Annotated in this window: 50 protein-coding genes and 7 pseudogenes (1 of these 57 only partly in view); 21 read left to right on the forward strand and 36 right to left on the reverse strand. The window is 64.4% G+C overall.

What is annotated here, in order from left to right:
* The 4 genes from F6X40_RS00290 to F6X40_RS43400 all read right to left on the reverse strand — a co-directional run.
* Positions 1–538 carry the 5' portion of a molybdopterin-dependent oxidoreductase gene (locus tag F6X40_RS00290; RefSeq protein ID WP_187626440.1) on the reverse strand. 59 nt of this gene lie to the left of the window's left edge, so the window shows 538 of its 597 coding nt (coding positions 1–538); the start codon lies at positions 536–538; the stop codon falls past the left edge of the window.
* Positions 539–859: 321 nt separating this feature from the next.
* Positions 860–2,167 (reverse strand): LysR family transcriptional regulator, encoded by a 1,308-nt coding sequence (locus F6X40_RS00295; protein ID WP_187626441.1) that lies wholly within the window; start codon positions 2,165–2,167, stop codon positions 860–862.
* Entirely contained in the window at positions 2,164–2,502 is a 339-nt protein-coding gene (locus F6X40_RS00300) for an FCD domain-containing protein (RefSeq protein WP_262421309.1), read from the reverse strand. The genes F6X40_RS00295 and F6X40_RS00300 overlap by 4 nt, the downstream gene beginning before the upstream one ends.
* Complete coding sequence (locus F6X40_RS43400) at positions 2,466–2,606, reverse strand: GntR family transcriptional regulator (RefSeq protein ID WP_262421310.1); 141 nt, start codon at positions 2,604–2,606, stop codon at positions 2,466–2,468. The genes F6X40_RS00300 and F6X40_RS43400 overlap by 37 nt, the downstream gene beginning before the upstream one ends.
* A 391-nt stretch (positions 2,607–2,997) precedes the next feature.
* Here F6X40_RS43400 and F6X40_RS00305 point away from each other — a divergent pair, with 391 nt between their 5' ends.
* The 3 genes and pseudogenes from F6X40_RS00305 to F6X40_RS00315 form a co-directional block, all read left to right on the forward strand.
* The gene (locus F6X40_RS00305; protein WP_187626442.1) at positions 2,998–3,840 is read left to right on the forward strand and encodes a gallate dioxygenase; all 843 of its coding nucleotides are present in this window, start codon (positions 2,998–3,000) and stop codon (positions 3,838–3,840) included.
* Positions 3,840–4,199, forward strand: a complete 360-nt coding sequence (locus F6X40_RS00310; RefSeq protein ID WP_090806862.1) for a protocatechuate 3,4-dioxygenase — start codon at positions 3,840–3,842, stop codon at positions 4,197–4,199. The genes F6X40_RS00305 and F6X40_RS00310 overlap by 1 nt, the downstream gene beginning before the upstream one ends.
* A gap of 47 nt (positions 4,200–4,246) precedes the next feature.
* Positions 4,247–4,453, forward strand: a pseudogene (locus F6X40_RS00315) (MarR family transcriptional regulator); the annotation flags it as partial.
* Positions 4,454–4,618: 165 nt separating this feature from the next.
* Here the strand turns inward: F6X40_RS00315 and F6X40_RS00320 are convergent.
* The 4 genes from F6X40_RS00320 to F6X40_RS00335 all read right to left on the reverse strand — a co-directional run bounded on the left by F6X40_RS00320 (position 4,619) and on the right by F6X40_RS00335 (position 9,152).
* Complete coding sequence (locus F6X40_RS00320; RefSeq protein ID WP_187626443.1) at positions 4,619–5,254, reverse strand: membrane integrity-associated transporter subunit PqiC; 636 nt, start codon at positions 5,252–5,254, stop codon at positions 4,619–4,621.
* Positions 5,251–6,546 carry an MlaD family protein gene (locus tag F6X40_RS00325; RefSeq protein ID WP_187626444.1) on the reverse strand — a complete coding sequence of 432 codons (1,296 nt, stop codon included), beginning with the start codon at positions 6,544–6,546 and terminating at the stop codon, positions 5,251–5,253. The genes F6X40_RS00320 and F6X40_RS00325 overlap by 4 nt, the downstream gene beginning before the upstream one ends.
* Complete coding sequence (locus F6X40_RS00330; RefSeq protein ID WP_187626445.1) at positions 6,543–7,748, reverse strand: paraquat-inducible protein A; 1,206 nt, start codon at positions 7,746–7,748, stop codon at positions 6,543–6,545. The genes F6X40_RS00325 and F6X40_RS00330 overlap by 4 nt, the downstream gene beginning before the upstream one ends.
* A gap of 213 nt (positions 7,749–7,961) precedes the next feature.
* Positions 7,962–9,152 carry an L-dopachrome tautomerase-related protein gene (locus tag F6X40_RS00335; RefSeq protein WP_187626446.1) on the reverse strand — a complete coding sequence of 397 codons (1,191 nt, stop codon included), beginning with the start codon at positions 9,150–9,152 and terminating at the stop codon, positions 7,962–7,964.
* A gap of 518 nt (positions 9,153–9,670) precedes the next feature.
* On the opposite strand from F6X40_RS00335, the gene F6X40_RS00340 reads away from it, so the two are divergent.
* Positions 9,671–10,447, forward strand: coding sequence for a hypothetical protein (locus tag F6X40_RS00340; protein WP_187626447.1), 777 nt, complete (start codon positions 9,671–9,673; stop codon positions 10,445–10,447).
* Between the two features lie 142 nt (positions 10,448–10,589).
* Here the strand turns inward: F6X40_RS00340 and F6X40_RS00345 are convergent, their stop codons facing one another.
* Together F6X40_RS00345 and F6X40_RS00350 are read right to left on the reverse strand one after the other, a co-directional pair.
* A complete protein-coding gene (locus F6X40_RS00345; protein ID WP_187626448.1) occupies positions 10,590–10,976 on the reverse strand; it encodes a BON domain-containing protein in 387 nt (128 codons plus the stop codon).
* Positions 10,977–11,031: 55 nt separating this feature from the next.
* Entirely contained in the window at positions 11,032–11,604 is a 573-nt protein-coding gene (locus F6X40_RS00350) for a cysteine hydrolase family protein (protein WP_187626449.1), read from the reverse strand.
* A gap of 196 nt (positions 11,605–11,800) precedes the next feature.
* Between F6X40_RS00350 and F6X40_RS00355 the strand changes: the two genes are divergently transcribed.
* On the forward strand, positions 11,801–12,121 hold the full coding sequence (locus tag F6X40_RS00355; protein ID WP_187626450.1) for a pyrimidine/purine nucleoside phosphorylase: 321 nt from the start codon (positions 11,801–11,803) through the stop codon (positions 12,119–12,121).
* A 188-nt stretch (positions 12,122–12,309) separates the two neighbouring features.
* On the opposite strand, the gene F6X40_RS00360 is transcribed toward F6X40_RS00355, so the two are convergent.
* A complete protein-coding gene (locus F6X40_RS00360) occupies positions 12,310–12,957 on the reverse strand; it encodes a DsbA family oxidoreductase (RefSeq protein ID WP_187626451.1) in 648 nt (215 codons plus the stop codon).
* 214 nt (positions 12,958–13,171) lie between these two features.
* Between F6X40_RS00360 and F6X40_RS00365 the strand changes: the two genes are divergently transcribed.
* The 4 genes from F6X40_RS00365 to F6X40_RS00380 all read left to right on the forward strand — a co-directional run bounded on the left by F6X40_RS00365 (position 13,172) and on the right by F6X40_RS00380 (position 18,621).
* The gene (locus F6X40_RS00365; protein WP_184064427.1) at positions 13,172–13,900 is read left to right on the forward strand and encodes a 2OG-Fe(II) oxygenase; all 729 of its coding nucleotides are present in this window, start codon (positions 13,172–13,174) and stop codon (positions 13,898–13,900) included.
* A 104-nt stretch (positions 13,901–14,004) separates the two neighbouring features.
* A complete protein-coding gene (locus F6X40_RS00370; RefSeq protein WP_187626452.1) occupies positions 14,005–14,907 on the forward strand; it encodes a LysR family transcriptional regulator in 903 nt (300 codons plus the stop codon).
* Between the two features lie 133 nt (positions 14,908–15,040).
* Positions 15,041–16,996, forward strand: a complete 1,956-nt coding sequence (locus F6X40_RS00375; protein WP_187626453.1) for an aconitase family protein — start codon at positions 15,041–15,043, stop codon at positions 16,994–16,996.
* Between the two features lie 134 nt (positions 16,997–17,130).
* Complete coding sequence (locus F6X40_RS00380) at positions 17,131–18,621, forward strand: MFS transporter (RefSeq protein ID WP_187626454.1); 1,491 nt, start codon at positions 17,131–17,133, stop codon at positions 18,619–18,621.
* Positions 18,622–18,732: 111 nt separating this feature from the next.
* On the opposite strand, the gene F6X40_RS00385 is transcribed toward F6X40_RS00380, so the two are convergent.
* The 6 genes and pseudogenes from F6X40_RS00385 to F6X40_RS00410 all read right to left on the reverse strand — a co-directional run bounded on the left by F6X40_RS00385 (position 18,733) and on the right by F6X40_RS00410 (position 24,576).
* Positions 18,733–19,104 carry a BON domain-containing protein gene (locus F6X40_RS00385; protein WP_184064654.1) on the reverse strand — a complete coding sequence of 124 codons (372 nt, stop codon included), beginning with the start codon at positions 19,102–19,104 and terminating at the stop codon, positions 18,733–18,735.
* A 494-nt stretch (positions 19,105–19,598) separates the two neighbouring features.
* On the reverse strand, positions 19,599–22,001 hold the full coding sequence (locus F6X40_RS00390) for a DNA polymerase II (protein ID WP_187626455.1): 2,403 nt from the start codon (positions 21,999–22,001) through the stop codon (positions 19,599–19,601).
* Positions 22,002–22,156: 155 nt separating this feature from the next.
* A complete protein-coding gene (locus F6X40_RS00395; protein WP_187626456.1) occupies positions 22,157–23,167 on the reverse strand; it encodes a DUF2891 domain-containing protein in 1,011 nt (336 codons plus the stop codon).
* Between the two features lie 10 nt (positions 23,168–23,177).
* Positions 23,178–23,351: pseudogene (locus F6X40_RS00400) on the reverse strand (5-oxoproline transporter, DUF979 family subunit); the annotation flags it as partial.
* A 58-nt stretch (positions 23,352–23,409) separates the two neighbouring features.
* A pseudogene (locus tag F6X40_RS00405) lies at positions 23,410–23,614 on the reverse strand (5-oxoproline transporter, DUF969 family subunit); the annotation flags it as partial.
* 44 nt (positions 23,615–23,658) lie between these two features.
* Positions 23,659–24,576, reverse strand: a complete 918-nt coding sequence (locus F6X40_RS00410; protein WP_187626457.1) for a LysR family transcriptional regulator — start codon at positions 24,574–24,576, stop codon at positions 23,659–23,661.
* A gap of 104 nt (positions 24,577–24,680) precedes the next feature.
* Between F6X40_RS00410 and mdlC the strand changes: the two genes are divergently transcribed.
* The 4 genes and pseudogenes from mdlC to F6X40_RS00425 all read left to right on the forward strand — a co-directional run bounded on the left by mdlC (position 24,681) and on the right by F6X40_RS00425 (position 28,440).
* The gene (gene mdlC, locus F6X40_RS00415) at positions 24,681–26,324 is read left to right on the forward strand and encodes a benzoylformate decarboxylase (RefSeq protein ID WP_187626458.1); all 1,644 of its coding nucleotides are present in this window, start codon (positions 24,681–24,683) and stop codon (positions 26,322–26,324) included.
* A 52-nt stretch (positions 26,325–26,376) separates the two neighbouring features.
* A pseudogene (locus F6X40_RS43405) lies at positions 26,377–26,516 on the forward strand (hypothetical protein); the annotation flags it as partial.
* Between the two features lie 24 nt (positions 26,517–26,540).
* Positions 26,541–26,891, forward strand: a pseudogene (locus tag F6X40_RS00420) (aldehyde dehydrogenase family protein); the annotation flags it as partial.
* Positions 26,892–27,021: 130 nt separating this feature from the next.
* Positions 27,022–28,440 carry an MFS transporter gene (locus F6X40_RS00425; RefSeq protein ID WP_187626459.1) on the forward strand — a complete coding sequence of 473 codons (1,419 nt, stop codon included), beginning with the start codon at positions 27,022–27,024 and terminating at the stop codon, positions 28,438–28,440.
* A 132-nt stretch (positions 28,441–28,572) separates the two neighbouring features.
* On the opposite strand, the gene F6X40_RS00430 is transcribed toward F6X40_RS00425, so the two are convergent.
* The 9 genes and pseudogenes from F6X40_RS00430 to F6X40_RS00460 form a co-directional block, all read right to left on the reverse strand.
* The gene (locus F6X40_RS00430; RefSeq protein WP_184062928.1) at positions 28,573–29,304 is read right to left on the reverse strand and encodes a DUF2278 family protein; all 732 of its coding nucleotides are present in this window, start codon (positions 29,302–29,304) and stop codon (positions 28,573–28,575) included.
* Positions 29,305–29,445: 141 nt separating this feature from the next.
* Positions 29,446–29,895 carry an alpha/beta fold hydrolase gene (locus F6X40_RS00435; RefSeq protein ID WP_262421311.1) on the reverse strand — a complete coding sequence of 150 codons (450 nt, stop codon included), beginning with the start codon at positions 29,893–29,895 and terminating at the stop codon, positions 29,446–29,448.
* Entirely contained in the window at positions 29,896–30,111 is a 216-nt protein-coding gene (locus F6X40_RS42050) for an alpha/beta fold hydrolase (protein ID WP_262421312.1), read from the reverse strand.
* A 136-nt stretch (positions 30,112–30,247) separates the two neighbouring features.
* The gene (locus tag F6X40_RS00440) at positions 30,248–31,702 is read right to left on the reverse strand and encodes an aspartate aminotransferase family protein (protein WP_187626460.1); all 1,455 of its coding nucleotides are present in this window, start codon (positions 31,700–31,702) and stop codon (positions 30,248–30,250) included.
* 50 nt (positions 31,703–31,752) lie between these two features.
* On the reverse strand, positions 31,753–33,087 hold the full coding sequence (locus F6X40_RS00445) for a glutamine synthetase family protein (RefSeq protein WP_184032116.1): 1,335 nt from the start codon (positions 33,085–33,087) through the stop codon (positions 31,753–31,755).
* A 60-nt stretch (positions 33,088–33,147) separates the two neighbouring features.
* Positions 33,148–33,396, reverse strand: a pseudogene (locus tag F6X40_RS42055) (gamma-glutamyl-gamma-aminobutyrate hydrolase family protein); the annotation flags it as partial.
* Between the two features lie 329 nt (positions 33,397–33,725).
* Positions 33,726–33,947, reverse strand: a complete 222-nt coding sequence (locus tag F6X40_RS42060; protein WP_316251772.1) for a hypothetical protein — start codon at positions 33,945–33,947, stop codon at positions 33,726–33,728.
* A 247-nt stretch (positions 33,948–34,194) separates the two neighbouring features.
* Positions 34,195–34,761, reverse strand: a pseudogene (locus F6X40_RS00455) (rhodanese-like domain-containing protein); the annotation flags it as partial.
* A gap of 120 nt (positions 34,762–34,881) precedes the next feature.
* Positions 34,882–35,298, reverse strand: coding sequence for a cupin domain-containing protein (locus F6X40_RS00460; RefSeq protein WP_187626462.1), 417 nt, complete (start codon positions 35,296–35,298; stop codon positions 34,882–34,884).
* A gap of 177 nt (positions 35,299–35,475) precedes the next feature.
* Here F6X40_RS00460 and F6X40_RS00465 point away from each other — a divergent pair, with 177 nt between their 5' ends.
* Positions 35,476–36,081 carry a peroxidase-related enzyme gene (locus F6X40_RS00465; protein WP_187626463.1) on the forward strand — a complete coding sequence of 202 codons (606 nt, stop codon included), beginning with the start codon at positions 35,476–35,478 and terminating at the stop codon, positions 36,079–36,081.
* 42 nt (positions 36,082–36,123) lie between these two features.
* Here the strand turns inward: F6X40_RS00465 and F6X40_RS00470 are convergent, their stop codons facing one another.
* Together F6X40_RS00470 and F6X40_RS00475 are read right to left on the reverse strand one after the other, a co-directional pair.
* The gene (locus tag F6X40_RS00470) at positions 36,124–37,404 is read right to left on the reverse strand and encodes an MFS transporter (protein ID WP_187626464.1); all 1,281 of its coding nucleotides are present in this window, start codon (positions 37,402–37,404) and stop codon (positions 36,124–36,126) included.
* Between the two features lie 83 nt (positions 37,405–37,487).
* Positions 37,488–38,435, reverse strand: coding sequence for a LysR substrate-binding domain-containing protein (locus F6X40_RS00475; protein ID WP_187626465.1), 948 nt, complete (start codon positions 38,433–38,435; stop codon positions 37,488–37,490).
* Between the two features lie 286 nt (positions 38,436–38,721).
* Between F6X40_RS00475 and F6X40_RS00480 the strand changes: the two genes are divergently transcribed.
* The gene (locus F6X40_RS00480; RefSeq protein ID WP_187626466.1) at positions 38,722–39,435 is read left to right on the forward strand and encodes a DUF899 family protein; all 714 of its coding nucleotides are present in this window, start codon (positions 38,722–38,724) and stop codon (positions 39,433–39,435) included.
* A gap of 27 nt (positions 39,436–39,462) precedes the next feature.
* Here F6X40_RS00480 and F6X40_RS00485 read toward each other — a convergent pair whose 3' ends face one another.
* The gene (locus tag F6X40_RS00485; protein ID WP_187626467.1) at positions 39,463–41,436 is read right to left on the reverse strand and encodes a putative bifunctional diguanylate cyclase/phosphodiesterase; all 1,974 of its coding nucleotides are present in this window, start codon (positions 41,434–41,436) and stop codon (positions 39,463–39,465) included.
* Positions 41,437–41,677: 241 nt separating this feature from the next.
* Positions 41,678–42,061, reverse strand: a complete 384-nt coding sequence (locus tag F6X40_RS00490) for a hypothetical protein (RefSeq protein ID WP_187626468.1) — start codon at positions 42,059–42,061, stop codon at positions 41,678–41,680.
* 349 nt (positions 42,062–42,410) lie between these two features.
* On the opposite strand from F6X40_RS00490, the gene F6X40_RS00495 reads away from it, so the two are divergent.
* Positions 42,411–42,689, forward strand: coding sequence for an HU family DNA-binding protein (locus F6X40_RS00495; RefSeq protein WP_013092091.1), 279 nt, complete (start codon positions 42,411–42,413; stop codon positions 42,687–42,689).
* A 244-nt stretch (positions 42,690–42,933) separates the two neighbouring features.
* Here F6X40_RS00495 and F6X40_RS00500 read toward each other — a convergent pair whose 3' ends face one another.
* The 3 genes from F6X40_RS00500 to F6X40_RS00510 all read right to left on the reverse strand — a co-directional run bounded on the left by F6X40_RS00500 (position 42,934) and on the right by F6X40_RS00510 (position 46,016).
* Complete coding sequence (locus tag F6X40_RS00500) at positions 42,934–44,052, reverse strand: 3-deoxy-7-phosphoheptulonate synthase (protein ID WP_311539229.1); 1,119 nt, start codon at positions 44,050–44,052, stop codon at positions 42,934–42,936.
* 263 nt (positions 44,053–44,315) lie between these two features.
* The gene (locus tag F6X40_RS00505) at positions 44,316–45,239 is read right to left on the reverse strand and encodes a DUF72 domain-containing protein (protein ID WP_187626469.1); all 924 of its coding nucleotides are present in this window, start codon (positions 45,237–45,239) and stop codon (positions 44,316–44,318) included.
* Positions 45,240–45,278: 39 nt separating this feature from the next.
* The gene (locus tag F6X40_RS00510; protein ID WP_187626470.1) at positions 45,279–46,016 is read right to left on the reverse strand and encodes a TetR/AcrR family transcriptional regulator; all 738 of its coding nucleotides are present in this window, start codon (positions 46,014–46,016) and stop codon (positions 45,279–45,281) included.
* Between the two features lie 247 nt (positions 46,017–46,263).
* Here F6X40_RS00510 and F6X40_RS00515 point away from each other — a divergent pair, with 247 nt between their 5' ends.
* From F6X40_RS00515 to F6X40_RS00530, 4 genes are read left to right on the forward strand one after another with little or no spacing between them, the layout of a single operon-like run.
* Entirely contained in the window at positions 46,264–47,445 is a 1,182-nt protein-coding gene (locus F6X40_RS00515) for an isovaleryl-CoA dehydrogenase (protein ID WP_184062902.1), read from the forward strand.
* 52 nt (positions 47,446–47,497) lie between these two features.
* Positions 47,498–49,105 (forward strand): carboxyl transferase domain-containing protein, encoded by a 1,608-nt coding sequence (locus F6X40_RS00520; RefSeq protein WP_187626471.1) that lies wholly within the window; start codon positions 47,498–47,500, stop codon positions 49,103–49,105.
* Positions 49,106–49,154: 49 nt separating this feature from the next.
* On the forward strand, positions 49,155–49,943 hold the full coding sequence (locus tag F6X40_RS00525) for an enoyl-CoA hydratase/isomerase family protein (RefSeq protein ID WP_187626472.1): 789 nt from the start codon (positions 49,155–49,157) through the stop codon (positions 49,941–49,943).
* A 52-nt stretch (positions 49,944–49,995) separates the two neighbouring features.
* Entirely contained in the window at positions 49,996–52,065 is a 2,070-nt protein-coding gene (locus F6X40_RS00530; protein WP_187626473.1) for an acetyl/propionyl/methylcrotonyl-CoA carboxylase subunit alpha, read from the forward strand.
* A gap of 33 nt (positions 52,066–52,098) precedes the next feature.
* On the opposite strand, the gene F6X40_RS00535 is transcribed toward F6X40_RS00530, so the two are convergent.
* The 3 genes from F6X40_RS00535 to F6X40_RS00545 all read right to left on the reverse strand — a co-directional run bounded on the left by F6X40_RS00535 (position 52,099) and on the right by F6X40_RS00545 (position 54,891).
* Positions 52,099–52,890 carry a phosphate/phosphite/phosphonate ABC transporter substrate-binding protein gene (locus F6X40_RS00535; RefSeq protein ID WP_187626474.1) on the reverse strand — a complete coding sequence of 264 codons (792 nt, stop codon included), beginning with the start codon at positions 52,888–52,890 and terminating at the stop codon, positions 52,099–52,101.
* A gap of 17 nt (positions 52,891–52,907) precedes the next feature.
* Complete coding sequence (locus tag F6X40_RS00540; protein WP_018423012.1) at positions 52,908–53,186, reverse strand: DUF1488 family protein; 279 nt, start codon at positions 53,184–53,186, stop codon at positions 52,908–52,910.
* A 412-nt stretch (positions 53,187–53,598) separates the two neighbouring features.
* On the reverse strand, positions 53,599–54,891 hold the full coding sequence (locus F6X40_RS00545; protein ID WP_187626475.1) for a cation:proton antiporter: 1,293 nt from the start codon (positions 54,889–54,891) through the stop codon (positions 53,599–53,601).
* 771 nt (positions 54,892–55,662) lie between these two features.
* On the opposite strand from F6X40_RS00545, the gene F6X40_RS00550 reads away from it, so the two are divergent.
* Positions 55,663–55,959 carry a hypothetical protein gene (locus tag F6X40_RS00550; RefSeq protein ID WP_184062891.1) on the forward strand — a complete coding sequence of 99 codons (297 nt, stop codon included), beginning with the start codon at positions 55,663–55,665 and terminating at the stop codon, positions 55,957–55,959.
* The last annotated feature ends 223 nt before the right edge of the window (positions 55,960–56,182 follow it).

Genomic DNA, 56,182 nt, shown 5'->3' on the forward strand with positions numbered 1-56,182 from the left:
CCTTCAGTGGCTTGGCCGCGAGTTCGGGAATCTGATCGGCGTCGTAGATCGCCCATAACGGCCCCACGCCGCCGAGCGTCAGCGGCTTGCCGTCCATTTGTGTCGCGACGATGAAGTGATACTCGCGCACCTTGTCGAGCGTCGTCAACACCGCGTAGCCATCGACCGCATGCATGACGATTTGCGTGCTGCCCGCGTCGGGCGCGCCGACGTTTGCGAGCACGTCGGTGAGCAGCGGGCCGCTAAACGTATGCATGTGCGCATCGTATTCGATCGTCGGATGGATCGTCACGGTCTTCATGCTGGCGAGCCACGGCAGATCGACGCCGTACGCTTGCGAAAACTTTACCTGGTGCTTCGCCAGCAGTTGATCGAAAGCGGGATTGAGCGCGCCGCGATTGCTGTGCCTGATCGCGCCGGAGATCGTCAGGACGACCGGAGACGGCCCGCATTCGGCGTGCTCACGCTTCGCGCCGAATGCGGGCGCGATCGCCGCGCCCAGTGCCGCGGCGCTGGTCAGGAACTGGCGTTTGTTCATTACGTTTTCTCCGGGTGTCGTCGAGGCGCCGCGTGGTGAGGTGCGCGCTCTTCTATTGTCGGAGAATTGTCGCCGCAGGTGATGCGACGATGCTTCATTAACGCGTCATTCGCTATGCTATTTCCGCATGCGGTTCGTGCCGGAACTGGCACGGTTCCTTGCGCGGCGGTCCAATGCGGTGCGCGTCTTCACAGGTTTATGACGAAGTCCTTTTCCAATGCCACTGAACGCACGAACCAGGCGCAACGCAAGAAGCCTCGCGTACATCTGGGAAATCACACTCGACATCAACTGTGTGTCGCCCCTAATCAATGGAAGTGCTCAGTTCGCGCCGATACTGACGGTGCGCGTCACATCGACGACCGACAGCCGGATCGCGTCGATCAATGCGCGCGCGGCCGGTGACGGCGTGCCCGCCGCGCGCATCGTCAGGCCGATCTCGCGCCGCGTGTTGTGCAGCGGTACATCGAGCACCACCAGTTGCCCGGACTGAATCTCGTGATGCAGCTGCTGCGCCGACAAGGCCGCCGCCATGTCGGTACCGAGCAGCAGGCCGCGAATCACCGCGAGGTCGGCGGTCTCGACGGTCGGCAGAGGCGGCTTCACCTTCATCCGCTTGAATTGCGTTTCGAACAGCGCACGCGCCGGCGCGTTGCTGCGCGGCAGAATCCACTGCGCGTCGCGCAGACCCATGATGGTCAGATCGTGCGCGTGAGTCAGCGGATGACCGCGGCGCACCAGCACCACCATGTCTTCCGACATCAGCCGCTCGTTTTTCAGGCCGCTCGTCGCGTCGTTGTCGCGCAGCGCGCCGAGAATGAAATCGATGTCGCCCGCGCGCAGACCGGCCACGAGCGTCTCGTAGGCGCTTTCGTCGGTGACCACGCGCACGCCCGGATTCTCCGAGGTCATTCGCGCGATCGCCTTCGGCAGGATCAGCGTGCGCCCGAGCGGCAACGCGCCGACTGTCACCGAGCCCTGAATCTTGCCGTGCAATGCGGCGATATCGTCGGGGACGTGGCGCAGTTCGTTCAGCGCGCGGCGTACGTGAAGCAGGAACGTCTCGCCCTCGGCCGTCAGCAGAATGCCGCGCGGGCTGCGGTGAAACAGACTCAGTCCCGAGCCGCTTTCGAGTACCCGGATCGCGGTACTCACCGCGGGCTGGCTGATGCCGAAGGTTTTTGCCGCGCTCGGCATATGCCGATGCCGCGCGAGCGCCGCGAATAGTTGCAACCGCCGCGTGTTGAGCAGATACGCGGGCAATGCGCCTTCCGCGACGGGCCGGCGGCGCGTCTGTCGCGCGGTGCACCATCGGGCGAGTTCTTCGAGTTCAGCGAAGATCCGCTCGCAGCGATGCAGCACCGCGCGGCCGACCGGAGTGGGCAGCATGCCCGAAGGACCGCGATCGAACAGCGGTTCGCCGAGCGCCGACTCGAGCTCCTGCACGGAGCGCGTGACCGCCGACTGCGCGCGAAACAACGCGGCCGCCGCGCGCGTCGCGCTGCCCATCTCGGCGACGAGCCGGAATGCGCGCAGTTGCGCGAGATTGAGCAGGTCCTTGCTGCTGACCGACAGCGGCGCTTTGGCGCTCGCCTGGCTGGTGGCGGCGGAAAGCGTGTCGTTGCTCATGCCGCGCCCGCGATCAGATGCAACGACGGCAGCGACAGATTCAGACTTTCCTTCGAGATATGCGTGTGCTCCTTCATCAACGCATCGACGCGCGCGCCTTCGCCTTTTTTCAGCGCGTCGACGATCGCGTGATGCTGGCGATGCGCGTACATCAGCATCATGAATTGACGCTCGCGCGCGGATTCGTCGAACGCGATCGTGAACGGCGACACGAACGGCACCTTGTCGTTCAGACTGAGCGCGGCCGTGACCGCCTGGTTCTGCGCCGCGTCGACGATCAGCGCATGAAAGCGGCCGTTCATCTGCGCGTAGCGCACGTCGTTTTCGGCGACCATTGCGCAAGCTGCGCTTCGACGAGCCGCTGCCCCGGCGACAGTTCGCCCGACAGGATCTTCTCGCGTAAGGTCTGCACAATCGCTTGCTGGGTGGTCTCGTTCATCGTTTCGTCGCTCGTCGGAAGCAGCGCAGTATAGCCACGCGTGCAGCACCGCTCCAAGCCTTAAAAATGTGCGTTGCGAGTTGTTTTCCGGGCCATCTGTTTTATTTATCGCGTGACGAGATGCCACGGCGTCGCGGAAGGCTTGCCTCACGGGCTTGGGATACCGAGGGGGCCCTGCGCGGCGTGGGTCGGGGTGCGCTTCATCCGCGCTCCGGCCGCGCAAATGCCGGGCTTTTACTCGTCAACCCGGCGCTGCCTGAGGTATACCCGTGCTTCCCGTATCGCGACACAATTTCTATCTTTGTATCCCAAGACGGTCGTGGTGACTAGCGCGGTAAACCTGGCGACCTATCCGATTGGCAGCAGCGCGAAGTGACGGAAGAGAACGAATATGGCAAGAATCATTGGTGGTATCGGCACGTCCCATGTACCCGCGATCGGGTTGGCGTATGACAAGGGCAAGCAGAACGAACCGGCATGGGCGCCGATGTTCAAGGGTTATGAACCGGTGGCGCAGTGGCTGGCCGAGCAGAAGCCCGACGTGATGGTGATGTTCTACAACGACCACGCGAACAGCTTCTTCTTCGACTGCTATCCCACGTTCGCGCTTGGCGTGTCGCCCAACCACGAATTCGCCGATGAAGGCGCCGGCAAGCGTCCGCTGCCCGACATCGCCGGTCATCCGGATCTCGCGATCCATATCGTCGAGCAACTGGTCGCCGACGAATTCGATCTGACCGTCTTCCAGGACCGCCCGCTCGATCACGGCGTCAATTCGCCGCTGTCGCTGATGCTGCCGCATCAGGGCGGCTGGCCGCTGTCGCTGGTGCCGCTCGAAGTCAACGTGCTGCAGTATCCGCTGCCCACCGCGAATCGCTGCTACCGGCTCGGCCAGGCACTGCGTCGCGCGATCGAATCGTTCGAGCAGGACCTGAAGGTCGTGGTGGTCGGCACGGGCGGGCTGTCGCACCAGGTGCATGGCGAACGCAGCGGCTTCAACAGCACCGAATGGGACATGGAGTTCCTCGACCTGATCGTCAGCGATCCGGAGCGTCTTGCCGCGATGAAGCACGTCGATTACGTGCGCCACGGCGGCGCGGAAAGCGTCGAGACGATCATGTGGCTCGCGATGCGCGGCGCGCTGGGTCAGAAGGTCCGCGAACCGCATCGCAGCTACTACCTGGCGACCAGCACCGCGATGGCCGTGACGATCTACGAAGAAGAGGTGGCGTAATGAATCCGCAACTGGTTGGCGTCGAAGAACTGACCGGCACGTATCCGTTCGATATCCGCCAGAGCATGAAGGCGATGCGCCTGAACCGCTTTTTCTGGCAGATGCGCGAAGCGTCGGCGCGCGCGCTGTGGCTCGAAAACCGCACCGCCTCATACGATGCGGCCGGCCTGACGCCGGAAGAACGCACGCTGGTCGACAATACCGACTGGATCGGTCTGATCCGTTATGGGGTGTCTTTCTTCGTGCTCGAGAAGTTCGCGCGTGTGGTGAAGATCACCAATCTCGGCGTGTACGCGAGCATGCGCGGCGAAACGCTCGAAGCGTTTCTGAAGACTCGTCAGGTACCCGACGCCGTTTAAAGGCCGCGCATCAAGGCGCGCATCAAGGCAGCGCTGTCCGCTGGGCAATCCGATTTGACGCCCCCGCCAAGCCCCGCGACACGGCGATACTCGAACTCCGCGAGTTTTCCCGCCGGCTGGTCCGCGAGCTCGGTTTCATGCGCACGACCATCGCCGACAGCGATCTGGCGCCATCGGCCGTGCATGCGGTGATCGAGATCGGCATGTCGCCGGGCATCAGCGCCAAAGATCTGGCGACCATCCTGCGGCTCGACGCGGCGCGTCATCTGTACGAGTCATTCGGCTTTCGGCCAAGTGAAGAATCGGAAGGCACGCAATCGGGAACACGCGTGGTCGAGCAGCGTTTCAACCGGCTTTCCGCAAGGAAAGGCGATAACGGTACTGCGTGATCGGCGCGGCAGCGAACTCGACGCCGTCGGTCAGTGCGCGAGGACCGACGCCGCGATCCGGTCGGCCAGTTCGCCGAGAACGCGGCTCAACGCGGCCGCCTGCGCGAGCGCATCGTGTCCATCGATCGCGGAGTCGAGCCTCACCTGCTGCCGCAGCGGCGCCTGATCCGAGTGCCCGGCCAGCAGCGTCCACTCCGCTTGCAGCGTCAGCGTGCCGCTCTCGTCGGCCGTGGCATTCAGCACGGTGACGACCAGCCTGCGCGTGCCGGGCGGCGCGGGTGCATCCGGAACGACGAACGATCCGGCGGGCAGCCGCGTGAGCAAGTCCTGGGCAAGCGTTTTGCGCATCATCTGAGCGAGCGGTGCGCCCCACCGGTCGCTATCGTCGATCGTCAGCCGGTTCTGCGAAGCCAGCGTGACGACTTCGAGCCGATCGAGCACCGCGGGAATATGCACGGCGGTCAGTTGAATCGGTGGGATCGGCGCCGTGGCGGGCGGCGCGTCGGCGGGCATCGGGTTCAACGTCACATAGCGTGTCGGTATGCTGTGTCCGCATCCGGCGAGCGTCATCGCCGCGACGGTTACGACAAACGCAGCCGTCCTGACGCTCGTCGCGAGCGATGCCGCGACGGCGCGTCCGACGGGGAACGTGGACCTCGTCATCATTGAGCCTCCTGCTGCCTGCCACGGATCAGCGCCTCCGGATGGCGGTCGAGATAGTCGGCCAGTGCCCGAATCGAGCGTGCGGTGTCGGTCAGCTCCTGCATGGCGGCAGGCAGGTCGTTCTGGCTCGACGCGTCGCCGCCTAGCGTACGGTTCGCCGCGGCAACGGTGCGATCGGCCGCGTTCGCGGTGTCGCGCAATTGCGCGACGAGCGGACCGATCTGTGGCGAGACCTGCTGCAACGTGTGATCGATCTGCGCGACCGAGTGGTCGATGTGCGTCAGGCTGTCCTTGATCTGAGGCGAGGAACTGAGCGCGTCGATATGCGCCGCGATACTGCGGACCTGTTCGCCGGTTTGCCGGATCGGAAGATCGTCGATTTTCTGGATCACCTCGTTGGCCTTGGCCATCGTCGTGTCGAGATTCGCGGCGACGACACTCGGAATGACGGGCAGGCCGTCCTCGCTGGCGAGCGTCGCCACCGGCGCGCCTTGCACGAAGTCGAGGTTGATCTTGTCCGCGCCGACGAGCGGCGGATCTTGCGACAACCGCGCGCGCAAGCCTGTGGCGACGAGGCGGGTGAGCATGGCATCGACGAGCGGGCGCCAGTCCCCGTTGGCCGGTGGCGGCGCGCCGACGATGCCAAGCTGCGACGGGTTCAGCGCGATCTGCACCGGGGTGCTCAGCGCGCCCGTGCGTGCGTCGTAGTTCAGGCGCACGCTGGTGACGGTGCCCACGTCGAAACCGCGCAATTGCACATCGGCACCACTCTTCAGGTCGCCGACCGCACCGTCGAAGCGCACCAGATAGGTGACGACCGGGCCGTGCCCCGGCGCGAGCGCGGGGCGGCGATCGACACCGTCGAAACGCGATGCCGGCTCGCCGGGCCCGGGCTCCATCACGATCTCGGGGCCGGACAGCACTGCCTTGATCGACGCCGGATCGTTGAGATCAACGTGGGCGCCGCGCAGGAAAAACCTGGTCTCGCTGCGCAGATACTTTTTTTCGGCGCGATCTATCTTGAGCTCGGCTTTCACGTGTTGGCCATCGGGCGCGAGCGTAATCTCCGAGACGGCGCCGACCTTCACGCCGCGCAGCGTGACGATCGTGTCGTCGGGCTTCATGCCGTACGCGTTGTCGAAGGTTACCGTGACCGTCTCGCCCTGATGCATCAACGCGCGAACGCCGAGCCATCCGGCCATCGCGAAGGCTGCGACCGGCACCGCCCAGATCCAGCCGGGCCACGCGCTGCGCCGCACCTGGGCCTGCGAACGACGGGGACGCGTGCCGCTCATCGCTTGCTCCGCGGGTGGACGTCCCACATCAGGCGCGGGTCGAAGGCGCGCGAAGCGGCCATCGTCAGCAACACGACCAGCGCGAACGCGGTGGCGCCGATGGCGGGTCTGGCCGCGGCGATGCCGTCGAACCGGATCAGCGGCACGAACGCGGCGATCGTGAACACGTCGACGTACGACCATCGGCCGAGTTCGTCGATCAGGCGGTACAGATGCGCCTTGACCCGCAGATGCCGGCGCGAACGGCGCCGAACGGAGACGACGAACCATGCCATGCCGAGAATCTTCGCCACCGGAATGACGATGCTCGTACAGATGATCAGAATGCCGAGCGGCCACAGGCCAGCGTGAAACAGCTGGTAGACGCCGTCGATGATCCGGGTTGAGTGGGTCCGCCCGAGTTGCATCGAAGTGGTCATCGGAAAGAAGTTGGCCGGGATCGTCAGAACGAGCGCGGCGAGCGACAGCGCAGCCGCGCGCACGACGGCGTCGGTTTTGCGAGCGCGCAACGTCAGTGCGCAGCGAGGGCAGGGGCGCCCCTCCTGCGACATCGGCACGACCAGATCGCAAACCGTGCAGGACAGCGGCGCTTCATGTTCCGGCAACTCGTTTTCCGCGGCGATCGCGCGCCACACCGTTCTCCGGTCGAGCGACGCGCGCGTGAGCATCGACAGCAGCGCCGCGGCGATGAAGCAGTAGCCGCCGGGGGCGATCGTGCCGGTCAGATTCTGCGTCACGCGCGCGTAACCGACGAAGCAGCCGACCAGATAGACATCGGGCATGGTCCAGATATCGAGCGAGGTGGTCCAGCGAAACAGCGCACCGATTCCTCTGGTACGCCGGCCGAGCCGCAGCGCGACGAGGACGATCACGAGGCCGCCAAAGCGGATGAATGGCAGCACGATACCGAAGGTGCCGAGCAGTACCGCGAGAATGAACCAGCCATCGTTCCACATCTCCACGATGCCCGACGACAGCAGTGATGAGCGTTCGACGCCGAGCATATGGACATACATCAGGGGCGCGAGGTTGGCCGGAAACAGCAATACGAAGGTCGCGGCCGCGCAGGCGAGCGCCGCGGTCTGGCTTCGGCCGCTACGCCGCTCGAGCGGAAAGTGACAGGCGCGGCAACGCGCGTAGGTATGTGCGGTGAGCGGCGGGATGTCTTCGAGCGCGCCGCACTCGGGACAGCCGATCGTCATGCGACGTTCTCCGTCGGCTGTCCGTTTTCAGGCGGGCAGCGCGTTGCGAATGAGGTTTCGCCGATCATCACTCGACCCCTGGCGCCGTTTGGCGCGTGCATGTACGGCAGACGCGCTGGCGCGCGCCAGCTCTTGTCCTCCACCAGCATGGCGCGTTCCCGGCCGGCCTCGGCGCGCCGGGCAGCGCGGACCGTCGGCGGCCGCGGTGTGGCGTCAGTCGGATGAGCGGTTCCGAACCGCTTCGCTTTGCGAGCCGGGCGGCGTGCCCGGTTTGGTGTTCGGCGCCGCTGACGGCGCGGCGTCGGCAATGATCAGCAACCTCGAAGACAGCGCGTCGGGATGGCCCGGCTTGAACCAGTTCATCTCGGGAATGCGTGAATCGGTCAGGTAGATCGTGCCGTCCGGCCCTTCCGCGAACGTATCCGGCCATCGCAGGCCGGGCTCGTGCAGCAAGGTCGTCAATGTCGCGCCGTCCCATACCTTCACCGCATGTTCTTCGACCGCGGTAATCAGCAGGCGTCCCGTCCGGTCGATGTGCAGCCCGTCGGCGGGGCGATGCTCGAGCACTTTCTCGACGCGGTTGCCGACTTCATCGGTCGCGAGCGTGGTATCGCGAAGCGCTTCGGTGGGCACGCGGTAAAGCGTTTTGCCCTTCACCGCCTGCCAGTACAGATACAGTCCATCGCGAGTGAGCGCGATGCCGTCGGCCGCCAATTCGACGCCGCGTCCATCGGGACGCCGCAATGGTGCGCCGCCAGCATGGACCGTGACGCCCGGATCCGTTTGCGTCGACGGATGCCCGTCGAGCACGCGGCGCGCTTGACCGGTGCCGAGATCGACCACCACGATCGCGCCGCGTGTTCCAGAGTCCGTGATGTAGGCGAAACGGCCGTCCGGACTGATGCGCACGTCGTTCAGATAGCTGCCCTGAGGCGCGATGTCGAGCGTGAACGCAATGCAGCCGACGACGCTATCCGTCGCAAGATCGATGCGGACCAGTTTAGGGGCACCCGGCACGACGAAGGCCTGGGCCGGCGCGCCGGGGTCGAGTACCCACAGGTTGTTTTGGCAATCGCACAGCATCGCCTGCACGCAGACCCAGCGATCCTGCGGGTTCAACTCGTCACGCCTGGCATTGCGCCAGCCGTTCCATCGATCGTCGGGATAAGGACGGACGTCGCCATCGGGCGTGAGTACGCCGACGGAGATCGGCGCGTCTTCTGTCCAGCGCGGGAAGTTGACGAAGATGCGTCCGTCCGCGGCGACGGCGACGCCGGTCACCTGGTGCCCGAACGACGCAATCTCGCGCAGATGCGGCAGCGAGCCGTCGTCACCGGCGCTCGATGCAGGCGCGGCGGTCAGTGGAACCCGATCCGCGGCGGGTGGCGTGGCGGTGTCTTTCATGGGCTGCCTCCGGGACAGGACGGAAATGTCCGTATTCAGCAAAGCGAACGCCGCGTGCAAAGATAAAGTGAATCGTAATCCGCGAATCTTTCGGAAGGTATTCAACCTGAATTGCGGACCCTCCTTTATGCGAATTGTTTGACTTTCGCGCGAGCAGAGAACGGGAGTGCGCGCAATAGGGAAAGCCGAGTTGTCGCGTGGCGCTTGATACGACATGGCGCGCTAAAAGGCCGCGTTGCTACTACGTCATTCAGGGCGAAAAGAATCGCTCCGCGGCGGCGTGCGGAGCCGCCGTACCAAACGGTCCATTTCGGCAACTCTGACTCTCAGGGTTTCTCCTGACTCGCCTTTGGACCCGCCGTGTCACTCGTGCGCTACACCGCTCATTTGCAAAGAAAAAATAATGCCGACGTCAAAGGAATGTGCTAGAAAATAACAATTGCACGCGCAGACGAATAGCCACGCCTGCAAGTAAAAATTTCGGCTTTCAATACTCTTAATCGGCCGCGAGGTGGATCATGAGAACAAGGACGCTTTGGGGGCTCGGGGTGACGACGGTCGCTTCGGTGCTAACGCTGCAGTGTTATCCAGCGTGGGCCGACGGGCCCGAAGCGGCCTATGCGTCCGACGACGAGGTGCCGGCCGGCTCGCTCAGTCCGAACGAGTACAAGGTCAATGCGGACGGCATGAAAGAAGATCCGAATGCGAAGATGTCGGACGTGGCCCGCGCGTATCGCAATGGCTATATCAATCGCGGCAAGCAGGATCAGGCCGATTACCAGGCCATGATCGACTCGCACAATCACGGTCAGCGGCAACCCGCCAGGACCGACGTCGCGCGGGTCGACGTGCCGCCGCTGCCGCCGGGCGTTCCCGAAGACGATAACTCGAAGTACACGAGCATTCCGCCGCAGCCTCAGAAGCCGCGGCCGGTCCAGTACGCGCAGCGTCAGGTGCCGCAACCGCCGCCGCAACAGCAATATCAGCAGGTGTACCAGCAGCCGCAATACGCGCCGCCGCCAATGCAATACCAGCAGGCGCCGGCCTACGCGCAGATGCAGCCGGCCTACGACAACCAGCCGGTATACGTGCGGCAGGACTATCCTCAGCCGCCCGTGCAGTACGTGCCGGTTTATCCGCAGGCGCAATACGAAGAAATGCCGCAGGTCGTGGAAACGGTGGTTCAACCGGTCGCGCCTGTCGCTTATCAGGTTTATCGTCCGCCGGTCTATTGGGCGCAGCCGCGCATGTATGCGTATCGCGCGCCGGTCTACAGCTATCGTATGTGGCGTTGAGGTATTGCGCGAGTCGTGGCGGCGTTGCGCAACAATGGAGCGCCGCGGCGAATACTCGCAGGCATCGATTGATTGGTCGATAGAAAGTACTCAGCCCGGCGCATTCGCGTCGGGCTGAGTACTTTCTTTTATCCGTTTTGCGCTAGTGACCGCTGGCACCTCTCGTGCGCACATTCAGATGGTTGTTCACCTGTCTGACTCCGCGCACCGATCTCGCGACACTGCCCGCGCGTTGCACCTGAGCGCGCTGCGGTACCCAACCGGTCAGCGTCACGATACCGCGGCGCGCCTGCACGTGAATCGACGTTGAATGCAGGTTCGGTGCGCGTGCGAGGGCGCGCCGCACGTCGCGCGCGAGCTCGCTATCGGGTCTGTTGCGAGCCGGCGATGCCGCGATGGATTGGCTTTGCGCGGAAGCATCGTTCGGCATGCCGCCACTGGTTTGCGCATTCGCACAGGTCGCAGTGCCGATCGCAATTGCTGCCGCGGCAATGACGCCAATCAGGGTGCTCGCGCTGTCTTTTCTCACAAGTCCTCCTGTACCACCTGATTGTCGCTCGCCGCGCAGCAGATCGACGTTGCGGCTATTGCGGTTGCCCGTTGCCCAAGAGCGCGTCCGTCGTGACGACCGTGCAGTACTCGTGATCGAGATTGGCCAGTGACATCGCATGAACGTCGTCGGCGCTGCGCGGCGTTCCGTGCCAGTCGGTCCGTGCAAAAGTGAAACAGCCGTCGGCCACGAGATACGTATCGAAGCCGAGGTTGCCGGCCATCCGCACCGTGGCCTCGACCGAGTTGTTGGTGATGACACCCGCCACGACCAGCGTCGTGTGGCCGGCGGCGCGCAGGCGGTCCTCGAGTCCCGTGTCGATGAACGCGTTATTCGTGCGTTTCGCAATCACCGGTTCGTCGGGCAACGGCACGTTGGACGCCTTGAATTCGTGTCCCGCCTGACCCGGCCGATAATGCGACCCAGGCTCCGTCGAGTCGTGCCGCACATGCCACACCGGCCAGCCTCGGCTACGCCAATGCGCGAGCAAGCGGCTCACCTGCGTCTCGGCGGCGGGATTGTTGCGCTCGCCCCAGCTCGGATGATCGATCGCGCGTTGCAGATCGATCAACAACAATACGGCGCCGGAAGGAGCGGGAGAGCGCATGGGTCGAATGAGTCTGTGTAGGTGTCGATATGGTTCTGGCAGACTTTACCGTATTGGCGCCATCAATAGCCATGTATGATGGCGGGCTCGCGCCCGGCAGGGCGCCCTGCCGGGCGGCTTGCGCGGATCGCGCGCCGTCTGCCGCGCCCACCGGGCCGCAACGCCTCCCTTCACGATGATCCAGAGGAAGACCGCCATGACGGCTGCAACGCAATTCGACCAGGTTTCTGTTGTCAAACGAGCCAACGTGTACTTCGACGGCAAGTGCGTGTCGCACACCGTGCTGTTCGCCGACGGCACGCGCAAGACGCTCGGCGTGATCCTGCCCGGCACGCTGAACTTCGGCACCGACGCGCCGGAGCTGATGGAAGTGCAGGCGGGCAAATGCCGCATCCGTCTCGACGGCAGCGATGAGTGGAAGACCTATGGCGAGGGCGAATCGTTCTCGGTGCCTGGCAAGAGCCGCTTCGATATCGATGTGGTCGAAACGCTGGACTACGTTTGCAGCTATCTGTAAGCGGCTTTAAGGCGCGTGCAGTGGGATAAGAAAGACCTGTTGCAAGCAGCCGGGACGGCTTGGACAATAGGCCCAGACTATCTTTGCTCAGATGTGTTGAAGAGACAACACGCAAGCATTCGCGAGTGCATGCGTGAGCCAGGTGCTCAGAATGGGCCGTCCATTACGCTTCGCTTCGACGATGAACCTTACGCTGGCTCTTTCGCCACGATCTCCTCGATCACCTGCACGAATTGCTCGACCGGCTGGCCGCCGGTCACCAGATAGCGGCGGTTGAAAATGATCGACGGCACCGATTGAATGCCCATTTCCTGATTGTTCTTTTCCGCTTCGCGCACTTCATCGGCATACGCGCCGCTCGTCAGCACGTCGCGCGCTTCGTTGGCGTCGAGTCCTACCGACTGGGCCGCTTCGACCAGCACGTCATGATTGCCCGGATTCTTGCCGTCGGCATGATACGCGCGCAATAGCGCGAGCTTCAGCGGCAACTGGTGGCCTTTCAGGCCGGCCCAATGCAGCAGGCGGTGCGCGTCGAACGTGTTGTAGGTGCGGATGCGCGGACCGAAATCGAAGCCGACGCTCGCGCCGCGTTCGCGGATCATCACCTGCGTTTCGGCGATCTGCGCGGCCGTGCGGCCGTATTTCTTGCCGAGATACTCGACGATGTCTTCGCCGTCCGGTCCCATCTGCGGATTCAGTTCGAATGGATGCACGACGATACGCGCGTCGATTTTGTCCTGAAGCCGCGCGAGCGCGAGCTGCAGCGACGACAGGCCGATCGCGCACCACGGGCAGGCGATGTCGGAAACAAAATCGATGGTGAGCTGCTGTTTCATGGTTGTCCTAGGCGGAATGAAGTGCGATGCGGCAGCGGCAAGTGCGGCCGCAACGATACCGACAGCGTAGCGGGAATCGTGCGTCCGTGCAGTGCGGCTGAATTTGACCGCAAGACCCGGAGTGTTTTCCCGCCACCACACTCGTACACTAAGTTCATCGAGCTACCTACCTTGATGGCGCGGGCGACGAGCCCGCGCCGCCCACTCATCGACGATGAACGCAATCGCTCCCACCCAAACGATCGACCAACGCGTCGACGCACTCGACTGGCCGCGGATCGAACACGATCTCGATCAGTACGGCTGCGCCGCCGTGCCGCAACTGTTGACGCCCCGCGAATGCGACGCGCTGAGCGCGCTCTATACACGCGACGCGCTTTATCGCAGCCGCGTCGTCATGGCGCGCCACGGCTTCGGTCGCGGCGAATACAAGTACTTTGCGTATCCGCTGCCGTCGCTCGTCGGCGGCTTGCGCGGTGCCCTTTATCCGCATCTCGTGCCGGTCGCGAACCGCTGGAACATGGCGATGGGCATCGACGTGCGCTATCCGCCGAAACATGCGGATTTCATTCGACGCTGCCATGACGCCGGCCAGGTGCGTCCGACGCCGCTGATCCTGCAATACGGCGAGGGCGATTTCAACTGCTTGCATCAGGATCTGTACGGCGAACACGTGTTCCCGCTGCAAGTTGCGGTACTGCTGTCGGAGCCGGGGCGCGACTTCACAGGCGGCGAGTTCGTGATGACCGAGCAGCGTCCGCGCATGCAGTCGCGTGCCGAAGTCGTGCCGCTCGCGAAGGGCGACGCGGTCGTGTTCACCGTGAACAGCCGGCCCGTGCAGGGTACGCGCGGGCCGTATCGCGTGAATCTGCGGCACGGCGTGAGCCGCCTGCGCTCGGGACATCGGCATACGGTCGGCATCATCTTTCATGATGCGCTGTGAGGACCGCCGTCGGCGCAATGGCGCAACACCGCGTGCCGTGAGACGATAACGGCCACGATTCCGGCGATCTGCCGCCATTGTCGTAAGCTCCGTCGCCTCGTCCCATGGAAAACCTGCTCAAGAAACTCGATCTGACTTCGCTGCGTCTGTTCGTCGCCGTTTGCCAGGAGCGCAATATCGCGCGCGCGGCGCAGCGCGAGTTCATCGCGTCGTCGGCGGTGAGCCGGCGCATCGCCGAGATCGAGGCGCTGATCGGGCTGCCGGTGATTCAGCGGCAGTCGCGCGGCATTACCGTGACGCCGGTCGGCGAGACCGTGCTGCGCTACGCGCTCGCGATCATCGGCAATATCGAGCAGATGAGCGCGGAGTTGTCGCGCTTTTCGACGGGCGTCAAAGGGCGCGTGAGGGTGGTCGCGAATCTGTCGTCGATCGTGCAGTTTCTGCCTGAAGACGTGGCCGCGTTCGGCCGCGCGTTCCCGGATGTAGCGATCGAACTCGAAGAAGAAAACAGCGCGGACGTGCTGCGTATCGTCGACGAACACGGCGCGGACTTCGGCATCTGCAATCCGGTTGCTGGCAGCGAGGCGTTCGAGCAGGTGCCGTACCGGCAGGACCGGCTCGCGGTGCTCGTGCCGGGTGGGCATCGGCTCGCCAGCGCGGCGCGGGTGAACTTCGACGATCTGTTGCACGACAGCTTCGTCGGCTTGCGCAGCGAAAGCGCGCTCACGCGCTTGCTCGCGCAGCAGGCGGCGAGCGCGGGCCAGCAGCTCGACGTGCGGATGCGCGTGAGCAGTCTCGATGCGCTGTGCCGGATGGTGCATGCGGGGCTCGGCATCGCGATCGTGCCCGAGCCGGTCGGCCTGCTCTACGTGAACACGCTCGACGTGCGGCTGCTGCCGCTTGCCGATGCGTGGGCGGAGCGTCATCTGATCATCATCTTCAAGGCGCGCGAGCAGTTGAGCGCGAGCGCGGCCGCGCTGGTGTCGTTCCTCGGCAATCCGCCTTAGACGATTCAACCACCCGCACTGCGCGCCGCGGCTCCCCCATCGAGCATTCGCGAAACGAGACGGCAGCATTGCCGCACCGGCACTTCGGCATCCGCCTTGCGCACCGTATAGTGAGCGCAAGGAGAATGCAGTGATGAGCGATACGATTCGTTTGGACGGCCGCGTGCTGTACCTGTCGCAAGACCCGGCCGTGATCGAGGCGCAACTGGCCGGCGAAAACTTCACTCGCGACACGGCGGGGCCGTTGCGCGACAACGTGTCGACGGACGAGATCACGCCCGTCACCGTCATGCTCACCTACGACGAGCGCCTCGGCCAGTACCCGTACGTCGGCTTCAAGGCCGGCGAGGGTCTGCCGATCGGCCGCAATGCGGTGAAGGACGGCGGCTTTCGCGTGACGGTGGCCGGCAAGCGCTACGGCAAGGGCTCGTCGCGCGAATCGAGCCCGCTCGCGGAGTTGTCCGCAGGTATTCGCCTGATCGTTGCCGAGAGCTTCGAGCGTATCTATCAGCAGAACTGCGACAACATCGGCATTCTGACCACGACCGATTTTTCCGTGCTCGATCGCTTGCTCGCAGGCGTTGCGGTGCCGATCGACGAATTCCTCAAAGGCCGCGACTCGCTTACGCAGCAGATCATCCGCAGCGGCGGGCTGCTCGCGTATAGCCGGTTCGCGGAGTGGCCCGCGCCGGGCGCGCGCGCGAGCGATGCCCCGAACGAGGCGCCTGGCGCCGAGCCGAAAACGCTGGTCGAGAAGATCATCGACCGTCATCTGCATCCGGGCACCGCGAGCGCGCAGCGCGGCGACGGCGTGTTCATCGCCGCCGACTGGCGCTTCAGCCACGACTATTTCACCGGCATGTGCGCGCATCTGATGCATCGGGCGTTCGGCAAGCCCGCGCCGCTGCATGCGCCGGATCACATCATCGCGTTCCAGGATCATCTGGTGCTCGCGCCGCAGAGCATCCCTCACGTGCGCGACGGTCTGTTGCCGGGCGTCGCGAATCTGATGGAAGGCCACACGTCGTTTTCGCGCGGCTACCCGGTGCGCTCGCACGGCGCGCTCGATGGTGTGCCCGGCTCCGAGGGCATCTGTCATGCGTTGATGGCCGAGCAATACGCGCTGCCGGGCCAGGTAGCATGCGGTACCGATTCGCACACGCCGCATTCGGGCGCGCTCGGCTGCCTCGCATTTGGCGCGGGCGCGACCGAAATCGCCAATAGCTGGGTCACGGGCTACGTGCGCTGCAAGGTGCCGGAGACGCTGCGCATCGAGATCGACGGCCAGTTGCGCGACGGCGTGACCGCAAAGGACGTCGTGCTGCATCTGCTGCGGATGGAGGCGATTCGCTCGGGCGGCGCGATCGGCCTCGTGTTCGAATACGGCGGCGCGGCGGTGCGCGCGATGTCGATCGACGAACGTGCGACGCTGACCAACATGGTCGCGGAACTCGGCGGCTTCACCGGCATCGTCGAACCGGACGAGCGCACGGTCGCGTTCCTGAAGGAGCGGCGCGGCGTCGATTTCGTGCTGGAAGGCTGGATGAAAAGCGACGCGGACGCGACCTACCGCGACACGATCCATATCGATGCGAACGCGATCGAACCGATGCTCGCGCGTCCGGGCGACCCCGGCAATGGCGTGCCGGCGCCGCGGCTCGAACAGGACGTCGCGATCGATATCGCGTACGGCGGCTCGTGCACCGCGGGCAAGCGCGAGGACTTCGATTTCTATCACGAGGTGCTGCGCTGGGGCGTCGAGCACGGCCTACGGGTGCCCGAGCGCACGCGTTTGTATCTGCAATTCGGCACGATGGCGGTGCGCGCGTATTGCGAGGAGCAGGGCTATCTGCCGGTGTTCGAGCGCGCGGGCGTGACGCTCGTGATGCCTGGGTGCGGCTCGTGCGCAAACTGCGGACCGGGACAATCTGCCAACCCGAACGACGTGACGATCAGCGCGATCAACCGCAATTTCCCCGGCCGTTCGGGACCAGGCGACGTCTGGCTCGCGAGCCCGTACACGGTCGCGGCGAGCGCGCTGGCCGGGAAAATCACCACGTTCGAACAATTGCAACGCGGGCACGGCTAGAATGCTGGCCGGACTCCGGCCGACCCATCGTGGCGCGTGCGACGCGCGACAAGGCGCAAGGCCGGCATCGAACCGGCCGCGGTAAGCGCTCAGCCCTGCCGTAAAAGCAGTCGCAACAGAAGGAGACAGACAACATGGCATTCCCCGATCCCGCGGGGTCCGTCGCGCGCAGCGGCGGTACCGTGGCGCATTCCACTGACGCGGCCGGCAGCGCCGAGCGCAGCGCGCCTGCGCAGGTGGCGGGCCACGCATCGCTCGACGCCGGCAGCATTTCGGCGCGCCTCGACCGCTTGCCCGCCACGCGCTCCGTCTGGAAGCTGGTGGTGCTGCTGAGCCTCGGCTTCTTCTTCGAACTCTACGACCTGCTGTACTCCGGCTATATCGCGCCGGGCCTCGTGAAAAGCGGCATGTTGACCGCGACCACGCATGGCCTGTTCGGCTCGACCGGCGTCGCGAGTTTCATCGCCGCGCTGTTTGGCGGCCTGTTTATCGGCACGATCGCGTGCGGTTTCCTCGCGGATCGCTTCGGGCGGCGCGCGGTGTTCACCTGGTCGCTGCTGTGGTACACCGCGGCGAACCTCGTGATGGCGTTTCAGGAGACCGCGACGGGTCTTAATTTCTGGCGCTTCGTCGCCGGTGTCGGCATCGGCGTCGAACTGGTGACGATCGGCACGTACATCTCCGAGCTGGTGCCGAAGCAGATCCGCGGCCGCGCGTTCGCGTGCGAGCAGGCGGTCGGCTTCACGGCCGTGCCGGTGGTTGCGTTTCTATCGTTTCTGCTGGTGCCGCGCACGCTGTTCGGTCTGGACGGCTGGCGCTGGGTCGTGCTGATCGGCGCGCATGGCGCGCTATTCGTCTGGTGGATTCGCCGCGCGTTGCCGGAAAGCCCGCGTTGGCTCGCGCAGCAAGGACGTCTCGCCGAAGCCGACCGCGTGATGAACGCGCTCGAGGCGAAGGTACGTCACGAATATGGCCGCGAGTTGCCGCCGCCGGCGCCGCCGGTGCCGATCCCACCGCGCGGCAGCTTCCGCGACATGTGGCTGCCGCCGTACCGCAGCCGCACGCTGATGATGACGATCTTCAACATCTTCCAGACGGTCGGCTTCTATGGCTTCGCGAACTGGGTGCCGACGCTGCTGATCAAGCAGGGCATCACGATCACGACGAGCCTGATGTATTCGAGCGTGATCGCATTGGCCGCGCCGCTCGGTCCGATCATCGGGCTGTTTATCGGCGACCGCTTCGAGCGCAAGACGGTGATCGTCGTGATGGCCGGCGTCAATATCGTGTGCGGGTTGTGGTTCAGTCAGGCATCGGGGGCGGTGCTCCTCGTGAGCCTCGGGGTGTGCCTGACGCTGGCCGGCAACATCATTTCGTACAGTTATCACGCGTACCAGGCCGAACTGTTTCCGACCAGCATCCGGGCGCGCGCGGTCGGCTTCGTCTACTCGTGGAGCCGCTTTTCCGCGATTTTCACGGCCTTTCTGATCGCGGCCGTGTTGCGCTACTTCGGCACGACCGGCGTGTTCGTGTTCATCGCGGGCGCGATGCTGATCGTGATGCTGGCGATTGGCTTGATGGGGCCGAAGACGAAAGGGCTCGAACTCGAGAAGATATCCGCATAGCGAAGGCCGGCTGTCGAGCCGGCCCGCCACCATGTGCCGCATTGGCTATGCCATCAATGGAATGCACGGTCAGAGCGCCGGCCTTCCTGCAAAGCGGGGTCCAGGACTGCTTCAGGTGCCCACAGGACGGATCGACAGCGCGTTCCTGACCGAAGTTACGCCAGGCACCCCTTTCGCCACCTCGGTTGCACGGTCGCTTTCTGCCTGAAGCGGTACGCTGCCCTGCAGCGTGACAGCACCATCGCGGGCGCGAACTGTGATATTGGCCGTGGAGATGTTCCTATCTTTCACCAGCGCATTTCGAACCTGACGCTGTAGCGCCCGGTTCGCTGCTTTCATTGACTTGTAATGCGATCGGGCTTCGGGCGTCGTGGTCGGGGCAGACGCAGGGGCGTTAGCGTTGCTCGCCTGCGCATAGGCGTGAATCGAACCCGAAATCAGAAGGGCGGTACCGACCAGTTTGACGGCGTGGATTGCTTTCATGCATCTTCTCCTGTCGTTGCAGATCGTTGGGGCTACAGATTCAGGGATATCATACACACACGTCCCCACAATATTTCTGAGGCGGATCAAATGGCACTATAGGACAATAAAGGGTTAGGTCAAGCAACAATGCAAATCCCGCCAATTGCGCGAACAACCGAAGAAATTAGAATACTTCAGATTATGATGGCGCTCTAATTCTGTTGATAGGGTTGCAAATCAAAACCAGGGATTAGTTTTTTTCCGCCTTTAATCACGGATTACCGGTGTCTGATTGACATTTTTAGCCATCCCCGATGTAGCGGCACAGTTACATTGCGCCGTCGATTTACGCCGGCCTCGAGAGCGCGGAGCATGCGATACGCGACCCGCGGCAACTCGCTCTGCCGCACCTTTGCTGTGCATAACACGCACTCCGATGAAGAGGCCGAGCCGCCGTCCATGGTGAAGTAGGCAATTCGTCCATGCTCGCAGCCGCGCGTTCGCCGCCACGATCAGAACAACTGCTTCTGCCCCGACATCAGCGTCGTGAAATCGTCGCGTAACAACGGCAGAATCGCGTCGGCAACCGGCTGCAATTGCCGCGTCAGATAGTGCTCGTAGTCGATCGCCGAGCGCAGCGTTTCGAGCGGCTCGGGGCCGGCCACCGTCATCACGTAGCTGATCCAGCCGCCGTTCTGATATTGCAGCGGACGTCCCTGCTGGCGATTGAACTCATCGGCGACGCGTGCCGCGCGCACATGCGGCGGCACGTTGCGCTCGTAAGCGTCGATCGGTCTGCGCAACTGCTTGCGATAGACGAGCTGATCGTCGAGCCGGCCGGCGAGCGTATCGCGCACATAGTCGCGCACGTAATCCTGATACGGCTGCTGCTTGAAGATGCGCCGATACAGTTCCTGCTGAAACTGCTGCGCAAGCGGCGTCCAATCGGTGCGCACGGTTTCGAGCCCTTTGTAGACCACGTCCTCGCGGCCGTCCGGCAATACCGTAAGTCCTGCGTAGCGTTTCTTGCTGCCTTCCTCGGCACCGCGCACCGTCGGCATGAAAAAGCGCCGATAGTGCCGCTCGAATTGCAGTTCCAACGCACTGTCGATACCGAAGCGCGCCTGCAGCTTCTGCCGCCACGCCGCGTTGATATGTTCGACGAGCGCGCGGCCGATCCGCGCGGCGTCTTCCTCGTCATGCGCGTGCCTGAGCCAGACGAAGGTCGAATCGGTGTCGCCGTAAATCACTTCGTAGCCTTGCGCCTCGATCAGCTCGCGTGTCGTGTGCATGATCTCGTGGCCGCGCATCGTGATCGACGACGCAAGCCGCGGATCGAAGAAGCGGCAGCCGGTCGAGCCTAGCACGCCATAGAACGCGTTCATGATGATCTTCAGCGCCTGCGACAGCGGCTTGTTGTGCTCGCGCTTGGCCGCTTCGCGTGCCTGCCACACCTGCGCGACGATCGACGGTAAGCAGTGACGCGTGCGTGAAAAGCGCGCGCCGAGAAAGCCCGGCACCGAGCTCGCGTCGTCGGGATGCAGCATGCCTTCGACCAGACCGAGCGGGTCGATCAGAAACGTGCGGATGATCGACGGATACAGGCTCTTGTAGTCGAGCACGAGCACCGAGTCGTAGAGTCCGGGCCGCGAATCCATCACGAAGCCGCCGGGGCTCGCGGCGCCGGCCACGTCGCCGAGATTCGGCGCGACATAGCCCTGCCGATGCATGCGCGGCATGTACAGATGCGTGAACGCCGCGACCGAGCCGCCGCTGCGATCGGCGGGCAGGCCGGTCACGGTCGCGCGTTCGAGCAGGAACGGCAGCAACTCGGTCTTCGCGAAGATACGCGTGACGAGCTCGCAGTCCTTCAGGTTGTAACGCGCGAGCGCTGGCTTGTCTTGGTCGAAGCGGCGCTGGATTTCGTCCATGCGCTGATACGGATTGTCGATCGCCTTGCCTTCGCCCAGCACCGAGCGCGACACGTATTCGAGGCTGAACGACGGGAAGCTCCACGTCGCCGAACGCAATGCCTCGATGCCGTCGATGACCCAACGACCCGCCACGCCCGCGAAAAAGTGATTGCGCGTGACGCCGTGTTCGCGCCACTCCATCACCGCGCCGCCTCGTCCGATGCGCAGCGGCACGCGATACTGCTCGGCATGGTGTTGCAGTACCTTCAGATCGAACTGCACGAGGTTCCAGCCGATGATCGCATCGGGATCGTGCCGCTCCATCCACTCGATCAGCTTTTCGAGCAGTTGTGCGCGGGTTTCGCAGTATTCGAGCTTGAAGTCGATGGCGTCGGTGACGTTGCCGATGTTCCCGCTGTTGCCATTCGGCGGCCCAAGCATATACACCTGCCGCTCGCCGCAGCCTTCGAGCGCGATCGAATATAGCTCGGCATGCGCGCTCGTTTCGATGTCGAGCGACACGAGCTTCAACGGCGGACGATATTCGTTGGACGGTTTGAGTTCGCTGTCGAGCCAGGGGCCATCGAGCCCCGGACCATTCTGCTGCGGCACGCCGCTGAACCACACCGGCGCGGTGACGAAGCGCTCCATCATGTAGCGCTCGGGCGGCTGGATATCGGCTTCGTAGACATCGACGCCGCCTTCTCTAAGGCGCTTCTCGAAGCCCTTCAATTGCCGGTATTGCGCACAGTAAAGCCCGCTGACCGGCCGATGCTGGAAGTCGCGCAATTCGAGCGAACGCAGATCGAGCGGCGCGTCGCGGCGCAGGATCGTTTCGGCGCGTTCGCGATGTTCGGCCGGAATGAAGGCGACGGACGGCTGAGGGCGCAGACGGATGTGGCGCGGCCCGCTGTCCGTGGCCAGCCAGAACTCGATTTCCGTGCCGGCGGGCGTGTCCCGCCAATGTCGGGTCAAAATGAAACCCTGCTCGAACTCAGTCAAACTTCCACCTTTAAAGCGGCGCAATCGCCTTGCGCGATTTTACCGCCGCAGGCAGGGACTGTTGAACGGGCAATAAAAAGGGCGCTTCGCATTGAAGCGCCCCAAACAGCACGGCTTTATCTCTTCAAAGCCGGTTCAGTTCGTTCCCGGTTCGCTCAAGCTTCGAGCGCCAGCGTCGCGAACGTGGCGAGCCAGTGCTCGCCCATGTAGTCGCCGGTCACATGCGGCAGCGCGCTGTGCAGATGACGCTCGGCCGCATCGAACAGCACGGTGCGACGCACGTCGCCGGCGGGCAGCGCACGCGCGAGCGCACGCTGGCACCACGCGCGGCTCAGATTGAGGCCGTCCAGATGCGCGATCTTGCCGTCGCTGCGATCGGTCACGGTGACGGGCTCGAACAGCGTCGCCGGTTTTTTCGCGCCGAGGTCCGGCAGGAAGCGTCCGAACCAGTCGGCGAACTGCGCCGACGGCAACACACGCCGCATCAACTCCGCTTCCATCAGCGACGGCGACAGGAACTCGTCGCCGGACGGCTCCCACGCCTGACACCCGACGTCGTCCAGATACCAGCGCTCCGCGGTGCTGACGATCAGCGCCTCGAGCGATTCGCGCGAGGTTTGCCGAGCGAAATCGAGCGTCAGCGCGAGCGCGAACGCCATGTTGAAGTGCGTGCCGACGCGCAGCGGATAGGTTGCTTTCGGCAGGAACTCCGCGAAGCGCTCGACGAACGCCTCGGTGAGCGGCGCGAACGTCTTCGCCCAGCGCGCGGCTTCCGAGATTTTCATCGACTGCAACTGCGCGCCGAGCGTGAGCAGCCACGCCCAGCCATACGGCCGCTCGAAGCCGCGGTTGTGCGGCAGCTCCAGATACGCGAGTTCGCCGGCGACGTTCGCCGCGGTGAAATGCTCGTCGACCACGGCGACGATGCGCGCGGCCTCGGGCAGATCGGGGAAGCGTTCGAGCAGATGCAGGATCAGCCAGTAGCCGTGCACGCACGAATGCCAGTCGTAGCTGCCGTAGAAGATCGGATGCAAGGCGCGCGGACCCTGTACGTCCTGCGGTCCTCCAAGCGAGTGCGTGAGCTTGTTCGGATATTCGCGCGTGAGGTGGGCGAGCGCGACATTGGCGAATCTGGACGCGAATTCGCGGGTGAGCTGGGTGGTCATCGGCGGCTCCTCAGAAGCGGAATACGAACACGTACAACAGTATGGTGTTGACGATCAGCAATAGTAAAGCGGTTGGCCATTGCGCCTTGATCACGCCGTTCTGGTCCTTCAGTTCGAGCAGCGCGGCGGGGACGATGTTGAAGTTCGCCGCCATCGGCGTCATCAGCGTGCCGCAGAAACCAGATTCTTCGTTTCGACGAAGGGCGCGTACTTGAGCGTCAGCGTACCGACCAGCGTGATCAGAGCACGCGGCCGGTGGTGGCCGCATGCAGGCGCGAGATCAGATGCCGCGCCTGTTCCTTCAGACTGTTGTTCGAGCAGCGCGATGACCGGCAGCGTGAGCCAGATCAGGCCCATGTAGCGGTTATCCGCGAATGCCTGGCCAAACGCGCTGACGATCTCCACCGTCTGCAAGCCGCCGGCTATCCAGGTCGCGACGCCCGCGATTATCGGGTAAACGCCGAGAAAGTGGCAGCATGTGCGGGAAACGATCAACCCGCGGTCATACCCTCCGCCGTCAACTGCCGCAACTGCTCCAGCAGCTTGACCGCCGGGCTCGGCAGAATCCCCTGGCGTCGCCGGAACGCGGTCAACGTGCGCCGCCCGACCACGCCTGGGACGCCGAGCGTATCGAACACGCCGGCCTTGCTTTCGGTCACGTACATCGTCGACGCCATCCAGCTCAGAAAGCCGGAACGCGCGACCAGGCTCTTCAGCGCCGTGACCGAGCGCGTTTCGACGACGACGTTCGGCAGTCCCAGCCCGCGCTCGGCAAACACGCTCTGCATGTGCTCGAACGGGCCGGTGCCGCGTGGCGGAATCGCCCAGCGTTCGCCCAGCGTGTCGGCGAGCGTGAGGTCGGGCTTGCGCCGCAGCGGATGATCGAGCGCGGCGACCACGTAGCTCGCGTCTTCCCAGCGGCAATCGGCGATCGCGGTGATCTCGTCGGTATCGGGCACGGCCATGCTGAGCGCAAGATCGATCTGACGTTTGACGAGCGCATCGGCGAGCCGGTCCCACACGCCCTCGATGATCTCCACGCGCAGGTTCGGCCACTTCGTCAACACGCCGCTCACCGCGAGCGGCAGCACGAGGCTCGCGATGCTGCCGACCGCGCCGACGCGGATCGTGCCGCGCGCGAGGCCGCGCATCGCGTCGATTTCCTCGCGCGCCTGTTCGGCTTCGCGTTGCAACAGGTTCGCGTGCGGCAGCAGCGCCTCGCCGACCGCGGTCAAATGCATGCCGCGCGAATGCCGCTCGAACAGCGGCGCGCCGACCTGTTCCTCGAGACGTCGGATGGTCCGGCTCAAGGCCGGTTGTGTGATGTGCAGCGCTTCGGCGGCGCGTCCGAGGCTGCCGCTCTCGACGATCACCGCGAACGCCTGCAGTTGTTGCAGGTTGTAAGTCATGCCGAAAGGTAATGCCTTTTTGCGAATTGGGCAATTTTCGGTTACCCCGGCGGCCGTGATAATGGCCATTCGATTTTTCGCGCTCACCTGACAGGAGACTTCGCATGACAAGCAGCGCGCCGCAGCAGAATCAGGCACACGTAATAGAACAGAGCACGCCGTGGACCGTACGCGACGCGGTCATCGACTTCGCGCGCCGCGTCGGCATGACGTCGATCTTCGCGAACCCGGGCTCGACCGAGCTGCCGATGTTCCGCGATTTCCCCGCGGATTTCCGCTACGTGCTCGGTCTTCAGGAAGCGGTCGTGGTCGGCATGGCCGACGGCTACGCGCAGACCACCGGCAACGCGGCGCTCGTGAACCTGCATTCGGCGGCGGGCGTCGGCAATGCGATGGGCAATATCTTCACGGCGTTTCGCAACCGCACGCCGCTCGTCGTCACCGCGGGTCAGCAGGCCCGCTCGATCCTGCCGTTCGAACCGTTCCTCGCCGCGACCCAGGCCACCGAATTGCCGAAGCCCTACGTGAAGTGGAGCATCGAGCCGGCTCGCGCGCAGGATGTGCCGCTCGCGATCGCGCGTGCGTACGCGATCGCGATGCAGGAGCCGCGCGGTCCGGTGTTCGTGTCGATTCCCGCCGACGACTGGGATCAGCCTGCCGAGCGCGTGGCCGACCGCGAGGTCGCGCACATCATGCGTCCCGATCCGGCGATGCTCGAACGCATCGGCACGGTGCTCGACGCGTGCGAGCGGCCCGCGTTCGTGGTCGGTGGCGCGGTCGATCGCGCGGACGCGGCGGCTGAAGTCGTGCGCCTCGCGGAGCGGCATTCCGCGCGCGTCTACGTCGCGCCGATGACAGGACGTTGCAGCTTCCCCGAAACGCACCGGCTGTTCGCGGGCTTTTTGCCGGCGCTGCGTGAGCGCATCGTCGAGTTGCTCGGCGCGCACGACGCGATCTTCGTGATCGGCGCGCCTGCGTTCACGTATCACGTCGAAGGCAATGGTCCGCATGTGCCGCCGGGCTCGCGGCTGTGTCAGTTGATCGACGATCCGGGCATTGCCGCATGGACGCCGCAGGGCATCGCCGCGGTCGGCAACGTGCGGCTCGGCGTGCAGGATCTGCTCGCGCGCGCCGCGCCCAAAGCGCGTGAGTTGCCCGCGCCGCGCGCGGTGGCGCCGCGCGCGCTGCCGCCCGCGCGGGGCGAGCGGATGTCGGTCGCGTTCGCCTTGCAGACGCTCGCCGAAGTGCGCGATCCCGATGGCATCGTCGTCGAGGAAGCGCCGAGCTCGCGGCCCATCATGCAGACCTATCTGCCGATCGCGCGCGCCGGCACGTTCCTGACGATGGACAGCGGCGGCCTCGGCTACGGCATGCCGGCGGCGGTCGGCGTCGCGCTTGCGCGGCCGGGCGAGCGCGTGATCGCGCTGATCGGCGACGGTTCGAGCATGTACTCGATTCAGGCGATCTGGAGCGCGGTGCAGATGCAGCTACCGATCACATTCGTGATCCTGAACAACACGCGCTACGCGGCGTTGCAGGATTTCGCGCCGGTGTTCGGTTTCGCGCCTGGCGAGACCGTGCAGGGCACGGACCTGCCGGGCCTCGACTTCGTGACGATCGCGGCGGGCATGGGTTGCCCTGGCGCGCGCGTCAGCGAGGCGGCTGAACTTGCCGACGTGTTGCGTCGCGCGCTGACCGACGGTGACGTGAAAAGCGGTCCCACGCTCGTCGAAGCGATCGTCGCGTAACGGCGCTTCCCATTCACGAAAAGGAGAGAGACCTACGATGAAAAGCGTACCGATGCTGATCGGCGGCGAGCAGACACAGGCGCGCAACGGCGCGACCTTCGAGCGCCGCAACCCGCTCGACGGCGAAGTCGCGACGCGCGCGCCGGCCGCGACCGTCGAAGATGCCGTCGCCGCCGCCGATGCCGCCGCGGCCGCATTTCCGGTGTGGTCCGCGCTCGGGCCGAGCGAGACATGCGCATCTATCACGACGAATCGTTCGGGCCGGTCAAGCCGATCGTGCGCGTGCGTGGCGAGGAGGCCGCAATCGCGTGTGCGAGCGACAACGAATACGGCCTGTCGGCGGCGGTGTTCAGCCGCGACACGGCGCGCGCGCTGAACGTCGCTCAATGCATCGAGTCGGGCATTTGTCACGTGAACGGCCCGACCGTGCACGACGAAGCGCAGATGCCGTTCGGCGGCGTGAAGGCGAGTGGCTTCGGCCGCTTCGGCGGCAAGGCGGGGATCGCGGAATTCACCGATCTGCGCTGGGTCACGCTGCAAACGACGCCGCGTCACTATCCGTTCTGATGAGGAGCGTCGCGATGGGCTCGCTGTTCGGCGGCCAGCTCGCCGAAGCGGGCCATCGCGTCGCACCGTACTGCCGACAGCAAAAAAAATCGAACAACGCGCGTGCAGCGCAAACAACGGAGACAGGTTCATGAGTTTCGTTCCTCCCGCTTCGGCCGCGGCCTCGACCGCGACCGCGCGCGACGACGCGGCGCCCGCCGGCATCGCGCGCGGCGGCAACACGGTCGACATCGGTCATGCACTCGACGACGGCCCCTACACGTTGCTGCAGAAAATCGCGGTGGTGCTCGCGGCGCTGTCGATCGTCGTCGACGGCTTCGACAGCCAGCTGATCGGCTTCGCGATTCCGATGCTGACCAAAGAGTGGGGCATCACGCGCAACGCCTTTGCGCCGGTGGTTGCGTCGGGGCTGGTCGGCATGGGTATCGGCAGCGCGTTCGCGGGGCTGTTCGCCGATCGCTTCGGCCGCCGCTGGGCCGTGATCGGCAGCGTGTTCGTGTTCGGCCTGGCGACCTGCGCGATCAGTCTCGCGCCGAACGTCGCGGCCATTGCGGCGCTGCGCTTTATCGCGGGGCTCGGCATCGGCGGCGCGCTGCCGACATCGACCACGCTGACCGCCGAGTTCACGCCCGCGCGTTTTCGTACCTTCGCGGTGACGGCGACCATTCTGTGCGTGCCGCTGGGCGGTATGGTCGCCGGATTGTTCGCCGGCCAGGTGCTGCCGGTTTATGGCTGGCGCGGTCTGTTCGTAGCGGGTGGTGTGCTGCCGCTCGTGCTCGCCCTCGTCCTGCTCGCGGCGCTGCCGGAATCGCCGCGTTTTCTGGCACGCCGTCCGCATCGCTGGCCCGAACTCGTGAAGCTGCTGCGGCGCATGGCGCGCGACGTGTCGGCCGATGCGAGCTTCACCGATGTGCGCGAACAAAGCGCTGAGAAACACGTCGGCTTTGCCGCGCTGTTCCGCGATGGCCGTTCGCGCGACACCGTCGCGATCTGGGGCGCGTTCTTCATGTGCCTGCTCGCCGTGTATGCGGCGTTCAGCTGGCTGCCGTCGATGCTGACGAGTGAGGGCTTGAGCGTGTCGCTCGCGGGCTATGGCCTGAGCGCGTACAACCTCGGCGGCGTAATCGGCGCGGTGCTGTGCGCGCTGGCGATCGGGCGCTACGGCTCGCGCTGGCCGCTGCTGCTGTGCTGCGCGGGCGGCGTCGCGAGTGCATGGATGCTGCTCGGCGTCGGCGCGACGCGGCATACGGCGTTGATGATCGTCGGTCTCGGCTTGCACGGGCTGTTCGTCAATGCGGTGCAATCGACGATGTACGCGCTGTGCGCATACGTCTATCCGACCAGCGTGCGGGCGACGGGCACCGCGTCGGCACTCGCGTTCGGCCGCGTCGGCGCGATTCTGAGCGCATTCGCCGGTGCCGCGGTGATCACGGCCGGTGGCGCGCCGGGCTATCTGCTGATGCTCGGTATCGCAATGGTCATCGTGCTGATCGCGCTGGCGGTGGTGCAGCGGCATATTCCGCGTCGAGGCGCCGCGAGCGCGCGCTGATCGACGCGACGTCTCTCGCGGTGCGTTCGTATCGCGAGGGACTTTTGCGCGCGATCTGATTTTCCCCTTTGCAAGAACCTGTTTCTCGCGCATCGCGGCGGTTTCCACTTGCCCCATGCACGGGCGACGCTATCAACCTCGCTGAATATAAACCGGCAACGCCACTGCATTCGCCGCCGGATCGCCGGCCGCATTGGTCGGCAAATACTGTGTCTGAAACGCGGTAAACATCGCGGCAAACCCATCGGCGCGCTGCACGATCACCGCGCCGTCCTGGAACGCGCCGTTTTCGTTGTAATGCGGGCCGCGCGGATTGCCCTGATTCATGTGGGTCTCGTGAAGACCGTCCTTCTTCGGCAGAAACAGAAAGCCGAACCCGTAGACCACGATGCCCGCGGTGGTCGGTGTCCAGAAATCGCGGTTGTGCAACTGGCCGCTGCCGTTGTCGTAGGGCAGACTTTGCGACGGCTTGCTTTCGTCGATGGTGAGGATTTCGTCGATGATGTCGTTGACGTCGGCGCGGTTGCCGTTCTGATCCTCGTAGGGGACCGGCCGCATGCGGTGAATGTCGAGCAGGCTGCTGTCCTGGAAGTAATCGAGCCGTGGAAAGCCGCTCGTGTAGAGGCCGAGGTTCAGGGGCTGCAGTTTCGCGGTGAGTGGATCGGCGAAGTTCAGATCGGCATAGAAGTACACGTCGTCGTTGCCGCTTGCGCCCGGTTGCGTCGACGCCGAATTGACGACGATATTGAATGGCGTGTTGTCGTTGCCGGTCACCGTGATCACATAGTGCGGACTGCCTATATACGAATCTTTGAAGGGCGCCGCGCGCAGCAGTTTTCCCTTGAACATGCAGTATTCGTTCATGACTGAATGACCTTCTCGAAGTTGACGAACGGAAAGCGACGTATCCAAGCATACGGTGCTACACGTCGATAAACAACCGCGCCCGCTGTCATACGGTTGCAATGTTTTTGTCCCGACGCTATTGCGGTGTGCGAGCAATCATCAACGAGCCGTATCGAACCCGGCCGCCCATCGAGCCCATTCGACCAGCGCTCCGAGCATCTGCGCATGCATTTCCTCGTGACGCGCCAACGGACTCCATTTGTCATCGCGGCCGCAGACGATCATCGTCGGGCACGCGACGTCGCGAAGCAGCGCCGTTGCATCGGGACGATCGAGCAGCGCGCGGATCTGCGCCGCGAATTTGTCCGGCGTGCTTCGCTCGATCATGTCGAGTACCGCCTCGTAGACGGCGCAATCGTGGCGGTCGGCGTTGACCATGCCGGGCGCCCACTCGTTGCCCATGGCCCGCATGCCTTTCGCGCGCGCAAGCTCGAGCAGGCGCAGTCGCTGCGCGCGTTCGCTTTCGCCGGCCTCGCCGACGGCGCGCGGGGTATAGCCGGTGTCGAGCAACGCGAGCCCGGCGACCCGTTCCGGTGCGCGCCTGAACACTTAGAGCGCGACCCGTCCTCCCATCGAATGACCCGCGACCAGCAGGCGGTCTCCCGAAACCGACTCGAACACGAGTTCGGCCATCGCGCCGAGCGAGTCGCGCATGCCGTAGTCGGGCACGAAGCAGTCGCCGATCGCGCCAAGCGCGACGCGCTGATCGGCCCACACTGCGTCGTCGCAGAGCAGTCCAGGGAGCAACACGATCTGGTGGGTCATGGGTGGGTCCTGTGATGCGTTAGACGGATGAAAGCAATGGCGCTCGATACGACGCCATCGTCGAATGGTAACGGCGGACGCGGAAAACTCTGAAGGAAACACGCACATCGACGTGCAAGCCGGTGATCGCACGGTGCTATAGCATGCCAATCTGCCGCGCGGTCGCATCGATCGCCGCTTCTGCCTTCGAGACGATTTCGTCGATTTCCGGCCGGCTGACCACGAGCGGCGGCGACAGCAACATCCGGTCGCCGCTCGCGCGCATGATCAGATTGCCGTTGAAGCAGAAGTCGCGGCACATCGTACCGACATCGCCGCCATTCGCGAAGCGCTTGCGCCCGAGCGGCTTCTCGGCGAGTTGCACGCCCGCCACGAGGCCCGCGCCGCTGATCTCGCCAACGACAGGATGACCGGCGAACGTCTCACGCAGTTTGTTCTGAAAATACGGACCCGTATCCACTTTGACGCGCTCCACGATCCTCTCGTCGCGCAGCAGTTTCAGATTCGCAAGCGCGACGGCCGCCGCGACCGGATGCCCGGAGTAGGTAAGGCCATGATTGAAGTCACCGTTGTCGATCAGTGCGCGGGCGACGCGATCATGTAGACCGACAGCCCCCATCGGCACGTAACCGCTCGTCAGTCCCTTCGCGAGCGTGATCAGGTCCGGCTCGAAGCCGAAGTGCTGATGCGCGAACCATTCGCCGGTTCGGCCGAAGCCGCCGATCACTTCGTCCGCGACGAGCAGCACGTCGTACTTGCGGCAAATGCGCTCGATTTCCGGCCAATACGTGTCAGCCGGAAAAATCACGCCGCCCGCTCCCTGGAAAGGCTCACCGATAAATGCGGCGACATTGTCCGCACCGAGTTCGAGAATCTTCGCTTCGAGCTGCCGCGCGCGAGCCAGTGCGAATTCTTCCGCCGTCTGATCGCTTGCCGCTTCGCCGAAGAAATAGGGCTGATCGATATGTACGATGTTCTCGACTTTCGATGGCATCTGCTCGTGCATATAAGCCATGCCGCCGAGCGTGCCGCCCGCGATCGTCGACCCGTGATAAGCGTTTTTGCGCGCGATGACGAACTTCCTCGCGGGCTGTCGTTGCGTCGCCCAGTATTGATGGACGATGCGCAGCACGGTGTCGTTGCCTTCCGAGCCGCTGTTGCAGTAGAAGAAGTGATTGAATGGCGCGGGCGTCAGTTCGGCGAGCAGGGCAGACAGTTCAATCACGGGCGGATGCGTCGTCTTGAAGAACGTGTTGTAGTACGGCAGTTCCCGCATCTGCCGGAATGCGGCGTCGGCCAGTTCCTGGCGGCCGTAGCCGACGTTCACGCACCACAGTCCCGCCATGCCGTCGATGATCTTGTTGCCCTCCGAGTCCCACAGGTACACGCCTTGCGCCTTGACGATCACGCGAGAACCCGCGCGATTGAGCGAGCCCATATCCGAGAACGGATGGATGTGATGCGCGGCATCGAGCGCGCGGTATTCGGCGGTGCTGCGCGATGTGGCTTGCGAGGTCGGCGCGTCTTTCGTGCCGCCATGCTGCGACGTTTCCTTTTCCGCATACATCACGTCTCCAGTCTTATAGCTCATACTGCCCTCCGTCTTTTCAAGGTTCTCATTGACCGATTGGCCCGCAGCACTCAAACGTGCAGCAACAAATGCCGGCGTTCCCACGAACTGATCACGCGGAAAAACGCTTCGTATTCGGTCTCTTTCAAGGCGAGATACGCGCGGACGAACTGCTCGCCGAGTACTTCGGCAATCGGCTCGCACGCGCTCATCGACGTCAAGCCTTCTTCGAGATTGCGCGGTAATTGATAGGGCAGGGCATAGCCGTCGCTCGCCAGCGGTTCGGTTGCGGCGAGCCGCTGCGTGATGCCGAGATAGCCCGCCGCCAAGGTCGCGGCAATCGCCAGATACGGATTGCAATCGACACCCGGAATCCGGTTCTCGATGCGGCGCGCGACCGGCGCGGAATGCGGAACCCGGAAGCCGACCGTGCGATTGTCATAACCCCAGGCGACATTGATCGGCGCGGCCATGAAGCGCGACAGACGCCGGTACGAATTGATGTACGGCGCGAAGATCGGCATCAGCGCCGGCGTGTATTTCTGCAAGCCGGCGATAAAGCCGGTGAACAGCGAGGTCGGCTCGCCGTCGGCGGCGGTGAAGAGGTTGCGGCCGGTTTCCATATCGACGAGGCTTTGATGCATGTGCATCGCCGAGCCCGGCTCACCTTCCATCGGCTTCGCCATGAAAGTCGCGTACATCTTGTGACGCAACGCCGCTTCGCGCACGGTGCGCTTGAAGAGAAACACACTGTCCGCGAGCTTGAGCGGATCGCCGTGCATGAAGTTGATTTCCATCTGCGCGGCGCCGACTTCGTGTATCAGCGTATCGACTTCGAGTTCCTGCACGTCGCAGTACTCGTAGATGTCTTCGAACAACGGGTCGAATTCGTTGACCGCTTCGATCGAATACGCCTGGCGTCCGGTTTCCGCGCGACCCGTACGTCCGACCGGCGGTTGCAACGGCAGATCGGGATCGCGGTTCATGTCGACCAGATAGAACTCGAGCTCCGGCGCGATCACCGGTTTCCAGCCGCGCGCCTTATATAGATCGAGCACGCGCCGCAACACACAGCGCGGCGAGATTTCGACCGGGGTGCCGTCGAAATGCACGCAATCGTGAATCACCTGCGCGGTCGGGTCGACTGCCCACGGAATCATCCGGATCGTGCTCGCGTCGGGTACGCACACCATATCGGGATCGGTGACGCCGGTCAGCGAATCGCTTTGCGGATAGTCGCCGGTGACGGTCTGGATCATCACCGCCTGCGGCAGACGCATCGATTCGCCCGATTCGAACTTGCTGCGCGGAATGATCTTGCCGCGCGCGATGCCGGCCATGTCCGGAATAATTGCTTCGATTTCGGTGACATGATGCTTTTTCAGAAATTCGTCGATGTCATGCATGATTGTTCTCTCTGTTCTGGTCCGCGACCTGGGTCATGTGTACAGGGTTTCGTGTATGCATGCGCGGGCGTTACTGACGCTGATTGCTTCGATCAGGCCGTCCGCTGCGAGGGCTTGGACCTCGAGGTCTACGCCCAGTCGCGCGATGCCCTGACCGTGCAATGAATTGACCCGCGCTTCGTGGGCGCAGCCCGCGAGGCGCTGCAGCATGCCGCCGCGCGTCAGTACGATCGAATGCGATGCGGCGTATTGCGCGTCGAGCGAGTCGTCCTTGTTCCCGCGATGGTCGTTCAGTCCGCCGACCACGTGCGACGGATGAGCGCGGAGCATCGTTCTATCGGCGGTGATTCCTGCTATTGGTTGGTTTCGCATAACGAATAGGCGTGTCGATCGCACGCCGCACATCACGTGAACGGCGTTAAATAGCGCGCGGCGAGGTGGGAAAACGCGAAGGCGAGTCGACGCCAAAGCGAATCCGCGCAATAACGCGCAGCGCTTACCCGATTAGAAGCGGTTCGATTGAATCCGTCGCGATGCGCGGTGATCAGTCAGTGCCGCGCGGACGCAAGCAGCCAGTTCGCGAAAACGCGCGCAAACGGACGAATCGAGCAGCGAAAAGAGATGAAAGAGGAGAGGCGCTACGGCAGCAGCGAAGCGACTTCGTCTGTGCGCACCGCGATGAACGCGCGCGCGGAGAGGACGTTGCGGCGTCGAACGGAACGACGCGACAGGACTGTGACGACGGACAGAAAGCGGCGAAACGCAAGGCTGCCGTTGCTGCCGTCGGCGCTGGCGCCGTCAGCGCAAGTACAACGCGCCTGACTGCGATTCCAATTCACCAAAGGGCCTCGGACTCTCACGATGACACTCGACTGGCGTAGTTGAGGGTATTGAACGGCCTGTTTCGAATCCACAGCGGATATTGAAGAAACAGGACACGGGTTGATCGAGAAGAAACGGTACTAGACGGTAGTAGCTCAATTCGCCGCGCCGCCCACAAGATCTCCCACTAGCTAGGATATACGAGCTAAAAATGCCGTCAATTTATTTTTAGATTTTGGCAAAGCGGCATCGAGCGTGATGCCGCGTGTTTCGTCTACTGTTCATTCACTCCGCGAGACGTGCGCGCACCGTGTATTCGCCTTCGTTGCCCTTGTCTTCGAGCGTGTGTGCCATCGCCATATTGAAGTCGGTCGGCAGTGGCTCGACCGGATAGCCGCGCTTTTCCCACGCATCGAGACCGCCCTTCAGCGCGCGCACATGATGAATGTTCTTCCGATGCAATTGCCTGACGATGCGCTTCGCGGTCGCTTCGTTGGGACACACGCAATAGACGACGATCGGCCGCTTCAGGTATTCCGGATGAATCGGATCGGGCGACTCGAGATCGAGCGGCCGGGCGCCGGCAATGCGGTGCGATTCCTTTTCGCGCACGGTGCTCGGGCGCGCGTCGAGAATCAGCGGCGGTTCGTTCGACTTGATCATCGCGTCGAGCTGATCGGGCGTAATGCGCGTATGCGCGAGCCAGCGACGAAACTGCAAGCGCCGCAACAAGCGATACACCAGAACCGCCGCGAAGATCACCGCGAACGTATCGAAGATCGTGCCGCCGTTGTGTCGCACGAGCAGCATCATTTGCACGATCTGGTCGTGCAGGGCGCCGCCGCCGATCACCCGCGCGCGACCGACGAATGGGCGCGGCGCACGACGCGGCGCGGCAAGTGGATCAAACCGGTTTGAGAAGCATGATTTGCCGCGCTTCAGGCGAGGCGGTCCGGGAAGAGGCCCCTTGCCTCACGCTTCCTCGGACGGATCATAGGGCACCACGCGCTCACGCTCGTCCGCGTGATTGCGCGCGACGATCGCGCGCGCCGCGGCGTTCGCGTCGAGATTGAACGGCTGATGCGGCACGCCCGGCGGAATGAACAGGAAGTCGCCCGGCTCGGTGACGACCGACTCGCGCAAGCCCGGGCCGTAGCGCGTCTCGATCCTGCCTTCGAGCATATAGATCGCGGTCTCGTAGTCGGCGTGAAAGTGCGGCTCCGCATGGCCGCCGGGCGGGACCACGACCATGTACATCGACAGCCCGGTGCTGCCCGCGGTGCCCGCCGAAATGCCGACGAAATAGGGCAGCCGCTGCATCGTCGCCATTTCCCGTTCGGGGCGCACCTTGACCACCGGTGCCCGCGCGTCGTGCGTAACGTTTGACATGGTTGCTCCTTTCGTCGCCGCCGTGCCGGGCGGCTTCATGCATGCCGAACTGGAAGTCTAGACGATACGGGCGGCAATGTCGGATGGGATCGAGCGGGCCTGGTGAAGCGCGGGCGACCGCGAAATCGCGTTGCTACAATGGTCGGCATACCCCGACAGAGATCACGGAGACAGCGCATGGCCACGCTTCAGCCCATCAGCCGCTACCCGGTCCCCGAGCCGAGCGAGTGGCCCGAAGACATCAGTGCCCGCATTCTCGAAGTGCAGGAGAAAGCGGGTTTCGTGCCGAACGTGTTTCTGACGCTCGCGCATCGGCCCGACGAATTCCGCGCGTTCTTCGCTTATCACGATGCGTTGATGCTGAAAGAGGGCGGTCTAACGAAAGGCGAGCGGGAGATGATCGTGGTCGCGACGAGCGCGGTCAACGATTGTCTTTACTGCGTGGTCGCCCACGGCGCGATTCTGCGCATCTACGAAAAAGCGCCGCTGCTCGCCGATCAGGTCGCGGTCAATCACCGCAAGTCCGACATCACCGACCGCCAGAAGGCGATGCTCGATTTCGCGCTGAAGGTGTGCCGCGCGTCGGGCACGGTCGATGATGAAGACTTCCAGACACTGCGCGGCCACGGCTTCACCGATGAAGACATCTGGGACATCGCGGCGATCACCGCGTTTTTCGGGCTGTCGAACCGGATGGCCAACGTGATCTCGATGCGTCCGAACGACGAGTTCTATCTGATGGGGCGTGTGCCGAAAGCCGCGGCGGATGCACCGAAAGAGTAGCCTCGGCTGGAATCGCTTCAGCATCTCTATCGGCAATTCGCATCACGCCTGCGCGGGGCGAGATGAGCGCCGCGCGGGCGTCATCACCACGGTGTCGTCGATCGGGAAATGCAGCAGTGCCGCGATCAATCCCGCCGCGACCGTCGCTACCCATAGCAGTGAGTACGAGCCCGTCAGATCGAACACGAGGCCACCGAGCCACGCGCCGAGAAACGAGCCGATCTGATGGCTCAGAAAGCACACGCCGAACAGGCTGCCGAGGTGACGCGTGCCGAACACCTTGGCGACTAGCCCGCTCGTCAGCGGTACGGTGCCGAGCCACGTGAGGCCCATCACCGCCGCGAAAATCACCACGGACACAGCGCTTTTCGGCAGCGCGAAGAATGCGGCGATCGTCGCGCTGCGAATCAGATAAAGCCAGCCGAGCACATGATGTTGGCGGAACCGGCCGCCGAGCCAACCACATGCCCAACTGCCCGCCATGTTGAACAGGCCGATCAGCGCAAGCGCGGTGGCGCCCAGCCCGATCGGCATATGACACAGCGTCAGATACTCGGGCAGATGCGTCGCGATGAACGCGAGCTGAAAGCCGCAGGTGAAGAAGCCGAGCGTCAGCAAGCGGTAGCCGCGATGGCGCATCGCCTGTGACAGAACCTCGCGCAGCGGCGCCGCGGGCGCGTCCTCGAACCGCGCCTGAGCCGTCGCGTGGATCGGCGCACGCCGGTCGAGCACGATGCCGAGCGGCGCGATCAGCAGCATGGCGAAAGCGAGCACGAATAGCGATGTCGCGATGCCCGAATGCAGCCGGATGCCTTGTACGAGCGGCACCATCAGCACCTGTCCGGCGGAGCCGCCGGCGCTGACGAGCCCCATCGCGACGCTGCGCTTCTCCGGCGACGCAACGCGGCCGACCGCTGGCAACACCACGCCGAAGGTCGTGCAGCTCACGCCGATGCCGACCAGTAATCCCATGCCGGTCACCAGCAGCGCACCGCTCGGGGCGACCGCCGACAGCGCGAGGCCGGCCGCGAACGTCGAAGCGCCGAACGCGACCACCGGCGCCGAGCCATAGCGATCGGCGGCCGCGCCCGCGAACGGCTGCGCGAAGCCCCACACGAGGTTGTGCAGCGCGATCGCGAAAGCGATCAGCGTGACCGGCAGACCGCGGTCGAACGAGAACGGGCCGATGAACAGGCCGAAGGTCTGGCGGATGCCCATCGCGGCGCTCAGGATCAGCGCACCGGCGACGATCACGAGCGTCGTGGTGACGGTCGTCGCGGGAGCGAGGGTGGGGGCGGGTTGCTTGCTATGGGTCGTCGACATGGCGGGCTCCTCCTTGGCCACCATCGTCGCAGCCCGCCGCGCAGCCGGCAAAGGAAAAGATTTCGACGACAGGCGAGCGTGGCTCACCTATGCGTTGCTACGTCGTCGTCCGCCGCCGCGTCCGCATGCGCGTCGAAGGCCGCCGCCTCGTCGACGAGCCAACGTTTGAAATCGGCGAGCTCGGGCCGCTGGATCGCGCTGTCCGCATTCTCCGCGCTGACCAGCCAGTAGGCGGTAGTCGATGCGACGGTGGGCGCGCAAGCCTCGACCAGCGCGCCGCTCACCAGATCGCCGTCGACCAGCGGCTTGCGGCCGAGCGCGACGCCGAGGCCCATGCTGGCCGCCTCGAAGGCGAGCTGGATCGTGTCGACGTGCAAGCCGCCGCCTGTATCGATGCCGCCGGTGCCGGTCGCGTCGAGCCACGCCTGCCAGTCTTCACTCGCGGCGTTCACGTGAATCAGCGTCGCGCGTCGCAGGCTCGGGACGCCGTGCTCGTCGCGCAGCGTTTCCAGATAAGCAGGGCTGCACACGGGCACGAAGCGCTCGCCGAACAGCCGCGTCCATGCCGTGCCGGCGACCGGCGCGCGACTCATGCGGATCGCAAAGTCGAAGCCGTCGACCGGAAAGCCGACCTGGCGACGCGAGGTGTCCACGCTCACGACGACATGCGGCCAGCGGGCCCGAAAACCGGCGAGGCGCGGCAGCAGCCAGCGCGACGCGAAGGTCGGCGCGCAGCTGAGCGCGATCGGCCGATCCGCGCGATGATTGGGCAGACGTTGCGTGCCGATCGCGATCAGCGAAAACGCCTCGGAGACGTACGACAGATAATCCGCGCCAATCGCCGTTAGCGAGATGCCGCGCGGCTCGCGCACGAACAGTTCGACGCCGAGCGCTCCCTCGAGTCCGACGATGCCGTGACTGATCGCGCTCGGCGTGACGTTCAGCTCGGCGGCGGCGAGCTTGAAACTTTGATGCCTGCCGGCCGCTTCGAAAAAGCGAAGCGCGGGCAGGGGTGGCAGACGAAGCGGCATGTGCGTTCCCCAAGGCGCCGCGTCGTGCGTGGCGCGCGTGCCGGGTGGTGTTGGCGGGTGTAATGGGCTTGCTGTTTGGCGCAAGCATACCTTGCGCCGGCGCCTGGCGACTGGGTGGTCAAACCGCCGGCAAAATCGCCGCAAAAAGCCGCCGCTGCAAAATCATGGCGAGGCCTGTCGATTTTCCGCGGCCTCGTTCGTCGTCCCTACAGGAAGGGCGGCAAAGCGACGATGCCCGCTCGTCTTCCGTCCGTTTTTCTGACGATTTCTCACAAGGAGATGACTGATGAACGACGCAAACACTTCGATGCATACGCTGAAACCGGCCCGCGAACTGGCCGACTTGCCCTCGCGCTTTCCGGGCGAGAGCCCCGCATATCGACGCGCGCGCAACGCGTTGCTCGCCGAGGAGATCGAGCTGCGCCGCCGGATCGAGCGTGTCGCCGCGCAGCGTCGCGCGCTGCCGGCGGGCGGCGTCGTGCCGGAGGATTACCGCTTCGACGGCGAAGCGGGTCCGGTCACGCTATCGCAGATGTTCGGCGCGCACGACACGCTCGTGACCTACAACTGGATGTTCGGACCGCAACGCGCGCGGCCGTGCCCGATGTGCACGTCGCTACTGAGCGCGTGGGACGGCGAAATGCCCGATATCCTGCAGCGCGTCGCGTTCGTGGTGGTCGGCCGCTCGCCGATCGACAGGCTCGTCGCGTTCAAGCAGGAGCGCGGCTGGCGGCATCTGCGGCTGTATTCGTCGGGCGGCAACACGTTCAATCGCGATTACGCGGCCGAAGATCCCGCCGGCGACGACCTTCCCGCGCTGAACGTATTCACGCGCACGGGCGGCGTCGTGCGGCACTTCTGGGCCGAGGAGATGGGGCCGTCGACGTCGGACCCCGGACAGGACCCGCGCGGCGCGCCCGATCCGATGCCGTTGTGGACGATCCTCGACATGACGCCGGGCGGCCGTGGCACCGACTGGTATCCGAAGCTGGCGTATTGAGCGGCGCTGCCATGGAGCGATCGAGCGCTACGAATGCGTCTGCGCCGCGTGGCTCTGGGCGAGCGCGGTCCACAGAAACGTGCCGACCGCGCTCGCCCGCATCGGCAGGCTGAACAGATAGCCCTGCACCGCGCGCGCGCCGAGCGCCTTCACGACCTGGGCCTGCAACGGTGTTTCGAGTCCTTCGACCACGCATTCGAGCCCGAGGTTGCGGCATAGGTCGATCACGGATTTGATGATCTTCTTCGAGGCGCTATTGGTATCGACGTCGCTCACGAAGCTGCGGTCGATCTTGATCGCGTCGAATGGCAGCCGATGCACGTAGCTGAGGCTCGAATAGCCGGTGCCGAAATCGTCGAGAGCCAGCCGGCAGCCGGCCTGCTTCAGCATCGTCATCGCGCTGTGCGCCTGCTCGAAATCGCGCGTCAACGCGGTTTCGGTCATTTCGAACGTCACGCGATGCGGCGACACGCCGCTTGCCGCGACGATGTCGATCAGGCGGCGCGCGCGCGCCGACGTCGAGATATCGATCGCGGACAGGTTGAACGACAGATACAGATCGGCGGGCCAGTGCGCGACCTCGGCGAGCGCCTGGCGCAGCAGCACGTCGGTGATGCCGAGGATCAGCTCGGTCCGCTCTGCAATCCGAATGAATTCCTCCGGCCTGACCATGCCGAGCCGCGCGTTGTGCCATCGCCCGAGCGCTTCGAGGCCGATCGGCCGGCGCGTGAGCAGATCGTAGATCGGCTGGAACTCGAGAAACAGTTCCGCTTCGAGGTCCGCATGGCGCAGCTCCTGCGTGACGAGGCTTAGACGCCGCATCTGCGTTTCGTGTTCGGTCGAGAAAATCACCGGCATGCCGCGGCGGTTTTCCTTGCCGACGTAGAGCGCGGCGTCGGCGCGTTCGAACACCTGCGCGACCGTCGAGCCCGCGTCGGGAAACGCGGCCCAGCCGATCGTGCCCGACAGCTCCGCGACATTGTCGGCGACTTGATAAGGCTGGCTGAGCGCATCGCAGATACGCAGCCCCAACTCGACCAGCGCTTCGTTCGACACCTTGTGGCGCACGAGCACGCCGAATTCATCGCCGCCCAGACGCGCGAACATCAGGCCCGTTTCGCCGATCAACACGAGCCGCGTGCCGACTTCCTGCAGCACGAGGTCGCCGCTCGCGTGACCGTAAATGTCGTTGACCTGCTTGAAGCCGTCCAGATCGATGAGGCCGACGTTGAAGCCGCCACCGGTTTCGAGCGCCTGCTCCGATATCGCGCTCAGCGCCGCGAAGAAACTGCGCCGGTTCGGCAGGCCAGTCAGACTGTCGATGCTGGCGAGCCGGTAGTTGTCGTCGCTGAGCCGTTGGGTGTTGTGCTGGCTTGCCTGCAGTTCGCGTTGCGCGTGCACCGCGTCTGCAAACGTGCGCCAGTAAAGCTGGATGACCGCCGCGAGCGCGACGCCGACCAGCGCCATGTCGACGGCCATCGCGAAGAACACCGGCGAGCCGCTCGACACGAGGAAGCCGGAGAAACTCAGGATGACGATGCAAAGCAGCAGAAGCGCGGGCTTGCGCAGATGGATCAGGCAGAACATGCTGCCGACCAGCGTCGTCGCCATATAGAACGCGACCTGCGCCTGCTGGTAGGCGGTGCCGTACGGAAACAGCAGCACCGACCAGCCGCTGAACGCGACGCCGAACATGCCGACAATCCATGTCACGCTGCGCAATTCGCGGACCGCCTGAGCGTCCGTCATCTTATGGTTGCGTTTGCGCCACCAGCGCACGCAGCGAAACACACACAGCGCGCCGAGCGTGCCGGGCACATACATCGACAGCCAGGCCGGCGCGCTGTCCAGATGCGTCGCCGCCACCGCCGCCGTGTTGACGAGCAGGATGAAGTAGAGAAGCGGTACCTGGCGGCGGAACGCGTGCAACTGCGCACGCATCAGCTCCCGGTCACCCTCGGCGACCGACAGTACCCTCTTCAATCTCGCAAGCCAAGCCATCGCCATCCCTTTAACGTTTGCGCGCTAAACGCAGCTGTTTATATCGGCGCGAGGCTGATTAACTTGAGCGCTCAAAGGGGTAACGGAGCATCGCAGTCAAGGGTCCGTGAACCCGGCTGCGCGCTGACGGATAGTCGGGCGGTAAGTACTACCTGGCGGCGCGTGTTGGCGGCGCTGGAACCAGAAGTTTGTGCCGGATGCCGATCGCGAGACTCGAGCAAAAGGCGGCCTTCGCGCATGCTCAAAGCGTGGGGCACGACAGCACCCGCTGCGGCCGCATGGCGGTGCCGGGCTGGCCGGCCGGCGCGGGCGTGCCACGCGGCGCGGCCGAGACGAGCCGGACCGCGTCGGCGCCAGCATTCGCGAGCACGTATTTTTCCGGGCTGTCATCCGGCTGCCAGTACGCGCGAAACACGTCGCCGTCGCTGAACACGAGCAGCTTGCCGTGCACGGTTTTTCCGCCGCCAACGAAGTCGACCGGTTCGCCGTCGCGTAGCGAAAAGCTCTGCGCGGCGCTGGAGTTCGTCGCACCGACGAGGGTCGCGCACGCGTTGTCGTCGGCCGCGGCCGCCGCCGACGACAACGCGGCGAGCAGCACGCATGTTGCAAAGTGGCGAATTCTCACTTCTTTATGTCTTGCCGATAGTTAACTTGTGACATGTGTCGCAAATGGCGCGCCCGCGCATCGCGAAAAGGGCTATCGTCATCGGGAAGCCGGCGCGGGATCGCGTAACGCGACCTAAAGTACTGAAATTGCAACGGATTGTGATGCGCGGCGAACGCTCGTGAGGCGGCGCGCGCGCATAAGCTCGCGATTCTTATGGCAGTTTGGGGCGCAAAAACGTCAAACCCGCGGCTCTGCCTTGATACAAGCCTTACACCAAGCGTTTGCGCGAAGGTGCGCCTATGCGTTAGTGTGTCGGTCCCGGCGCCTCAGAGGGCGCCGGTTCCATGATTACCATACGGGAAGTGCTATGAACAAACAGGAACTGATTGATGCAGTCGCCGCAGCGACGGGCGAAAGCAAAGCGGCAACCGGCCAGACCATCGACGCGATCGTCGAGGCAGTGACCAAGGCCGTGGTGAGCGGCGATACGGTGCAACTGGTCGGTTTCGGTTCGTTCTCGACCGGCGCGCGCGCGGCACGCGTGGGGCGCAATCCGTCGACGGGCGAAGAGATCCAGATCGCCGCGGCCAAGACGGTGAAGTTCACCGCAGGCAAGGCGTTCAAGGAAGCCGTCAACGCGTCGTAAGCAACGCGCTTCACGCCGGAGCATTCGCGATGCGCGCCGCAGCCCCGCTGTGAGGCGCGCGTGAGTGATGCGTCGGGCGTGAGGATCACGCGCTGCCCAGCCCGGCCAGGCGATTCGCCGGCAACTGGTGCGGCGCGTGTGTCTGGCTCCTTGAGCCGGGCGTTCGTGGGCTCGACCGGCTTCGATCGAGTCTAAAGCGGACCCGCCGCGGCCATCGCGATCGGGCGGTCCGTGCGTTGCCCTGTCAGCCCGCGCGACGCTTGCGGGTTGCCTCGGCGAGCGTGGCGAGCACCGGTTCGGTCTGCGCCCAGCTCACGCAGGCATCCGTGATCGACACGCCGTAACGCAACGGCACACCGGCCTTCAGGTCCTGACGGCCTTCTTCCAGATGACTTTCGAGCATCACACCGATGATGCGGCGCTCGCGCTCCGACAGTTGCCGCGCGATATCGTCCGCGACCTCGATCTGCCGCAAGTGCGATTTGTTCGAGTTCGCATGCGAGCAGTCGATCATCACCTGCTCGCGCAGACCCGCTGAACTCAGCGCTTCACAGGTCGCCTGCACCGACGCGCTGTCGTAGTTCGGCCCTTTCTTGCCGCCGCGCAGGATCACGTGCGCGTCGTCGTTGCCGCGCGTTTCGAAGATCGCGGCCATGCCCATTTTCGTCATGCCCATGAACGCGTGGCTCGCACGCGCCGCGACGATCGCGTCGGCGGCGATCTGCACGCCGCCGTCGGTGCCGTTCTTGAAGCCGATCGGGCAGCTCAGGCCCGACGCGAGCTGACGATGACTCTGGCTCTCGGTCGTGCGCGCGCCGATCGCACCCCACGCGATCAGATCGGCGATGTATTGCGGGCTCAACAGGTCGAGAAACTCGGTCGCCGTGGGCAGGCCCAGACCGTTGATGTCGAGCAGCAACTGCCGGGCGAGACGCAGGCCTTCGTTGATGCGGAAGCTGCCGTCCAGACGCGGATCGTTGATGTAGCCTTTCCAGCCCACCGTCGTGCGCGGTTTCTCGAAGTACACGCGCATCACGATCAGCAGATCGTCCCGGTAGTGATCGGCGGCGGCCTTCAGCTTGCGCGCGTATTCGATCGCCTGGTCGTGGTCGTGAATCGAACAGGGGCCGACGATCAGCACGAGCCGGTCGTCGCGGCTGTGCAGAATGTCGGCGATTTCGACGCGAGTCTTCTCGACCAGCGACTGCACCGCGGGCGGCACCGGCAGTTCGTCCTGCAGCAGCGCGGGGGAAATCAGCGGACGGACCGCGCCGATGCGCACGTCGTCGATGCGCGTGGTGTCCTGGGTGGCGTCGGCCGAGCCGACTTCCTGATCGTGCAGGGGATTGTCGAGGGCGCTCAAGATGTTCTCCGCAATCGGTTGATGAGGCGGCCTTGCCGCCTGATTATGCGAGCGCCGCCGCGATGGGGGCGTGCGGGCGCCGCGTGGGTTTGACGTGGACCGTGCGGGTTGGGTTACTGCGTGCCTCGGGCGAGGTTTGACGCAAGGTCTTGCGTCGGGCTTGACGCGAAGCCGACGCGACCGCGCACGGATGCGCTGGCGCGATTATGACACCCGCGCCGGCCTCATGGCAGGTGGACCGGCGGGCAGGCGGCGCGGCGGATTCAGAGCTTCTTGAGCAACGCCATCGCGGCGGCCGGATTGCGCTCCTTGAAGCCGCTGATCACATAGAGATAGACGTCGCGCGTGGCGGCTTTCGCGGGCGGCTCCGCGCAGGTATCGAGATCGTCGGGCGTGATGCCCGCGGCGAGCTGGCGCGCGCGTTCGGCCCACGCGTCGAGCGCTTTCGTCGAATAGCCTTTGGCTTGCTGTTCGCTCGTGCCCATGATGCGCGCGTAGACGAACGGCGCGGTGATGTCGGCGATCTGCGGATACTCGCTGTCGGCCGCGAGCACGACCGCGACCTTGTACTTGCGCGCCAGGGCGATGAGTTCCGGTGTCCTGAACGAATCGTGACGAACCTCGACCGCGTGCCGCAGCTTCTGTCCTTCGATGCTCGCGGGCAGCAGCTTCAGAAAGGCCTCGAAATCGTCGGCGTCGAATTTTTTGGTCGGCGCGAACTGCCAGTTGATGGGCCCGAGCTTCTGCTTGAGCAGCAGCACGCCGCTTGCGAAGAATCGCTCGATCGTGTCGCCGGCTTCGGCCAGCACCTTGCGGTTGGTCGCGTAACGCGGCGCTTTCAGCGAGAACACGAAATCGTCGGGCGTCTCCTGATACCACTTCTCATAGCTGGCCGGTTTCTGCAAACCGTAGAACGTGCCGTTGATTTCGATCGACGTCAGATGCCGGCTCGCATATTCGAGTTCGCGGCTTTGCGTCAGGTCTTCCGGATAAAACGGCCCGCGCCACGGCGCATAGGTCCAGCCGCCGATGCCGATGCGAATGCGTGCGGCGGACGTGGATCTGGACGACGTTTCGGTTGATTTTTTCGTTGGCGCTTTCTTTGCGGCTTTCGGTTTGTCGCCACGTTCTTCGCCAGACTTCTCGCTTCGCTTGTTGCTTTCCTTCGCGCTTGTCGCTGCGGGCACTTGGGCTCTCCTTCGGGCTGCGGCGGGAAAGCTCGTAGATTAGCCGCTTTTCTCGCAGCGCGCGGCGCTGGCTTCGTCGAAACGACGGCTCGCTGCGGCCACTTCCACGCGAAAGCGCTGCAACGCGCCGAGCGCGAGGTCGGGCGGCGTCAGCGCGACCCACAGCACGTCGATCAACTGATCGGCGGTGGCGTCGATATCGATCTGCCGGTTCGTCAGCGTCGCGTCCCACAGCACGTGCTCCATCGGGCCGAACACCATCGAGCGCAACAGGCGCAGCGGCATGTCGGAGCGAATCTCGCCGCTTTGCTGGCCTTGCGCGAGCACGCGCATCAACGGCGCGGTGTAGCGGCGCTGCAGTTCGGTCAGCGCTTCGCTCAGTTCATGATGCCGCGCGCGCCCTTCGGACAGCACCAGCGCGCACAGATCGGTGCCATTCACGAGCATCAGCCGCAGATGCATGCGCACGATGAACGCGAACTGCTGGCGCACGTTGCCGTCGCGCGGCAGGCCCGCTTCGATCGCGTCGATGATCTCGTCGTACCAATCGCCGATGACACGAGCGCACAACTCGCGCTTGCCGCGAAAGTAGCTGAACACCGTCGCCTCGGAAACGCCCAGGCGCTGCGCGATTTCCGCAGTCGTCGCGCGTTCGTAGCCCTTTTCGGAGAACACGTCGCGCCCCGCCTGAAGAATCTCCTTCACGCGCTGCTGCGACTTGCGCCCGGCCGGCTGGCGACGCGAGACAGGTAATCCGGCCTTCTCGGCAACCGTCATATGAGTAAAATTCAGATTTGTGATGCGGATTGGGGCTCGAGCTGGCGATTGAACGCTGCGTCTGTGCTCGATGAACGCGATCGTAGCACCGAATCGGCCGGCTGACGCGGGTTTGTAAATTTCTGAGTAACACTCAAAAATACCTATTGACGCTTACGTCAATCTGGCGTGAAATGCGCGTTGACATGCTTTCGCGTGCCGCTTCGCGTTCCACCAGCGGCCGCCCACGAACTCAGGAGACACCGCAATGCCCAATCTGCCCGGTTTGCAGTTCCCGCTCGGCGAAGAGATCGAAATGCTGCGCGACAGCATTGCGTCGTTCGCCGCCAAAGAAATCGCGCCGCGCGCCGGGGAAATCGATCGCACCGATCAGTTCCCGATGGACCTGTGGCGCAAGTTCGGCGACCTCGGCGTGCTCGGCATGACGGTTTCCGAAGAGTACGGCGGCGCGAACATGGGCTATACCGCGCATATGGTCGCGATGGAGGAAATTTCGCGTGCGTCGGCATCGGTTGGCCTGTCGTACGGCGCGCATTCGAACCTGTGCGTGAACCAGATTCATCGCAACGGCACCGACGCGCAGAAGCGCAAGTATCTGCCGAAGCTCGTGTCGGGCGAGCACGTCGGCGCGCTCGCGATGAGCGAGCCGAACGCGGGCTCGGACGTGGTCAGCATGAAGCTGCGCGCCCAGAAGAAGGGCGATCGTTACGTGCTGAACGGCACCAAGATGTGGATCACCAACGGCCCCGACTGTGACACCCTGGTCGTCTATGCAAAGACCGATCCCGAAGCGAATTCGCGCGGCATTACCGCGTTCATCGTCGAGAAGGGCATGAAGGGTTTCTCGGTCGCGCAGAAGCTCGACAAGCTCGGCATGCGCGGCTCGCACACCGGCGAGCTGGTGTTCCAGGACGTCGAAGTGCCGGAGGAAAATATCCTTGGGGCATTGAACGGCGGCGTCAAAGTGCTGATGAGCGGTCTCGACTACGAGCGCGCGGTGCTCGCGGGCGGCCCGACCGGCATCATGGTCGCGGTGATGGACGCGGTCGTGCCGTATATCCACGACCGCAAGCAGTTCGGCCAGTCGATCGGCGAATTCCAGCTGATCCAGGGCAAAGTCGCCGATCTGTACACGACGCTGCAGGCATGCCGCGCGTATCTGTACGCGGTGGGCCGCCAACTCGACACGCTCGGCAACGACCATGTGCGCCAGGTCCGCAAGGACTGCGCGGGCGTGATTCTGTACACGGCCGAAAAGGCGACCTGGATGGCTGGCGAGGCGATCCAGATTCTCGGCGGCAATGGCTATATCAACGAGTATCCGGTCGGTCGTCTGTGGCGCGATGCGAAGCTCTACGAAATTGGCGCGGGCACGAGCGAGATTCGTCGCATGCTGATCGGCCGGGAGCTGTTTGCCGAAACGCTGTGATGCAAGCGCGCGTGAACCCCCTCAATACGCCGCACTTTGGAGAAGCGACGTCATGCCGATCATCGAATCGAAACTGAACCCACGCTCGGACGACTTTCGCGCGAACGCGGTGGCGCTCGAAGCGCTCGTCGCCGATCTGCGCGCGAAGATCGAGCAACTCGCGCAGGGCGGCGGCCAGGCCGCGCGCGACAAGCACACGAGCCGCGGCAAGCTGCTGCCGCGCGAGCGGATCGCGCAACTGCTCGATCCGGGCACGCCGTTTCTCGAACTGTCGCAACTCGCCGCGTACGGCATGTACAACGACGACGCGCCGGGCGCCGGCGTGATCACCGGCATCGGCCGGATCGCGGGACAGGAGTGCGTGATCGTCTGCAACGACGCGACCGTGAAGGGCGGCACCTACTATCCGGTCACCGTGAAGAAGCACGTGCGCGCGCAGGAAATCGCCAGCGAAAACCGCTTGCCGTGCGTATACCTCGTCGACTCGGGTGGCGCGAATCTGCCGAATCAGGACGACGTATTTCCCGATCGTGATCACTTCGGCCGCATCTTCTACAACCAGGCGAATCTGTCGGCCGCGGGTATTCCGCAGATCGCGGTCGTGATGGGCTCGTGCACCGCGGGCGGCGCGTATGTGCCGGCGATGAGCGACGAGTCGATCATCGTCAAGAACCAGGGGACGATTTTTCTCGGCGGTCCACCGCTCGTCAAGGCCGCGACCGGCGAAGTGGTCAGCGCCGAAGATCTCGGCGGCGGCGACGTGCATACGCGTCTGTCGGGCGTCGTCGATCATCTTGCGCAGAACGATGCGCATGCGCTCGGGATCGCGCGCAGCATCGTCGGCCATCTGAACCGCGTGAAGCCGGCGCCGCTCGTATTGCAGGAGCCGAAGCCGCCGCGCTACGACACCCAGAGCATCTACGGCGTGATTCCGGTCGACACGCGCAAGCCGTTCGATATCCGCGAGGTGATCGCGCGTATCGTCGACGATTCCGCATTCGACGAATTCAAGGCGCGCTACGGCACCACGCTCGTCTGCGGCTTCGCGCATATCTGGGGGCATCCGGTCGGCATCGTCGCGAACAACGGCATTCTGTTTTCGGAGTCGGCGCTGAAGGGTACGCACTTCATCGAACTGTGCTGCCAACGCAAGATCCCGCTCGTGTTTCTGCAGAACATCACCGGCTTCATGGTCGGCCGCAAGTACGAAAACGAAGGCATTGCGAGGAACGGCGCGAAGATGGTCACCGCGGTCGCGACCGCGAAGGTGCCGAAGTTCACGGTGATCATCGGCGGCTCGTTTGGCGCGGGCAACTACGGCATGTGCGGCCGCGCGTATTCGCCGCGCTTCCTGTGGATGTGGCCGAACGCGCGCATCTCGGTGATGGGCGGCGAGCAGGCCGCGTCGGTGCTCGCCACCGTCAAGCGCGACGGCATCGAAGCGAAGGGCGGCAACTGGAGCGCGGAAGAAGAAGAGGCGTTCAAGCAGCCGATCCGCGAGCAATACGAGCATCAGGGCCATCCGTACTACGCGAGCGCGCGGTTGTGGGACGACGGCGTGATCGACCCCGCGCAAACTCGCGCCGTGCTTGGGCTGGGTTTGTCGGCGGCGATGAACGCGCCGATCGAAGACACGCGTTTCGGCGTGTTCAGAATGTGATGGCCCGCGTCACCGCGATGCGACCGCGTAAGGCAAAGGAGTGTTACGCATGCAATACGAAACGCTGAAGGTCGAGTTTGCCGGCCAGATCGCGACGGTCGCGCTCAATCGTCCGGACGTGCGCAACGCGTTCAACGAAACGATGATCGCCGAGCTGACCGCCGCATTCACCGCGCTCGACACGCGCGACGACCTGCGCGCGGTCGTGCTCGCCGCGAACGGCAAGGCGTTCTGCGCGGGCGCCGACCTGAACTGGATGAAGAAAATGGCCGGCTACTCGGACGACGAGAACCGCGCCGATGCGATGCGGCTCGCCGGCATGCTGTCGGCGGTATATCGCTGCAACAAGCCGGTGATCGCGCGCGTGAGCGGCGACGCATACGCGGGCGGCATGGGCCTGATTGCCGCGTGCGATATCGTCGTCGCGGTCGAAAGCGCACACTTCTGCCTGTCCGAGGCGCGGCTCGGGCTGATTCCCGCGACGATCGCGCCATACGTGATTCGTGCGCTCGGCGAGCAGGCGTCGCGGCGCTACTTCCTCACCGCCGAGGCGTTCGACTGCGCGACCGCGTTGCGGCTGGGTTTGGTCAGCGAAGTGGTCACCAGTGCGGAACAGCTCGATGCAACGGTCGCGCAGCTCGCGCAGACGCTGTGCGCGAACGGCCCGCAAGCGGTGCGCGCCTGCAAGCGGCTCGTGCAGGACATCGCGGGCCGCGAGTTGAGCGACGCGCTGATCGAGGACACCGCCGTGCGGATTGCGAAAACGCGGGCCGGCGCAGAGGGCCGCGAAGGCGTGGCGTCGTTCCTCGAAAAGCGCACGCCGGGCTGGCGCAACTGACATGCTCCGCTAACAACCATCGCCCCGTACCGCCCATTTCATCGAGACACTCATGTTCAACAAGATCCTGATCGCCAACCGGGGTGAAATTGCGTGCCGCGTCGCGGCGACCTGCAAGCGGCTCGGCATCGCGAGCGTGGCCGTCTATTCGGACGCCGACGCCAACGCGAAACACGTCGCCGCCTGCGACGAAGCGGTGCATATCGGCGGTTCGACGGCGGCGCAAAGCTATCTGCGCATCGAGCGGATCATCGAAGCCGCGCGCGCGACCGGCGCGCAGGCCGTGCATCCGGGCTACGGCTTTCTTTCGGAAAACGAAGACTTCGCGCATGCGTGCGAGGCGGCCGGCATCGTCTTTATCGGACCGCCGGTCGAAGCGATTGCCGCGATGGGCTCGAAGGCCGCCGCGAAAGCGCTGATGCACGCGGCCGCGGTGCCGCTCGTGCCCGGCTATCACGGCGACGACCAGGAGCCGCAGCTGTTGCAGCGCGAGGCGGACACGATCGGCTATCCGGTGCTGCTGAAGGCGAGCGCGGGCGGCGGCGGCAAGGGCATGCGCGTGGTCGAGCGCAGCGCGGACTTCGCGGCCGCGCTGCTGTCGTGCAAGCGCGAGGCGGCGAGCAGCTTCGGCAACGATCGCGTGCTGATCGAGAAGTATCTGACCCGGCCGCGTCACGTCGAGGTCCAGGTGTTCGCCGATCGGCACGGCGGCGCCGTTTATCTGTTCGACCGCGACTGTTCGGTGCAGCGGCGCCATCAGAAAGTGCTCGAGGAAGCGCCCGCGCCGGGGCTCTCGGCCGAGGTCAAGCGCGCGATGGGCGAAGCGGCCGTGGCCGCCGCGCGCGCGGTCAACTACGCTGGCGCGGGTACGGTCGAGTTCATCATGACGCCGACCGGCGAGTTCTATTTCATGGAGATGAACACGCGGCTGCAGGTCGAGCATCCCGTCACCGAGATGGTGACGGGGCAGGACCTCGTCGAATGGCAGTTGCGCGTTGCCGCGGGCGAGAGTTTGCCGCTCACCCAGCAGCAGTTGAAGCTCGACGGCCACGCGATCGAGGCGCGCATCTACGCAGAGCATCCGGCGCGCGGCTTCCTGCCGTCCACCGGCACGCTCAAGCATCTGCGCATGCCCGAAGGCGTCGAGTTCGCGATCGACGCGGCCGGGCTCGGCGAGCCGGGCCGCAAGGCGCCGGTGCGTATCGACAGCGGCGTGCGCGAGGGTGACACGATCACGCCGTTCTACGATCCGATGATCGCCAAGCTGATCGTTCACGGCGCGACGCGCGAGGAGGCATTGGCGCGCCTCGCGCGTGCGCTGCATGCCTGCGAGGTGGTCGGGCCGCACACGAACGTCGAGTTTCTGCGGCGCATCGTCGCGAGCGAACCGTTCGCGAGCGGCGAGCTCGACACCGGTTTGATCGAGCGTCATCACGACGTGCTGTTCGCGCCGGCACAGAAGCCGTTCAAGGAAGCGCTCGCGCTCGCGTGCGCCGCGTTGTTGACGCGCGAGGGCGGCACCGCGCACGGCGCGTCGCCGTGGGACGCGTTGTCGCACTGGCGGCTCAATAGCGGCTACACGCAAACGCTAGGCTGGCGCGTGATCGACGACGGCGCCAACGACGACAGCCCCGACGCATTCACGGTCGTTTTCGCGCGCAACGGGGACACGCAAGCGCTCGTGCAAACACTCGAACACGACGGCGTGCGCGAGGACTTCACATGGTCGGTCAGCGCGGGCGCCCATGAATTCCGCGCGACGATCGGCGATGCGCGCGTGACGGGGCGTGTATTCGTCGACGGCGACAGGTTCCACGTGTTCTGCCATGGCGAGACGCTCGCATTCGAATGGCAGAACCTGCTCGCGCATGCCGCGGATGCCGAGCACGGCGAAGGCCGTCTGACCGCGCCGATGCCGGGCAAAGTGATCGCGGTGCTGGTCGAACCAGGCGCGGTGGTCGAGAAGGGCGCGCCGCTGATCGTGATGGAAGCGATGAAGATGGAGCATACGATCGGCGCCCCGGCGGCGGGCACGGTCGCCGAGGTGCTATATGCGGTCGGCGATCAGGTCAGCGACGGCGCGCAACTGCTGGTGCTGGAGGTGCAGCAGGCGGGTGAATAAGCGCGTCGAGTAGCAGATGAGCGAGTAGGTGAATCAAGCGAGCCGCGCGTAGCCCGCGGCGCGCGCTTCACTTTCCAACTCGCCGATGCGCGCGTAGTCGGTCAGCGGCAACGTCGAAAAGCCCCTTAAACGCAGCCGTTTTGCGCGCTCGGGGCGCACGCTCAGCGCCTCGTTCAACGCGTCGCGCAACGCGGCGATCGTGGCCGGCGGCACATTGGCCGCGGCGATCAGCGGCAAGCCCGGCGAGGCGGCGGTCATGCCGATCGCGCGTACGCGCCCCGCGAGTTCCGGTAGCACGTCGCAAACGAAGGCGAAGGTCACGCAGTCGATCGCGGCGACGTCCGCGCGATTGTCCGCGACCGCGCGCAGCGAGCCGACATGCGAGCCCGTGCGCAGCACCGCGCCGAAGAACATGCCGGCGCGCGCGAGCGGCGCGACCGCGTGACGAAAGGCGTTCATGCCGCTGTTCGAATCGTCCTGGTTGTAGGCGGCGCGCGCGCCTCGGCACGAGGCGAGTGAGTCGAAGCGCGCGTCGGCGCGCGCGACCAGTACGCTCGAGTAATGCGCGCCGTCGCAGCCGGGCGCATCGAAACAGGGTGTCGCGACCAATTGCACCTGCGCGTGCAGCCCCTGCATCAGCGGATAACCGCAGGTCTGGGAAATCAGCAGATTCGGGCGCCGCCAGAAGCCGTGCAGTTCCTCGTCCGGTTCGACGATGCGGCACGCGGGCTTGACCCGGCGCAGCACGTCGTCGAGCCACTCGCGCCATTCGAGGTCGAGCGCGGGTGTCACGTTGTACATCGGCAGGGCGGCGATCCAGCTCATGAAGGCGTTTCTCGCGCCTAATGTCTGACCAATTTGAATTCATCGAGACCGAGCCGCACCGGCTCGCTCGGCGTGAATTGCCATCGCTGCGCGGCTACGGAGAGGATCTCGTCCTGCGCATCCTCGAACGCGACCAACAGGTCCTGCTTGCGACGGCTCACGGCGCCACAGAACTCGACCAGCGCGTCGGCGCTAACTTCAAAAATCTGCGCACGATCGTCGCAGCACACGCGGAACGCGACCGTCGCGCATTCCGTCACACAGGGCCGGAACCCTTCATCGACATAGACCGACATGGCGAACTCCTTCGGACGCCTGAATCGACAGGATGACAAACCGCGCCTGCCAGGTATGTGGGAGAACCGGCATTGACGGCCAAATGCCCGGCGCCGCGACAGGCGCGACGGTCCGGAAACTGGCGAAAAGTAAGCCAGAAACTGGCGGCGGACTCGTTCAAGTCCGAGCAAGGGCCGCGGCGTGAACCGTGGCCGGAGGGAGACGGCGGCGGTTCGACTCGCCATCGGTCTCGCCTGCTGGTGGCCCGCCCCGGGTCAGAATCGCGGCGGGCACTGCTCAGAAAACGCTTAAATCGGGCCCTCCAATCCAGTGTCGAAATCGACGCGATAGCCGCTCGCGCCGGTCTCGGACTGTGTTTGGATTTTCTCACCAACCTCGCGGTGCAGATCGGCGTAGGTATCCACTTTACGATTAGCGCGCGTTTTGTGCAGGCGATGCGTCCGGCGGGGCTGGCCGGGTTGCGTGAGCGGCCGGGATATTGAGCCGACGGATCAGCGGGCCCAATGTCGTCGCCTGAATCAGCAGGCTGAATACCACGACGAGATACGTGACGCCGATGAACATTTCGCGTCCGTGAAACTCCGGCAGCGACAGCGCGAGCGCAATCGAGATGCCGCCGCGCAGTCCGCCCCACGTCAGCACGACAGCCGAATGCGGACTGAGCCGCCGGAAGTTCTGCAGCGCGAGCAGCGGAATCGCGACGCTGACGCCGCGCGCGAACAGCACGACCGGAATCGCCGCGAGCCCGAGCCAAACGATCTCGACGCGCAGCGACAGCGCAATGATTTCGAGTCCAATCAGCCCGAACAGCACGAGATTGAGCAACTCGTCGAGCAGGTCCCAGAAGTTGAACAGATGCTCGCGCGTCTTCTCCGACATCGACGTCGACGCGCCGTGATTGCCGATCACGAGCCCCATGATCACGACCGCGAGAGGCGCTGACACGTGCAGCGCTTCGGCGAGACTATAGCCGCCGGTCGCGAGCGCGAGTGTGATCAGGATTTCGACTGGATAGCTGTCGATACCTCGCAGCAGCAGCGACGCGCCGAAGCCGAGCGCCGCGCCGAGCACGAGCGCTCCGGCGACTTCGCGCAGCAGATCGAATGCGATCGCGCCCGCGGAAAACTCGTTCGCGCCGGTCGCGAGTCCGACTAGCGTGACGAATGCGACGACGGCCGTGCCGTCGTTGAACAGCGATTCGCCGGTAATCTTGGTTTCGAGGCTTTCGGGCGCCGCCGCGCGCTTGAGCACGCTGAGTACCGCGATCGGATCGGTCGGCGAGATCAGCGCGCCGAACACGAGACACCACGGCAGGCTCACCGGCTGGCCGAGCCATTGCGCCGCGTAGTAAAAGCCGAAGCCGACCACCGCGATCGAAATCAATACGCCAATCGTCGCGAGCATCAGCACCGCGCGCCGCTGCGTGCGCATCTTCGACAGATCGACGTGCAGCGCGCCGGCGAACAGCAGCAGACTTAGCAGGCCGTGAAACACGATATCGGCAAAATCGATCTGCACGACGATCTTGCGCGCGGCGATCGCCATCGCCGGATAGTAGAATCCGAGCGCAGAAATGCCGACGCAGACGACGAGCCCCACCGCGGTGATGCCGAGCGTGTCGGGCAACCTGATGAATCGATAATTGAGGACGCCGAACAGCGCGACGATGGCGAACAGCGCACCGGCAATCTGGAAGACGCTCATCGTGCACGCTCTCCCGCTTCGCGGCGGCGCGAACGCGTGATCAGGGTGGCACCGAGGTAACTCGCGCGACAAGGCATAAAACAGGCAGGCAGAGAATGCCGACACAATTGCGATATTGAACCAGCGAGATGTTTCACCAGCAATTCCTTATTCAGGCTCATTCAATCCGATAAGCGATCTGCGGTCTGTAATGACACGATCTTTGCCGCTGGCGATCGAGCGACGTACCGGGACGGACGCTTCATTCAAACGCGGCGGACGATGCGGCCAGACGCAGCGTACTTTTTATTGGACCACGAGCGGATGACGGCGAACCGGGCGGAGCCAGGCTCGCCAGACGGGCGCCACGATGAGCAATGGCAGTGTTCGGACTACTGAAGCGCCGGAGGAGTTCCGGTCTTTATTTTGGGATATAGCTTTTTATTTCGAGATGGTTCGCGGGGCTTGATTCGTCAAGGCTATTCGATCGAATCTGAATAAACGGTATGAATCTGTAATCCGAATTTGCCGGTCCGATGACTTCAGATTGCATGGAGCCTTGTGATTCATTGTTCCAAAATCTGTAAAGCATATATCTAATCTCACAGTAAAACTGTTTTGCTCGTCATTGAGCATCGTTGACGCTGGAATTGGCAGGTCGAGAGCAGGGAAAGCCCTAACCGGGAATCGCCCAGGATATGACAATTGTTGACAAATGCGAGTCGAGAATGATGCAGCATAGATACACGGCGAAATGCTGTTATGTAGCAATGGGTGAAGACGGAGAAGAGCATGGAGCAAACCTATCGTTATCGGGGATTCGACATCGTGGTCAACGCGTTGCGCGCGACCGATATGTCCACCCATGTCGGCAGTGCCACGCCGCGGCGCGCGTACGTGGCGAGCGTCACGTTGAAGACGCGGCTGATCGGCGGCGAGTGGTCGACCGCTTTCCGGGTAGCTTCGGTGCCCGGTCGTTCGTCGACCGATCTGCGGGAAGTGCTGGCGGCTGGATTCGCGGCCGCCACTCGGGTCGTCGACGACGTGGTAAGCGTGATGGGCGACGGGTTCGCGCGCAAGGCGGCCTGAGTTCCACACGGGGCGCTCGGCGCCGTGGTGCCACGCGGCAGGCGTGATCGCGCACAGGGGTGCCCAAGCGGTCCCGGCATTTCAAAGCGCTCGCGATCGTTGACCGTCGACTACGGTTGTCGGTCGTGGCGAGCGTCGAAATAACCACGCGTATCCCTGCGGTGCGTGTGGGTCCCAGGCAGGGCGTGCTCGTCTCCTCAGCGTCCTGTTGTTTTAATCCCGC

It is taken from the genome of Paraburkholderia sp. UCT31, from assembly GCF_014397655.1.
GTDB classification, from domain to species: Bacteria; Pseudomonadota; Gammaproteobacteria; order Burkholderiales; family Burkholderiaceae; genus Paraburkholderia; species Paraburkholderia tuberum.

What these genes read in the sequence shown, in the direction of transcription:
- F6X40_RS00430 (WP_184062928.1), bottom strand. Translation starts at nt 29,304, where the DNA reads ATGAACGAATACTGCATGTTCAAGGGAAAACTGCTGCGCGCGGCGCCC.
- F6X40_RS00365 (WP_184064427.1), top strand. Translation starts at nt 13,172, where the DNA reads ATGAACGCAATCGCTCCCACCCAAACGATCGACCAACGCGTCGACGCA.
- F6X40_RS00410 (WP_187626457.1), bottom strand. Translation starts at nt 24,576, where the DNA reads ATGACTTACAACCTGCAACAACTGCAGGCGTTCGCGGTGATCGTCGAG.
- F6X40_RS00460 (WP_187626462.1), bottom strand. Translation starts at nt 35,298, where the DNA reads ATGTCAAACGTTACGCACGACGCGCGGGCACCGGTGGTCAAGGTGCGC.
- F6X40_RS00515 (WP_184062902.1), top strand. Translation starts at nt 46,264, where the DNA reads ATGCCCAATCTGCCCGGTTTGCAGTTCCCGCTCGGCGAAGAGATCGAA.
- F6X40_RS00465 (WP_187626463.1), top strand. Translation starts at nt 35,476, where the DNA reads ATGGCCACGCTTCAGCCCATCAGCCGCTACCCGGTCCCCGAGCCGAGC.
- F6X40_RS00510 (WP_187626470.1), bottom strand. Translation starts at nt 46,016, where the DNA reads ATGACGGTTGCCGAGAAGGCCGGATTACCTGTCTCGCGTCGCCAGCCG.
- F6X40_RS00445 (WP_184032116.1), bottom strand. Translation starts at nt 33,087, where the DNA reads ATGCATGACATCGACGAATTTCTGAAAAAGCATCATGTCACCGAAATC.
- F6X40_RS00550 (WP_184062891.1), top strand. Translation starts at nt 55,663, where the DNA reads ATGGAGCAAACCTATCGTTATCGGGGATTCGACATCGTGGTCAACGCG.
- mdlC (WP_187626458.1), top strand. Translation starts at nt 24,681, where the DNA reads ATGACAAGCAGCGCGCCGCAGCAGAATCAGGCACACGTAATAGAACAG.
- F6X40_RS00485 (WP_187626467.1), bottom strand. Translation starts at nt 41,436, where the DNA reads ATGGCTTGGCTTGCGAGATTGAAGAGGGTACTGTCGGTCGCCGAGGGT.
- F6X40_RS00340 (WP_187626447.1), top strand. Translation starts at nt 9,671, where the DNA reads ATGAGAACAAGGACGCTTTGGGGGCTCGGGGTGACGACGGTCGCTTCG.
- F6X40_RS00305 (WP_187626442.1), top strand. Translation starts at nt 2,998, where the DNA reads ATGGCAAGAATCATTGGTGGTATCGGCACGTCCCATGTACCCGCGATC.
- F6X40_RS00545 (WP_187626475.1), bottom strand. Translation starts at nt 54,891, where the DNA reads ATGAGCGTCTTCCAGATTGCCGGTGCGCTGTTCGCCATCGTCGCGCTG.
- F6X40_RS00320 (WP_187626443.1), bottom strand. Translation starts at nt 5,254, where the DNA reads ATGATGACGAGGTCCACGTTCCCCGTCGGACGCGCCGTCGCGGCATCG.
- F6X40_RS00385 (WP_184064654.1), bottom strand. Translation starts at nt 19,104, where the DNA reads ATGAAAGCAATCCACGCCGTCAAACTGGTCGGTACCGCCCTTCTGATT.
- F6X40_RS00325 (WP_187626444.1), bottom strand. Translation starts at nt 6,546, where the DNA reads ATGAGCGGCACGCGTCCCCGTCGTTCGCAGGCCCAGGTGCGGCGCAGC.
- F6X40_RS00380 (WP_187626454.1), top strand. Translation starts at nt 17,131, where the DNA reads ATGGCATTCCCCGATCCCGCGGGGTCCGTCGCGCGCAGCGGCGGTACC.
- F6X40_RS00480 (WP_187626466.1), top strand. Translation starts at nt 38,722, where the DNA reads ATGAACGACGCAAACACTTCGATGCATACGCTGAAACCGGCCCGCGAA.
- F6X40_RS00425 (WP_187626459.1), top strand. Translation starts at nt 27,022, where the DNA reads ATGAGTTTCGTTCCTCCCGCTTCGGCCGCGGCCTCGACCGCGACCGCG.
- F6X40_RS00470 (WP_187626464.1), bottom strand. Translation starts at nt 37,404, where the DNA reads ATGTCGACGACCCATAGCAAGCAACCCGCCCCCACCCTCGCTCCCGCG.
- F6X40_RS00535 (WP_187626474.1), bottom strand. Translation starts at nt 52,890, where the DNA reads ATGAGCTGGATCGCCGCCCTGCCGATGTACAACGTGACACCCGCGCTC.
- F6X40_RS00440 (WP_187626460.1), bottom strand. Translation starts at nt 31,702, where the DNA reads ATGAGCTATAAGACTGGAGACGTGATGTATGCGGAAAAGGAAACGTCG.
- F6X40_RS00330 (WP_187626445.1), bottom strand. Translation starts at nt 7,748, where the DNA reads ATGACGATCGGCTGTCCCGAGTGCGGCGCGCTCGAAGACATCCCGCCG.
- F6X40_RS00335 (WP_187626446.1), bottom strand. Translation starts at nt 9,152, where the DNA reads ATGAAAGACACCGCCACGCCACCCGCCGCGGATCGGGTTCCACTGACC.
- F6X40_RS00295 (WP_187626441.1), bottom strand. Translation starts at nt 2,167, where the DNA reads ATGAGCAACGACACGCTTTCCGCCGCCACCAGCCAGGCGAGCGCCAAA.
- F6X40_RS00530 (WP_187626473.1), top strand. Translation starts at nt 49,996, where the DNA reads ATGTTCAACAAGATCCTGATCGCCAACCGGGGTGAAATTGCGTGCCGC.
- F6X40_RS43400 (WP_262421310.1), bottom strand. Translation starts at nt 2,606, where the DNA reads ATGAACGAGACCACCCAGCAAGCGATTGTGCAGACCTTACGCGAGAAG.
- F6X40_RS00370 (WP_187626452.1), top strand. Translation starts at nt 14,005, where the DNA reads ATGGAAAACCTGCTCAAGAAACTCGATCTGACTTCGCTGCGTCTGTTC.
- F6X40_RS00360 (WP_187626451.1), bottom strand. Translation starts at nt 12,957, where the DNA reads ATGAAACAGCAGCTCACCATCGATTTTGTTTCCGACATCGCCTGCCCG.
- F6X40_RS00300 (WP_262421309.1), bottom strand. Translation starts at nt 2,502, where the DNA reads ATGGTCGCCGAAAACGACGTGCGCTACGCGCAGATGAACGGCCGCTTT.
- F6X40_RS00540 (WP_018423012.1), bottom strand. Translation starts at nt 53,186, where the DNA reads ATGTCGGTCTATGTCGATGAAGGGTTCCGGCCCTGTGTGACGGAATGC.
- F6X40_RS00520 (WP_187626471.1), top strand. Translation starts at nt 47,498, where the DNA reads ATGCCGATCATCGAATCGAAACTGAACCCACGCTCGGACGACTTTCGC.
- F6X40_RS00475 (WP_187626465.1), bottom strand. Translation starts at nt 38,435, where the DNA reads ATGCCGCTTCGTCTGCCACCCCTGCCCGCGCTTCGCTTTTTCGAAGCG.
- F6X40_RS00375 (WP_187626453.1), top strand. Translation starts at nt 15,041, where the DNA reads ATGAGCGATACGATTCGTTTGGACGGCCGCGTGCTGTACCTGTCGCAA.
- F6X40_RS00310 (WP_090806862.1), top strand. Translation starts at nt 3,840, where the DNA reads ATGAATCCGCAACTGGTTGGCGTCGAAGAACTGACCGGCACGTATCCG.
- F6X40_RS00355 (WP_187626450.1), top strand. Translation starts at nt 11,801, where the DNA reads ATGACGGCTGCAACGCAATTCGACCAGGTTTCTGTTGTCAAACGAGCC.
- F6X40_RS00395 (WP_187626456.1), bottom strand. Translation starts at nt 23,167, where the DNA reads ATGACCACCCAGCTCACCCGCGAATTCGCGTCCAGATTCGCCAATGTC.
- F6X40_RS00525 (WP_187626472.1), top strand. Translation starts at nt 49,155, where the DNA reads ATGCAATACGAAACGCTGAAGGTCGAGTTTGCCGGCCAGATCGCGACG.
- F6X40_RS42050 (WP_262421312.1), bottom strand. Translation starts at nt 30,111, where the DNA reads ATGACCCACCAGATCGTGTTGCTCCCTGGACTGCTCTGCGACGACGCA.
- F6X40_RS00350 (WP_187626449.1), bottom strand. Translation starts at nt 11,604, where the DNA reads ATGCGCTCTCCCGCTCCTTCCGGCGCCGTATTGTTGTTGATCGATCTG.
- F6X40_RS00495 (WP_013092091.1), top strand. Translation starts at nt 42,411, where the DNA reads ATGAACAAACAGGAACTGATTGATGCAGTCGCCGCAGCGACGGGCGAA.